This window comes from Butyrivibrio sp. AE3003 (assembly GCF_000686065.1).
Lineage (GTDB): Bacteria > Bacillota > Clostridia > Lachnospirales > Lachnospiraceae > Butyrivibrio > Butyrivibrio hungatei_A.
The window spans coordinates 692,060-749,730 of the sequence record NZ_JMLX01000001.1 but is presented as its reverse complement, the minus strand read 5'-3'; the positions used below and the strand labels follow the sequence as shown (position 1 = coordinate 749,730).

Sequence of the window (57,671 nt, the reverse complement as noted above, 5' to 3'; positions counted from 1 at the left end):
TTCTTCTCTAAACAAAGCATAGGCAATCTTCTTGCCTCTTGTAGCAAACACCTCTTTGGAATTAAGGACATATATCGCAACGATAAGTCCTACAACAAGATCAAAAAGGACCTTGATAATAGAGAACACTCCCTGAGATGCCATCTTAAAGAAAGAATCAACACTCGGTACAAGCGGCATAAGCTTTTCCTGAAGGAACTCACTTAGCGAAACGTAAGAACGGTCGAGCTGCGAATTGATAAAATTCTGAACCTCGATAGAGTTCGACTCAAACAAAATCTGTGATTCTTCATTTATCTGCTTTTCATACTCAGGAAACTTCCTTACGATCTGCCTGATACTGTCTATCAGTTCAGGAATGATAATCCTGAACAAACTATATATCACAAACAGAAAAATAAGCATTGTAATTGCAACAGATATTTTCCTAGCCTGTTTTCTCTTTTTGGCATTCGTGTTTGTTGAACGCGAAATATCATATCCCCTCAAATGATATATGGGAATAACAATCTTCCTCTCAATTCCATCCGTAAGCGGTATGAGAACGAATGCGATGATAACGCCTATTATAATTCCGGATAGGGAATCTATCACCTTTGAAACTGTCTTAACTACGGATATTCCGTTGAATATCACATAATAAGCGAGCATTATAGCAATGCTAAGGAAGAAAATCGTTATTGCCCATGTTACCTGGTTTTTCTCCGGTCTCATTTTCATATTTATGCCCCCCGACCATCCGACATTACTGCTCAGTCATTTCTTTCAAAATATACTTTAAGCTGTCGAGATAATCCTCATTTATTTCTTCAATTTTTCCACTGTCACAAAGTGCTGAAATAGCCGGATCAAGAGGAATCCTTCCAAGAATGTTGATTCCCTTTGAAGCCGCATAGCTCTCAATCTTGCTCTCACCGAATATATTTATCGGTTTTCCGCAATGAGGGCAGTTCATATAACTCATGTTCTCCACAATGCCAAGCACCGGGATCTTCATCATCTCAGCCATATTTATTGCTTTTTCAACTATCATGCCGACAAGCTCCTGAGGAGTTGCGACAACAATTATTCCGTCCACGGGAAGAGACTGGAAAACTGTAAGCGGAACATCACCTGTTCCCGGAGGCATATCGACAAACATAAAGTCGACATCGCCCCAGTTTACATCTGACCAAAACTGTTTTACTATACCTGCGATAACGGGGCCTCTCCAGATAACGGGATCTGTCTCATTATCCATAAGCATATTAAGAGACATTACCTTTGTGCCCTTTTCCGATTCAGCAGGCAAAAGACCTGTCTCATCGGCGTTCTTAGCCTGTCCTATACCAAACATCTTGGGAATAGAAGGTCCTGTAATATCCGCATCAAGGATTGCGGTCTTATAGCCGTCTTTTGCCATATATACTGCAGAAAGACCTGTCACAAGGCTCTTTCCGACGCCGCCCTTACCACTTACTATTCCGATTACTTTTTTAACATGTGTATGTTCTCCGGGAGCAACTTTAAAGTTGTCCTCCATCTGTTTCTTAAAGTCCTCCGGCTTCTTACCGTGTCCGTTAGCCATTTTCTATCTCCGTTTCATAAAAAAGTTTATGCAAAAGTTTAACGCTTATATACGCAATCAGCAATTTCTTCATCTTCTTTGTCACCGACATAAGACTCGATAATAAATCTCGGACGATTCTTGGTCTCAAGATAAATCTTGCCAATATACTCTCCTATTACACCAAGAGAGATCATGATAAGTCCACCTATTGCCCAAACAGACAAAACTGTAGTTGTCCATCCCTGAATAGTCTGACCTGTAAAGTGTCTGACAAGCGAATATACAAACACCGCGATACTTACAAAGAAAATAAAGAAACCAAGTCCTGTTATCATCTTTATAGGTTTTGTACTAAGACTTGTGATTCCCTCAATCGCAAAGCTGAGCATCTTCTTAAGAGGATACTTACTCTCTCCCGCAAATCTCTCAGCTCTCTCATAATATACAATATCAGATTTAAAGCCGAGCATAGGAACAATTCCTCTGAGGAAAAGATTAACTTCCCCAAACTCGGAAAGAGCCTGAAGAGCTCTTCTGCTAAGAAGTCTGTAATCCGCATGGTTATAGACTGTCTTTGCACCCATTGCATCAATAAGCTTGTAATATGATTCAGCGGTAAATCTCTTAAAGAAGGTATCCGTAGTTCTCTTAGATCTTACTCCGTATACAACTTCGCAATCTTCCTTGTTGAATTTATCAATCATAGCATCGATCGCATTAATGTCGTCCTGAAGATCCGCATCAAGAGAAATGGCCATATCACAAAGATCCTTGGCAGTCATAAGTCCTGCCAAAAGAGCGTTCTGATGCCCCATATTCTTTGAAAGATTTATTCCCTGAAAGACTTCATCCTCTTCATGAAGTTTTTTAATTATATTCCATGTTTCATCCTTTGAACCGTCGTTTACCAGAAGAATCCTGCTGTCGGGAGCGATCATCTTTCTTCCGACAAGGTCTTCTATTTTTTCCTTTAGTCTTTTAGATGTCTCAGGTAATACTTCCTGTTCGTTATAACAAGGAATCACGCAGAATAATCTGTTCATTTTTTATTTCTCCTCCGATGAGTTTATATAATTGATAAGCCCCTCAGAATCAATTATCTTTTGCATGAATTCAGGGAAAGCCTGTCCACGGAATTTCTCCCCTGTTGTTTCATCCGTGATGATGCCGGAGTCAAAGTCTACGCTTACAATATCTCCGTTCTTGATAGCATCTGCGGCTTCCTCACATTCAATGATGGGAAGTCCGATATTGATGCTGTTTCTATAAAAGATTCTGGCAAAGCTCTTTGCAATAACGCAACTTACGCCGGCACACTTGATTGAAAGAGGCGCATGTTCTCTTGAAGATCCGCAGCCAAAATTCTTCTCGGCAACGATGATATCTCCTGCTTTAACATTCTTTGTAAAGTCCTTATCGATATCTTCCATGCAGTGCTTTGCAAGCTCTTCACCCGATGTACTGTTAAGATAACGGGCAGGAATGATTACGTCTGTATCTACATTATCACCATATTTAAAAACTGTACCTTTTGCAGCCTTCATTTTCTATTCTCCTTATAATCCAAGTTCAGCGGGTTGTGAAATTTTTCCTGTGATCGCACTTGCAGCGGCTACAGCCGGAGAAGCAAGATAAATCTCAGAATCTATTGCACCCATTCTGCCGACAAAGTTTCTGTTTGTTGTAGAAACGCATCTCTCTTTTGAAGCAAGGACACCCATATATCCGCCAAGGCAAGGGCCGCAGGTAGGTGTTGATACGATCGCACCGGCTTCAACAAAGCTCTTGATAAGTCCTTCTTCCATAGCCTGTAAAAAGATCTTCTGAGTTGCGGGGATAACGATACATCTGATTCCCTGCGCAATCTTTCTTCCCTTAATAACTTCGGCAGCAGTTCTGAGATCTCCGATTCTTCCGTTTGTACAAGATCCGATAACAACCTGATCGATCTTGGTATCTTCAATCTCATCAAATGTATGTGTATTCTCGGGAAGATGAGGGAAAGCAACTGTAGGCTTAAGAGTGCTTAAGTCAATTGTATACTCCTCATCGTATTCAGCATCCGGATCTGCTTCATAAACAGTATACTCCTTACCGGGAGCATGCTCCTTGAGATATTCTTTTGCAATATCATCAACAGGGAAAATACCATTCTTTCCGCCTGCTTCGATAGCCATATTTGCAATTGTAAGTCTGTCATCCATTGTAAGGTTCTTAATACCTTCGCCGACAAACTCCATTGATTTGTAAAGAGCTCCGTCAACACCGATCATACCGATAATATGAAGGATAACATCCTTACCGCTAACCCACTTTGAGGGCTTTCCGATGATATTGAACTTAATGGCACCGGGAACCTTGAACCATCCCTTACCTGTAGCCATTCCGGCAGCCATATCGGTAGAACCGATACCTGTTGAGAATGCGCCGAGCGCACCGTATGTACATGTATGTGAATCTGCGCCGATGATAAGATCACCCGGAACCGTAAGTCCCTGCTCGGGAAGAAGCGCATGCTCAATTCCCATCTGGCCTACTTCAAAGTAGTTTGTGATCTTATTCTTTCTTGCGAATTCTCTTACGCACTTGCAGTTCTCTGCAGACTTAATATCCTTGTTAGGAGTAAAGTGATCGGGGACAAGAGCGATCTTATCTTTGTCAAACACGCCGTCCTTTGTAAATTTAGCCATCTCGTTAATAGCAACGGGACTTGTAATGTCATTGCCAAGAACAAGATCAAGATTAGCCTCGATAAGCTGCCCTGCTTTTACCTCGGGAAGTCCGGCATGGGCTGCCAATATCTTCTGGCTCATAGTCATTCCGCTCATATTGTAATCTCCTTCAATTAATTATAATCAAAAATATACTACTAAATATAACACAACGTTCTAACATAAAGAACATGACAAATTTAATCGTTTTTCTTGATAATTTTTAATGTATAGATCGAATAAATCACCAATAAAGCCGCTCCCACAATCGACATTGCAAGGCCTGCCTTGAATCCTTCAGGTGTGTAGGTAACTCTGATGTCATGAACTCCCGCAGGTACAGGAATAGCCATAAGACCGTAATCGGCTTTTACTATATCCGTATCCTGTCCGTCAACCGTACAGCTAAAGCCTTCTGTCGCAGGAACCGAGAAAAATACGAGTCTTCCTTCCTCGAGATTGGCTGTCTTTGCGCTGAATCCGTATGTATCGGTTGTAAATGATGTACATGCGGTCTGTGCTCTCTTTTTACACTCTTCCGTAAACTTGCTGTAAGTCAAACTTGCATTTGACAATTCCTCAGACTTCATCTCTTCCATTCCAAGTGAATCGGCATATTTGGCCGCATCTTCAGTTGAAAGGATAAGGACTCTTGCAAGTTCATAGTCATAATCCGCAGGATCGAGGTCGCCCCACTCATCTTCGGTTATGTAGTAATCATACGCAAATCCCATCGGGATGTAATTTGAATTCTCAAATACGTCAAATCCGTCCTGATTATCGCGGAATGAATATCCTTCCGTACCTTCGCCGTCATTGAAGAGCCTGTTCTTACTAACCTGCTCATTTTCCATGTAATATCTTGCAGATAAGATTGAACGGATACCTGCTCTGTTTACGGGAATATTGGTCTCAACGGTTCTTGTGATTCCTGCAGCGCCGTCAAGGAAATCAAAGATCTCAGATGGAACCGTACTTAAGAAGCAATGAATCGAAGGTATTCCCCAGACCATATCGTAGTTGGTCGATGTGCTGTCAACTTCGCCTCTGCAGAAGCTTGACTGATCAACATTAACCTTGTTAAAGAGCATCTGATTCTGCCACTTTTCTTTTCCCCTGTCGGAAATGATGGAACTTCCGTTGACGATGGGAACATATGTAGAAAGAACACAGCTTACGATTACAATTCCGAGAACAAGATGATCTCTGAAGCTGATGTGCATTCTTACTTTCTTTTCTTCAAACATCTTCTGCTCAAATTTAAAGCGCTTCGGGATAAGGAATATCGTAACCAAAAGCATAAATGACAGAATTGAAGACCATAGAAGATCCTTAAAAAAGATGTGAACATTCTCAGTCATGTTGAAGAATACAATATCTCCCTTGTCATTCTTGGAAGGAAGTAGGTATACAAAAACAAAGAACAGAAACATTATAACCGCAGCAACGGCGCCTTTCTTCATCTGTATTGACTTTCCACGCTCAGCAGCCATTGAAGTCATAAGGCACATGATAAGGATGGGCATATAGAACCATCTTGCGTAATATGAACTGTTAAACATAGAAAATGCCGCATTTAATACAGGCACCACTGCTATAACCGCACATACCGTGATAAGCGTCTTCTGCCAGGTCTTTTTCTTTTTATTCTGTAAAAAGAATGCTATAACGCCTGAAATTCCGAACAAAGGAATATAAGCCGCAAGAGATGCATTCTTAACGGTTCCGGTATAGAAAAGCGTTCCCTTTCCGATGATGTCGGGAAGCATTGAAAGGCTCTTAACGATATCAAAAAGGAGCTTTTCACTTGGATAAACAAGCATATCATAGCCGTTTATATAATTATCAAGTCTTGTGTTGCCCTGAACACCGACAAAAGCCTGCATAAGGAAAAATCCGGCAAACAAAACTCCCACAACTCCCGCAGTGAATGCTCTTCCGAATCTGACCGCAACGATTTCTTTATCTTCAAGATCGACATATCTGATAACAAAATAGATAACCAGAAAAACAACCTGTCCGAAGAAAAAGTAGTAATTCACGATAGACATAAAAGCAGTCATAAGCGCAAATAATACAAACGGCTTTCCTGCAAACTTAAACTTACCGTCTTCTTTTGCAGGCACATTCATGAGATTGTCAAATGCCAAAAGGAACAGCGGGAAGAATGCAACTGCATCCGTAAAATGGTTGAACACTATGTTGCATGCGTTAAATCCTGAAAAGGCATAGAGATAGCCACCGATCATGGCATAGGTATACTTATGTACATATTTTCTGATATACAGATAAGCACATGTTGCCGATACAGCATATTTAAGTGCCATCAGAAAAGGCATCATGAAAGGTATCGCACTCTCAGGAAAAAGAGTGGTCAGCCAGAAGAACGGACTTCCCCAGAGATAAAATGCAAAATCTCCGAACATTGTTCCGCCTAAATCGACATTCCAGTTCCAAAAGAATTGTCCGTTTCGTACCGCTCTGTGTGCAAGGATATAAAACGGGATCTGCTGTACATTGTAGTCACCATAGTAAAAGAATGGCATTCCTCTCTTGATGAGAATCGGAAGTACAGCGATCACATACATAAGGTATGCGCTAAGAAACATTACCACAGGCACATACCAGCTTTTTTCTGTAATTTTTTTCTTAGTATTAGTAGTTTCCAATCCAGTATCCAATATAATCTCCTCGTATATAAAAAAATGCTTAATCTAAAGAAAAAAGAGTGTCGCCATTTAAATAAACGACACTCTTTCTATATTATCCCTATTTTGAAACAATTTCAATTATATACGGATTAGTTGTTGATAAGCTTATCAGACTCATTGTTCCAGCTGTAAAGCTTTCTGATCTCCTCACCGATCTTCTCAGCGGGATGCTCTGATGCAAGCTTTCTCATAGCCTTGAAGTGAACCTGTCCGCCTGCCTCTGACATATCAAGAAGGAATTCCTTAGCAAAGCTTCCATCCTGGATGTCCTTAAGGATCTGCTTCATAGCCTTCTTCGTCTCAGGTGTGATAACCTTAGGTCCTGTGATGTAATCACCGTACTCAGCTGTGTTAGAGATTGAATATCTCATTCCTGCGAAACCTGACTGATAGATAAGGTCTACGATGAGCTTCATCTCGTGGATACACTCAAAGTAAGCGTTTCTGGGATCATATCCTGCCTCAACAAGAGTCTCGAAACCGCACTGCATAAGTGCACAAACACCGCCGCAAAGAACTGCCTGCTCACCGAAGAGGTCAGTCTCTGTCTCTGTTCTGAAGTTAGTCTCAAGAAGACCTGCTCTTGCTCCACCGATTCCTGCACCGTAAGCAAGTGCAAGATCAAGCGCCTTACCTGTAGCATCCTGCTCAACTGCAACAAGACAAGGTGTTCCCTTTCCTGCCTGGTACTCTGAACGAACTGTGTGTCCGGGAGCCTTAGGAGCGATCATAGCAACGTCTACATCCTTAGGAGCCTTGATAAGTCCGAAGTGTACGTTGAAACCATGAGCGAACATAAGCATGTTGCCGGGCTGAAGGTTGGGCTCGATGTCCTCTTTGTACATCTTAGCCTGCTTCTCATCATTGATAAGGATCATGATGATATCAGCCATCTTAGCAGCTTCTGCTGTATTATAGACTTTAAGTCCCTGAGCCTCAGCCTTAGCCTTGCTCTTTGATCCCTCGTAGAGACCGATAATTACGTTGCATCCTGAATCTTTAAGGTTAAGTGCATGAGCATGTCCCTGTGAACCATAACCGATAATTGCAATAGTCTTACCCTCTAATAATGAAAGGTTACAATCTTCCTGATAAAAAATACGTGCATCCTGTGACATTTCTTTTTCCTCCGTTTTTCCTTTTAAGGTTTTAAAAGTTTATATATATTTTGAAAGATCAAAATCATATATTATCAATAATTAATCATCAGTCATCTAAGTAAATGACCTTGTCTGTTCCTCTTCCGAGTCCCGCAATTCCTGTTCTTGCAAGCTCAAGAATCTCATATCCCTCAAGAAGTTTAAGGAACGCATCAATCTTGGACTGGTTTCCTGTAATCTCAACGATGACCGAATCAACGCTGACATCGACAATATTTCCTCTGAAGACATTTGCCGTAGCAAGAATACTCTGTCTCTGCTCGGCAGCCGCCTTAACTTTGACCATGGCAAGTTCTCTGTAAACACTGTCCGAAGGCATAAGTTCGTGAATATCTCTGACATCCACCAATTTGCCAACCTGTTTCTCAATCTGATCGAGTATGACGTCGTCTCCCGAAGCCACTATAGTGATTCTTGTGTATCTGGGATCTGCTGTTACACCGGCCGTGATACTCTCAATATTATATCCTCTTCTTGAAAACAAACCCGAAATTCTCGAAAGAACGCCGGGATTATTATCTACGAGAAGCTGAAATACTTTTTTCTGCATTTTACTTTCTGCTCCTTTGATTATTTCAGGATAAATATGCACCCTTTTTTTAACCAATTATATGCATTGTAGCACTACAAGCACACTTGTTCAACAAGTTTTTCTTTTTCACTTTAAATTTTTACCGATTCAACTCGATAAAGCGCTGTATTGACGGATTTAAGCCGTTATTGCTCTTTGCATTTTGTAAGAGCAACCGTCCCGGTGCGCGCAATCTCGACAATACTTACACTTCTGAGCATTTCGATAAAGAGTTCTATTCTTTCAGACGTATCACAGATCTGAATGATCATCATATTCTTTGACATATCAACTATCTGAGCATTCATGATCTCACAGTTTTCCATGATGTCTCTTCTGTTTTCTTTATTGTATTTTACTTTGATGAGCATAAGCTCTCTGTTTATACTAAGACTCTCTTTAAATGTCTTTACCTTGATGACATCTATTTTCTTGTTGAGCTGTTTCTCGATCTGTTCGATCGTACGCTCATCTCCCGATGAGACAATTGTCATGCAGGACACGCTCTTATCAGCGGTCTCACCTACAACAAGTGAATCAATATTAAAATTTCTTCTCGAGAACAAACCGGATACCTTGGAAAGGACACCTGCTCTGTTTTCTACAAGAACTGAATAAATACGCTTCATATCTGGGCTCCTTATCTAATATCATATGTGACAGCGATCATCACTTCTCTTTTGTAAGTTCCATGGGATCTACACAGACTTCCATAAGAGCCGACTTATCGTCCTTTAAGAACTTTTTGATCTCGGCGTCTATGTCACTATTTCCGTCAACCTTCTCATATTCCATTCCGTATGCTGCGGCAATAAGAGAAAGATCGGGATCACCCTGAAGTTCAACCATGGAATAATTGTCATTATAAGCAAAGTGCTGATGCTCTCTTACCATTCCAAGGAAACCGTTCTTCATGACAACAATCTTTACGTTTATTCCGTACTGTCTCATTGTTGCAAGTTCCATCATCGACATCTGGAAGGCACCGTCGCCGGTAACCGCAACAACCTGTTTTTTCTTATCTACAAGTTTTGCGCCCATGGCTGCGGGGATTGAATATCCCATAGTTCCCATACCGCCTGATGTAATGAATCTGCCATTCTTTACTATATGATATGCACAGGACCACATCTGATTCTGTCCTACGTCCGCAACGTAGATCGCATCGTCCTTCATAAGCTCTGAGAGTCTTACGATGAAATCCTTTGGCTTTATATATCCGCTCTTTGCGGGCTTAGTCTTAACAGCCGCATCTTTCTTGTAACCGTTTAAAACATCAAGCCACTCCGAGTGATCGTCCGCATGCTCATCCTGCTCAAGGAAATCTGCAAAAATATGCTTAATATCACCTACAAGCGGGATCGTAGGTCCGACGTTTTTACCGATCTCGGCAGGATCAACATCAATATGGACCATAACCTTATTCTCGGTTATAAGATCCGGTCTGTTGACCGCTCTGTCAGCAACTCTCGCACCTACCATAAGAAGAAGATCCGACTCGTTCATCGCCCTGTTTGCATAGCTCTGGCCATTATTTCCGACCATTCCGAAATACAGAGGATGTTCTGTAGGCATTACGCCGATACCCATCATTGTAGAAACAACAGGCACGCTGTTAAGCTCAGCAAACTCTCTGATCTCAGCGGTCGCCTTGCTTAAGTGAACACCGCCTCCGACACAGATAATAGGTCTCTTCGCCTTCTCAACTTCTTTTATTACTTTCTTTATCTGAACCATATTTCCCTTAACGGTGGGCTTATAGGTTCTCATGGAAATTGTCTCGGGATAACTAAACTTTCCTTCAAGCTGCGCATTCTGCACATCAAAAGGAATATCTATAAGGACAGGTCCCTTTCGGCCTGTTCCCGCAAGATAAAAAGCTTCTTTAAAAATTCTGGGAATATCATTAACATCCCTTACAAGATAACTGTATTTTACAAAAGACTCGACAGCTCCGCTAATGTCAGCTTCCTGGAAAACGTCACTTCCGATCATGTCGCTGTTTACCTGACCTGTGATAGCAACAAGAGGAATACTGTCGGCATAAGCCGTTGCAATACCTGTAATAAGATTTGTGGCACCGGGGCCCGAAGTCACGGCACAGACACCAACCTTACCACTGATCCTTGCATATCCGTTTGCGCAATGTGCGGCGTTCTGCTCGGTTCTTATAAGTACTCTCTTGATGTCAGATTCGAGAATCTTGTTCCAAAATGGATCAATCGCAACTCCCGAGTAACCGAATACAACTTCTGTCTTCTCTTTTTCAAGGCATTTTACTATAGCCTCAGCTCCTATCATGTCGTTCCTCCAAAATCTATTCTATTAGTCTATGCTTAAAATCTGTTTTACCAGTCTCACTGCATCTGCGGCATCGGTTGAATATCCGTCCGCTCCGATCTCTTCCGCGTAATCGGGAGTCACAACGGCACCCCCTATTATTATCTTGGAATCAAGATTTTCTTCATGAGCAAGGTCGACAACGTTTCGCATCTCTTTCATTGTTGTGGTCATAAGTGCGGAAAGAGCGATTATGCTGGCGTTATTTTCTTTTGCGGCCTTTACTATCTCTTCCTTGGGCACATCTTTTCCAAGATCGATCACATTGAATCCGTAATTTTTAAGCATAAGTGCTACCAGGTTCTTACCTATATCGTGAATATCTCCGTGCACAGTAGCAATAACAATTGCAGGAAGTTCCTTGCCGTCATCATCGTCGCCTTTAAGAAGCGGCTCAAGATAAGCGATTGAAAGTTTCATCGCCTCAGCTCCGGCTATAAGCTGCGGAAGGAAGTATTTGCCCTTGTCAAAAAGGTCACCCACTTCGTTGATCGCAGGCATCAGGACAGTGTCCAGAATAACCCTCGGCTCGATTCCCATATTCACGGCTTTTTCGGTGTTCTTAACGATGCTGCGCTTAGAACCCGTGAGCACATCTTTTTTTATTATATCAAGAATGTCTTCATTAGAGTTAGTGGTGATTTTAACCTCTTTTCCCGAAGGTGCACCACTTTCATTCTTCATTTCATATCTTTGCATCCTCCGGATGTAGCGAAGATCGGCGCCTTCTTTCTTCTTAAGAAGGTCTGATGCAAACGCTGCATTTACCAGCATTTCCTGAGAAGGATTGGCAATTGCCATCGAAAGTCCCTTCTCTATTGCCATGGTCAAAAATGCCGTATTTACGTTACTTCTCTGAGGAAGTCCGAATGAAATATTTGAAAGTCCGCATATCGTAGCGAAACCGTTTTTATAACAATAATCAATTGTATCAAGCGTATTGAGCGCCGCAGCGGGATCCGCTCCGACTGTCGCAACAAGACCGTCAACAACAATGTCCTGCTTTGTCATGCCCATATCTTTTGCCATCTCGGAGAGCTTAACGATATTGCCAATCTTCTCTTCGGTGTTCTTGGGAAGCCCCTCCGGATTAAGCGGAAGAAGGATGAACATAGCTCCGTATTTCTTCGCAATCGGAAGAAATACCTCGGCTTTACCCTTCTCAAGTGATATGGAATTCATAAGCGCTCTTCCCGGATACCTTCTGAGAGCCGCTTCCATAACCTCCGCGCTACTCGTATCAAGGCAAAGAGGAAGATCTGTTATGGAAGTAACTTCCTCCATAACCGTGAGCATCATGCCCTTTTCATCAATTCCGCTCATACCGACATTGATATCAAGAATAGACGCTCCGTCTTCTTCCTGTTTCTCGGCAAAGTCGATGACCATATCAAGATTGCCCTCGCGGAGCTGTTCCTGAAGCTTCTTCTTACCTGTAGGATTTATTCTCTCACCTACTATCATGAAAAGATCGTCCATTCCAAATGACAGACTGCTTCTTTCTGAAGATAGATATCTCTTTGAAGCATCTTTTCTGCGAATGGGATTTCCTTCATCATCTCTTATCGTAGAAGGCTTTAGATCGCCGTATCTTTCCTTAAGTCCTCTTATAAAGTCGGGAGTTGTTCCGCAGCATCCACCAAGGACAGATGCACCCGCATTTATAAGCTTCTCCATCTCAATTACAAAAGTTTCGCAGTCCATGTCATACTCGGTGTTTCCGTTTTCATCGACTGAAGGAAGTCCTGCGTTAGGTTTTGCAATGATCGGAATACTTGTTACAGAAGCCATATTTCCAATGATCTCAACCATCTTATCGGGTCCCGTCGAGCAGTTCGCACCTATCGCACATGCGCCGAGAGCTTCCAATGTTATTGCACTTGCCGCAGCATCCGAACCAAAGAGCGTTCTTCCGTCCGCCTCAAAAGTAAGAGTAACCATTACCGCAAGATCGGACACCTCTTTTGCCGCAATAAGCGCAGCTCTGCATTCCTGAAGGCTCATCATCGTCTCAACAACAAGAAGATCACATCCTGCGCTCTCAAGTATTCTTATCTGTTCTTTATAAACATCTACAAGTTCTTCAAAATCAAGGTCGCCAATAGGCTTAAGCTGCTTTCCCGTCATGGTAAGGTCGCCTGCAACAAGCGCTCTTTCGCCGACCGCCTCCTTGGAAAGCTTGACCAGTTCGGAATTTATTTCTTCAATTCTTCCTTCAAAGCCATAGTCTGCAAGCTTTATCCTGTTTCCCGTAAAAGTGGGGGCATAGACAATATCAGAGCCCGCATCTGCATATGCACTCTGAAGTTTTTTCATTACATCCTTATGATTAAGAATCCAGTCTTCAGGGCACACTCCGACCGGCATTCCCGCTTTAATGAGATTGGATCCCGTAGCTCCGTCAAGAAATATTATCCTGTCTTCGCTAAATTTCAAAAATTCTTCTCTGGTCATAGATCATTTTCCTTTTACACAAATCTTTTGCTCAAAAACTATCGGGGCAACATAAAAAAAACATCAAGCACAATATCATCACCAACACAGGTTTAACCCACATTGACGGATAAGGAATCACCCCACTGTATGATAATCTATCAAGTACCGCAATAACAAGTACATGATAATAGTAAATTACATCGGAACTCTTTTTACCAATCTTATACAGAAACTTTCCGTAACCGGCTTCGCACTCGGACAAAAGAAATATTCCGATAACAGCTATAAGCGAGCCTATATAGACTTCTTTTTTCCCAAAAATAAAAGTCTCTGCGACCGAACAGGCTATCCCTGCCGCGATCATAAGAATAAATACGGGCTTTTTCTTTGCCATCACTTCAACATAAGAATCGCCGTATTCCTGTTTCTTTTTCCTGAAAATATCAGATAAAAGAATTCCTGTAAGCACAAACGGAAGGCCGACAAACAGCCAGTTTCTCATAACATACCACGTTGTAATGCTGATATCAAAAGGCCTTATCGGATAATAAGTCTGAAGCGCCTCTCCAAAATATAACATAAAAAGAAGGCCTGCGATCAGCCATTTGTACCATTTTCTGAGAACTCCCGCAAATATATAGATCAGTCCGATTGCATAAATGAGTGCAAAAAGAAACCACATATGATCGAACGTAAATACAGAGTCATAAACAAAAGTACCGGAATTAAAAAGTACAAACCAAAGCGCTTCCTTCAGAGAGTATTTGGATACAAGCCACTCTTTGATCGAATCGCCAAGATAAATATGAATTAAAAGAGAAAATACAAAATAAACGGCATAGACAATCCCCGTTATCTTAAGTAACTTAACGATATATCTTCCGCTCTTTTCCCTTATCTTATCTGTATCTTCATCCCCGTCTCGTAAAAGAAATCTTCCGGATAGTGCAAAGAAATAAGGCACCGCTATTCTGCTTACGGCATCCATCGCTGTTCCAAAGTTTCCGGGAAACCTTGTATGTATCACGATAACCAGCATGCATGCTATAAAATTTACAAGATATAAGAATTTGTTTTCTTTCATTATTTTGGCCATTTCAGAAAAGAAGCACTGATATTACTCAGTGCTTTCTGTATCTTCTGTAACTTCTTCTGTTTCTTCAGCTTCGTCATCGTCACTAATAGTGGCAAATTTGAATGCATCTTCGGTAGTTACCGAAACGCCTTCATCCGTGGGATTTTCCCCGTGAAGAACCTGCAACATTATGAAGGTTCTTTTATTTGCACGTTCGTAATACTGACTTGCAAGAGATAAGCTCTCTTCATCAAACTCATTGTCATATGCTTTGTGATAGCATTCATTCGCCATCTGCATATAATCTTTTGCCTCGGATGCAATATCCGCAATACCTGAAAATTCATTTGGAACTTTGAGATCCCCCATAGCCTTATAAGCCTCATTCATCTCATCAAGGTAACCGAGAAGTTCCTCTTTTGCAGAGTCGGAATCAGGATTTATACCGTTTATCGAACTGTCATACTCCGCAAGTTTGTCGTAAAACTCCGACATACTTGTCTTATACGCAGAAAGAGCACTATTCTCTTTCTTCCCACACCCCGTCATAATTGTTAACACCATAAAAAATGTCATACTAAAAACAACATTAACAATCTTGAATTTTCTCTTCTTTTCCAAAACAATCTCCATATCAATCAACGTATTTTGATGCAGCCTTAAGTCTTGTAAGCGCTCTTGCAAGACCGGCCTGTGATTTCTTGAATTCCTTAATGGACTGCTTCTGCTGCAAATGTTCCATCGCGAATTCATAAGCCTCCCTAGCTCTCTGTTTGTCGATATCCTCGGGTTTCTCTACAGTATTTACAAGCACGATACATCTGTTGTTTGCAACCTGAACAGAACCAAGACTAACCACACCATAAAGCCACTCCCCACCGGGCTTTTTAATCTTGATCACACCGTCAGATAACGCAAGGATCATTTCCTCATGATTGGCAAGTACGGCGAGCTCACCGTCTGCGCAAGGTAAAATGATCTCTTCCGCCCTGTCGTCATAAAATATTCCGTTGACGGAAATTACCCTCAGTCCGAAGGTCATTACCTTATTACCATTCATATTTTATGCCTCTATCTGCTTTGCTTTTTCAACGACTTCCTCAATAGTACCGACGTTGAAAAATGCAGCTTCAGGATACTCGTCCATCTCACCGTCAATAATGGCCTTGAAGCCTTTAATGGTATCGGCAAGAGGTACAAACTTTCCTTTTATACCCGTAAACTGTTCAGCAACATGGAAAGGCTGAGACAAAAATCTCTGAATCTTTCTTGCTCTGTAAACAGTAATCTTATCTTCATCACTAAGTTCCTCCATACCGAGGATTGCGATGATATCCTGAAGTTCTTTGTACTTCTGGAGTATTTCCTGCACCTTGATCGCAGTCTCATAATGCTCTTTTCCGACAATGTCCTCTTCAAGGATTCTGCTTGAAGATTCAAGAGGATCGACCGCAGGATAAATACCCTGCTCAACGATCTTACGTGAAAGAACCGTCGTAGCATCAAGATGCGCAAATGTCGTCGCAGGAGCAGGATCCGTTAAGTCGTCCGCAGGCACATATACTGCCTGAACGGATGTAACCGATCCAAGTCTGGTCGAAGTAATTCTCTCCTGAAGCATACCAAGATCTGTTGCAAGAGTAGGTTGATATCCAACCGCCGAAGGCATTCTTCCAAGAAGCGAAGAAACCTCTGAACCCGCCTGTACAAATCTGAATATGTTATCTATGAAAAGAAGTACATCCTGGTGCTTTACATCTCTGAAATACTCCGCCATTGTAAGACCTGTCTCCGCAACACGCATTCTTGCTCCGGGTGGCTCATTCATCTGGCCGAACACAAGCGCTGTCTTATTAATAACGCCTGATTCATTCATTTCACTCCAAAGGTCGTTACCTTCACGTGATCTTTCTCCAACTCCCGTAAAGATTGAATATCCGCCGTGCTCCGTCGCGATATTCTGAATAAGTTCCTGGATAAGGACGGTCTTACCTACACCGGCACCACCGAAAAGTCCGATCTTTCCGCCCTTTGCATAAGGTGCAAGAAGATCGATAACCTTTATTCCCGTCTCAAGGATCTCAACTACGGGGCTCTGATCGACAAGCCTCGGTGGTTCTCTGTGAATATTCCATTTTTCCAATGTCTTCACGTCACCTTTTTTGTCAATCGTATCTCCGAGAACGTTAAACAATCTTCCAAGGACTTCCTCTCCTACAGGAACACTGATAGGTCCACCCGTGAGATAAACTTCCATATCTTTGCTCAGTCCCTCACTGGGAGAAAGCATGATGCATCTCGCAACGTTGTCACCGATATGCTGTGCAACTTCCATGACACGCTTCTGGTCTTCGACCATTACAAAGAGTGCATCACTGATATAAGGAAGATCGCTGTCCTCAAATTTTACGTCTACAACAGGTCCCATGACCTGCAAAATCTTACCGTTTTTCAACTGTAATTCCTCGTTTTCTGCTTATCTTTGTTTCTCTCTTTGGCTTTTTTGGCATTCTTAAGAGCTTTCGCCCCGCTGACAACCTCAGTTATTTCCTGAGTTATCATTGCCTGTCTCTGCCTGTTATAGGTTCTTTGAAGTTCGGCGATCATTGCCTCCGCATTCTTATTCGCGGAATCCATCGCCATCATTCTGGCACTCTGAACACTGCAAAAAGCCTCAACCAATGCTCCATAAATAAAGCCCGTAACATAATTGGGAACTATATTATCCAGGATTGCCGAAGGGCTTGGCTCCATAAGGAACTCTTCGAGCATGGCTCCGGTCACCGGTTTTTCTCTCTTGATGTCGGTAATGATCTCAAGAGGAAGAAGCTTTTCAAACTTAGTATCAATCTTTGTTCCGTGAACAGTCGTATAAATAATATAGAACTCGTCCAATTTTCTCGAATAGTAATAATCAAGAATCTCCGCAGCTATTTTCCTTGCTCTGTGAAGAGTGGGATTCTGCGACGTAAACATGAATGATTCCTCAATATCAAAATTCTTGGAAAGGAAATGAAAACGGCCGACCTCACCTATGACAAAGAGTTTCCAGTCCCCTTTATCAGCTGCAATCTTCTCTTCGGCAAGCTTTATGACATTGTGGTTATAAGAACCGGCAAGTCCCTTGTCGTCAGTAAAGATGATGTATCCTCTCCTTCGCTCATCCTCGGGGATTTCAAGCCTCGTCTCCAGGAAGATATTATCAACCCCTTCCGGTAAATGTCTTACCAGACGTGAGATCATTGCCTGAGTGGAAAAAAAAGAACGGCTCGGTATCAGTGAGCATCTTTTTCGCCCTTCGAAGCTTTGTAGAAGAGATCAGATACATCGCATTTGTAATTTTTCTGGTATCGTTTACGCTGTTTATACGATCCCTGATTTCTTTAATGGTCGCCACTTTCCAATTCTTCCTTAAGTCTCTTGTTCTCGCTGTCGTTAAATTCATCAACGGCTTCGAGAATTTTCTTCTTTAACTGATCGGACAAATCTCTGCTCTTAGAAAGTTCTTCGCAGATATCGCCCTGTTCCGTATCAAAATAAGCAAGAAGTCTTTCTTTGTATTCCCTGACTTTTTTAACAGGGATCATATCAAGTCTGCCCGCACCTACAGCAACCAGAATGATTACCTGCTCATGCATTGCAAGCGGCTGCTCAAGCGGCTGCTTAAGAAGTTCCATAAGAACATTTCCGTGTGCAAGCTGATTCTTGGTTGTCTCATCAAGGTCTGAACTAAACTGTGTAAACACAGCCATTTCTCTGTACTGTGCAAGATCCACTCTTATACTTCCCGCTGCTTTTTTCATTGCTTTGGTCTGAGCCGCGCTACCTACACGAGATACGGAAAGTCCTACATTAACGGCAGGTCTCATTCCTTCAAAAAACAGGTCACTCTCAAGGAAGATCTGTCCGTCCGTAATAGATATAACATTGGTAGGAATGTATGAAGATACATCACCCGCCTGCGTCTCAATGATAGGAAGTGCAGTAATTGAACCTCCTCCAAGCTCCGATGAAAGCTTACTTGATCTCTCAAGCAATCTTGAGTGCAAATAGAATACATCTCCGGGATACGCTTCTCTTCCCGGCGATCTCTCAAGAAGAAGCGAGATTGCTCTGTATGCAACGGCATGCTTGGAAAGATCGTCATAAACAATAAGGCAATCCTTACCCTGATGCATGAAATACTCAGCCATTGCTGTTCCTGAATACGGCGCAATATACTGAAGCGGCGCCATATCTGAAGCTGTTGAGCTTACAACTATCGAATAGTCCATAGCTCCCGTCTTCTTAAGTGTCTGTATGATCTTTGAAACGGTAGATGCTTTCTGACCGATCGCAACATATATACATATTACGTTTTTGCCCTTCTGGTTAATAATGGTATCAAGGGCAATCGATGTCTTACCGGTCTGCCTGTCACCGATAATAAGCTCTCTCTGTCCGCGTCCTATAGGGAACATGGTATCAATAGACAAGATTCCCGTTTCCATAGGCTCGTTTACGGACTGTCTCTCAATAATTCCGGGTGCCGGCTGTTCAACCGGTCTGTATCCGGATTCCTTGATATCTCCAAGTCCGTCAATAGGCGTTCCGAGAGCATCTATTACTCTTCCGATAAATGCTTCTCCGACAGGTATTCCGGCTTCCTTGTAAGTTCTGACAGCTCTTGTTCCCTGTCTGATGCCTGTATCGTTACCAAACAGGATACATCCGATGTGATCTTCACGTATATCCTGGGCCATACCTTTGGTTCCGCCTTCAAACTCGATGATCTCGCCATAGAAAGCATGCTCGATACCGTCGATATTAGCGATTCCGTCTCCAACCCAGGTTACCGTTCCGACTTCTCTGTCACCAATTGCAAGATCAAAGTTCTCAACTTTGCTGCTGAGCATGCTGATGATCTTGCCGGTTTCTCTGTCTCCGGTCTTCCTGCTTAAGTTATTTAATTCTGCACGAAGCTGCCTTGCTCTTCCCGCATCGGACCAGTCGTATTCAAAGTTCTTGCATGATACGATGAATCCGCCTCCGATAGAAGTGTCCTGAACAAGTTCCATATCAATTTCCGGAACGTCAAACTTCTTAAGGAGTATTCCCTTTATCTTGGAAAGCTGTTCCTCACTGGGAGCAATGCCCGCGTAGCGCAGTTTAGCTTTCAATAATTCACTCATTCTTTGCTCCGGCTTCGTTTATAAATTTGTCGTATAATTCTTTGTCGTCGGCAGCACTGTGCTTGGTAGCGGCAATCTTGGATGCCGCATCTATAACCATATCTGTAAGCTGAGCTGCGTATACCTCTTTGGCACGTTCATTCTCAACTTCGGCATTGTGCTTAGCCTCAACAATAATCTGATCGCCCTTTTTCCTGGCGTCATTAACAATACGCTCATATTCCGCATATCCCTGCTTCTTGATGTCGCCAAGGATCTGCTCTTTCTCTTCATCAACATGAGCAATCTTTTCTTCATATTCTTTTTTGGTCTCAAACGCTTCCTGTTTAGCGGCATCTGCCGCTTTTGTAGCGCTGTCCACTTCTTCTCTTCTCTGCATGAGAATAGCGTCGACCCTGCCGAAAAGAAATTTTTTCGCCAGCAAATACAAAAACAAAAGATTAAATATAGTTAAACCAATTTGTATCCAATCTACATTTAACACGTCGTAACCCCTTTTTGTCGATAATTATTTGAAAATAATAATCATAATAGCAACTACAAATCCGTAGATAGCTGTAGCCTCTGCAAGTGCACAACCCAAAAGAAGAAGCTTCATTATCTTACCGTCAGCTTCCGGCTGTCTTGCAACCGCATCTGTAGCTTTTGCAGTAGCTATACCGATACCAAGTCCTGCTCCTAATCCTGTGAATGCAGCTATAGCTGCTCCTATTGCTGTTAAATCCATTTTATTTCCTCCTTGTGCCGTATTATTCAACGGCTTCTTTAATGTATAATGACGTCAAAAAGACAAAGACATATGCCTGGATTGCTCCGTCAAATATGTCAAAATACAAGCTAAACATTGCCGGTACGATTACCGGTGCGACAGCTTTGATAAGCTCCATGATAACCGTAGCTCCGAGAATATTACCGAAAAGTCTCATGCAAAGAGACAACGGTCTTATAAGAAGCTCCAAAACATTCATGGGTGCGATCACAGCCATTGGCTGTGCAAAGCCTTTGAGCCAGTTCCTGAGACCTTTCTTCTTAAAGCCTGCGGCTTCAACAAGAATAATGCTCATGATTGAAAGCGCTATCGTCACGTTAAGATCCATGGTCGCAGGTACAACACCAAATAATCCGACCATATTGGAAAAAGCAATGAATATAAGCACCGTAGCAATATAATCGGCATATCCCATTGCCTCTTCTCCCAGCATTCCGCCGGTAACACCTCTTATCCATAACACAAAGCTTTCAACCGCAGCCTGGCGTTTTGAAATATTATGTACCTTAAAATCCCTTGTAAGGATTAGCATAAGAATAAACAAAACAAGCATAACCACCCATGTCAGGACAACGGACTTATATATTTCCAAAGTTCCGCTTCCGACGGGAATTCTAAGGAACGTTTTATCTTCCATCAAAAGTTCATTAAGAATCTCTTTTAAATCCATAGCGTATACCTTCCCCAAAAATATACAATAATTATAGAAAATCCACTTTAATAATGCAATGTAAAAAAAAGCCTTAACTTTGCTTAATTTGGTGTTTTGGCAAAGTTAAAGCTTTTGATATTATTTTTGTACCATGTTTTACATTACTTCTATACTGTCTCTGTCGGCGCTTGCTTTGATCGTCAATTTATCATATGTCTTTCTGTCTTCCTCAATTCTAAGTACCATTCTGTCAATGACAAACACCGTTCCGGAATAAGCAACTTCGGTAATTGTTGCTCTTGCCTCGCTTCCTTTGTCAATTTCAGCCTGGACCTTACTCTTTTTCGCTTCAAGGTCTTTTATCTTGCCTTCCTTCATTCCTATCGCAGCATTAACCTTGATCTTCCATTGCATCCTCTGTCTGTCGGCGGATGCATCCTCGGAAAGCCTGTCTCTTTGCACTTTAAGGCTGTTAAGTTCCTCTTCCTCTCTGCTTATTGCTTTGTTGATATTGCTGAGCTCAGCAAGTATGGTATTGTTTACGCCAAGAGTGACAATGGTCTTTGCACCGGCTTTGTTTCCGACTGACGCCGTTTCAATTCCAAAAAGACTCTGAACACTTCCTCCGTATATAGTTCCCACTCTTCCATATGTTCTGATAAGTCCGCTCGCGACGACATTGCAGTTTATGAAATAGTTAGCGGAAATATTTTTTCCGCTTATCGTTACACCCTCAAAGAATTTCGCCGAGACATCTCCCTTTGCTTTTATCGAGCCTCTGATGGGACATGTCGCACCCCCTTTAATGATAACATTCCTTCCGCTAACTATTTCAGAGCTTTCCATATGGCCGCCTATTATCACGTCTCCCGACGCATTAATATCACATCCGGAATGAACATCTCCGGTTACATATACAACCCCGTCATAAACAATCTTATTATCGGTTATCTTTACTTCGGGAAGTATCATAATCTTTTCGATATTTATCACTCCGTCGACCATGCTGATGGCACCGGAGTATTTTGCAACATAAGTAACCCTGTCATTCAGTATCATAAATCCCTCGCCTTTTAAGATTGGGATTTCTTTACCGTTTCTTGCCCGCAGAGCTTCTCCGTATACGTTATATCCGTCTTCTCCTTTTTTCGCCTTGTGATATATTGCAATCTTATCGCCGGCCTTAACCTGCTTGATTGCTTCGATATTCGAAAGATCCGCCGTTCCGTCATTCAATATCACAGGCTCCTGCTCCTGCTCCATATCCACCAAGAATTCATAATAGCCGTCAACTCCGTTAACAGCGGCTTTTCCTGCGGCAACAACATATTTCTCATTATGATTTAAGTTACTTAGCATATTTGAAATTGCTTCTTTGTTGATTCCCGCCATTATTCTGCACTGAACAAGGAAGCTCATGATCAGATCTTCAGTATATACTGCGCCGTCATTTCGCGCAGGAAGCTTAATCCAGCATATCATCTCATCGGAAGTAAACGACAGAAACTCATCCCTGTTTTCAAGCATGTAGTTAAGAAGAACAGTTTCATTGGGAACACCGTCAGTCCTATCAAGCACTTCTTCATCATGTACTCTGTGCCCTACAAAGCCATATCCCTCTCCCAATATGCGTTCTCTTATGCGACGCATATCACGGGCAGTGTACATCATCGATGAAAATGCGCTGATATCAAGTCCGTCTTCTATACCGAGTCTGAGCTCTCTCATCTGATCGGCCTGATAAAGAGGATTGGTATATGGAGTAATATCAATCTGATGCTCAAGTCCTATGCGCATCTCATACATCTGTTGCCAGCCATACGACGCATCAGCATATCTTCCGACGTCGATGCCGTTCTCAAGGCCTATCCTGATTTCTTTTATCGCATCGCTTCTCATATCCGGATTGATATATTTATCTATAGATATTTTTTCCTTAAGACATATTCTTATCTGCTCAATCTGCTCCGCATCATACTTTTCCCTTACATACTGACTTATATCTACATTATCCTTATACGCGGCATGCAGTTCTTCAAGTATGCTCGCATTGTAACTGCGTATCTGAGCCTCATCAAAGAAAAGTCCGTCTTCCGCACTTTTTCTGATCGCTCTCATTTTCATGTAAGGAATATCAACAGAAGCGTATTTAGAGATATCAATTCCCGCTTCGAGACCTTTTCTGATCTCACGCATTTGAAGGCTGTCAAATGCCGGGTCCTGAAAGAAAATGATAGGAACACCTTCTCCCCTGCTGAGGCCGATGCGGAGCTCTCTCATCTGATCCGCAAGGTATTCCCTCTTTGCATATGCAGATACATCAATTCCCGCAGCAATTCCCTTTCTTATCTGAGAAATCTGCTGAACATCAAATCCCTGTTCTCTGTATGAACTCATATCGATGTTCTGAGTCATTTCAATCCTGAGCTCTTCCATCTCAGTCCACGATTTTCTGGGATCCATATATTTTGCAACATCAACTTTATCATTGATACCCTTTCGTATCTCTGAAAGCTGAAGTGCATTAAAATTAAGAGCCCGAAGCTTATCAGCGTCAGCCCCTAATTTTTTGCACATCTCTAGTTCTCTCTCCAACGCACTCTTATTAAGCGAAGAGAGACCGGAGTAAGACATCGTTTCATTTTCAAGATCAAGTTCTAAATCAAGTTCCTGAGCATCCATAGATGTCACATCTCCCAACCGGTCATGGAATATCGGCCTGCAATGCACTATCAATTATCTATTTCTTATAACAATTTTATCATTATTACATTTACCGCTCAAGAACTAATTAATCTCCCCTTATAAACCCAGTTCAAATCTGTGTTTATTACGCAAACGATAAAACAGTTAATTTTTTAATAGCATTTTCAAATATTATGTGCTAGAATGAAACGAGTTTTTATTTTAAATTTAGGAGAGAAAAGTTATGAAAAAGAAATTATTGGCAACAATGTTCGCACTTGCATTAGCAACAAGCTCTGTTGCTTGCGGAGCTCAGAAAGTTGAGCCTGCAACAAACAACAATGCAGAAAGCGAAGCATCCGCTGAAGCAGCACCTTCTGATTCTTCAAACGAAAACGCTGCAGAAAGCACATCTTCAGAAAGCTCTGACGCAAGTGATTCCGGCGAAAACATTTCAGGTGTTGTAAACGGAACCACATATGAAAACAAGTTTTTTGGGGTTAAGTTTTCTTTAGGCGATAACTACAAATTTGCAAATGCTGAAGAGCTTCAGACATTAAACAGCACAATAACAGATCTTGATGCATTCAAAGATAACAAAGCTGCAAAGAAAGCTCTCGACAGCGGTAGTATTATGGTAGTAACTTACGCTGTTGACGGAACAACAGGCAAAACACTTAATGTTGTTCTTCAGAGTGTAGGTTCACTTGCAGGAGCACTTGCAAATGAGCAGTCAATTATGGAATCTCAGAAAGAGCCTTCAATTTCAGCTCTTGAAGCTCAGGGATTAACAGATGTAACTGCCGAGATGGAGACAGTTAAGTTCTTAGGCGAAGATCATCCTTCACTTGTACTTAATGCAAAAATAAACGGCACAGTTCTGTACCAGAGATGTATCTGTCTTATCAAAGACGGTTATATTATAACTTTCACAGGATCGGGACTTGAAGCCGATAACTATGACTCAGAATTATTAAGCGCAGAAAAAATAGCTGAATAATTTAAATATTTCACTTCTAAAAAAGAGCCTCACACAAATGTGTGAAGCTCTTTTCTTTTAGAATCTTATCTGATAATCATTATCAGTTCTTCTTTGAGCTATTGTAAACTTTCTTAGCTTCCTCAAGTCCAGCCTTAAGTCCAGCAAGTCCTGCCTTAGCAACCTCAGCTGATGTCTCAGCAAGTTCCTTAGCAATAACTGTAGCCTTCTCAGCAGCATCCTTGAGCTTTTCCTTTGTCTCGTCATCTACGATGTTCTTTGAACCGCAGCATGCGCTCTTCTCAGCGATAGCAGCCTGTGCAGCAGCAAGTCTTGCAACAGGTACACGGAAAGGTGAGCATGATACATAGTCAAGACCGATCTTGTGGCAGAACTCAACTGATGAAGGATCACCACCGTGCTCACCACAGATACCAACGTGGAGACTGGGATTTACGGGCTTACCAAGCTTAAGTGACATCTCCATAAGCTTACCAACACCAGTCTGGTCAAGCTTAGCGAAAGGATCGTTCTCGAAGATCTTAGCATCATAGTAAGCATCAAGGAACTTACCAGCGTCATCACGAGAGAATCCGAATGTCATCTGTGTAAGATCGTTTGTACCGAAGCAGAAGAAGTCAGCTTCCTTAGCGATTTCGTCAGCTGTAAGAGCAGCTCTGGGGATCTCAATCATTGTACCAACTTCGTACTCAAGCTTAGCGCCTGCAGCAGCGATCTCAGCGTCAGCTGTCTCTACTACTACCTTCTTAACGTTCTTAAGCTCCTTAACTTCGCAAACAAGAGGAATCATGATCTCAGGCTTAACGTTCCAATCAGCGTGTGCCTTCTGTACTTCAAGAGCAGCACGGATAACAGCCTTAGTCTGCATCTTAGCAATTTCAGGATATGTAACTGCAAGACGACATCCTCTGTGACCCATCATAGGGTTGAACTCGTGAAGAGAATTGATGATAGCCTTGATATCTTCTACGCTCTTGCCCTTAGCATCTGCAAGCTTCTTGATCTCGTCCTCTGTTGTAGGAACGAACTCGTGAAGCGGAGGATCAAGAAATCTGATTGTAACAGGATTTCCTTCAAGTGCCTCATAAAGAGCTTTGAAGTCGTTCTGCTGATAAGGAAGAATCTTATCAAGTGCAGCTTCTCTCTCTTCTACTGTATCTGAACAGATCATCTCACGGAATGCAGCAATTCTGTCTTCCTCGAAGAACATGTGCTCTGTACGGCAAAGACCGATACCCTCAGCACCAAGTTCTCTAGCCTTCTTAGCATCAGCAGGTGTATCAGCATTTGTACGAACCTTAAGCTTTCTGAACTGGTCAGCCCAAGCCATGATACGTCCGAACTCACCGGCGATCTGAGCGTCTACTGTAGCAATCTGTCCTTCGTAGATGTTACCTGTTGTACCATCGATTGAAATGAAGTCTCCCTCTGTGAATGTTTTTTCCGCCAAGAGTGAACTTCTTGTTTTCTTCGTCCATGTTGATGTCACCGCAACCTGATACGCAGCACTCACCCATTCCACGAGCAACTACGGCAGCGTGTGATGTCATACCACCACGAACTGTAAGGATACCCTGAGCAGCCTTCATACCTGTGATATCCTCAGGAGATGTCTCAAGACGAACAAGAACAACCTTCTCGCCTCTTGCAGCCCATTCTACTGCGTCATCAGCTGTGAATACAACCTTACCGCAAGCAGCTCCGGGAGATGCACCAAGACCCTTTCCGATAGGTGTTGCAGCCTTAAGAGCAGCAGCATCGAACTGAGGGTGAAGAAGTGTATCAAGGTTACGAGGATCGATCATAGCAACTGCTTCTTCAGGAGTCTTGTGTCCTTCATCAACGAGGTCGCAAGCGATCTTAAGAGCAGCAGGAGCTGTTCTCTTACCGTTACGGCACTGAAGCATATAGAGCTTCTTGTTCTCAACAGTGAACTCCATATCCTGCATGTCATGATAGTGGTTCTCAAGAGTATCACATACTTTGATGAACTCAGCGTATGCCTCAGGGAACTCCTTCTCCATCTGAGCGATAGGCATAGGTGTACGAACACCTGCAACTACGTCCTCACCCTGTGCGTTGATAAGGAACTCACCCATAAGCTTATTCTCACCTGTAGCAGGGTCACGAGTGAATGCAACACCTGTACCGGACTCATTGTTAAGGTTACCGAATACCATAGGCATTACGTTAACAGCTGTTCCCCATGAGTAAGGGATATCGTTATCACGACGATATACGTTAGCACGAGGGTTATCCCATGAACGGAATACAGCCTCGATAGCAAGCTTAAGCTGCTCTACAGGATCTGAAGGGAAGTCCTTGCCAAGCTGTTTCTTATACTCAGCCTTGAACTGCTCAGCGAGCTCCTTAAGGTCAGCTGCTGTGAGGTCAACGTCAAACTTAACACCCTTCTTCTCTTTCATCTGGTCGATAAGCTGCTCGAAGTACTTCTTACCAACCTCCATAACTACGTCAGAGAACATCTGGATGAAACGACGATATGAATCATATACAAAACGCTCGAATGCAGGATCAGGATTACCCTTGATCATTGCTGCAACTACTTCATCATTAAGACCGAGGTTGAGGATTGTATCCATCATACCGGGCATAGAAGCACGAGCTCCTGAACGAACAGAAACAAGAAGAGGATTCTGAAGGTCACCGAATTTCTTTCCGTTGATCTCTTCCATCTTCTTAACGCCTTCCATAGCCTGAGCCATGATCTCGTCGTTAATCTTACGGCCATCCTCATAGTACTGTGTACATGCCTCTGTTGTGATTGTGAATCCCTGAGGTACAGGAAGACCAATACTTGTCATCTCAGCAAGGTTGGCACCCTTACCACCGAGAAGGTTACGCATTGTCATGTTACCTTCATTGAACATATAAACCCACTTGTTCGCCATTTTTGTCATACCTTTCTTACCGGTACTATTAAAAACCGGTACCTTTCATGTATTTCTTTTTTATAACTACCGCGGAAACCACTACCGTGAAATAAAAACGCGGATAATTACCGATTTAATAAAATATAAAACCTCTAAATAAAAAACCTCTGAATATTACACTTTTGGCCCCTTTACAGGAACAAAACTGTCAAATATATAAATGTCAAAATTCTGCTCTGCCCTTGCAAGCTCCTCTTCGCTCTTAATAGTCCATGCAGCTGTGACATTTTTATACAGGTGCCTGCACAGCCATAATGACAGGTTACCCGGATATTTGTGATTGTATGATATAAAATCGGGTCTTGTTAAAAAATTCAGAAAAAGATTCGTGAGCGCGAAGTAAAGAAAGCTGTTAAATTCCGAAGGCGACTCCTTATGAAACTCATCGGAGAGCTGTCCTCTCATGATCTGCGGTTTATGCTTTCTATACCAAAGCAAACCGAGCGGATTGAAGGACTCAATGCAATAAACTCCTTTATAAGATGAAAGAAGCGCATCCGCTTTCGAACAAACAGTACAATTTTTAAATTCGATCTTAAGCTCCACAATAAGCGGAACTTTACCGTCTACAAGCGCCAAAAAATCTTCGAATTTGGGGATTTTCTCAACAGAATCAAGAATATGAAACCTTTGAAGCTCTTCATATGTATAGTCAATTACCTTACCCTTAACTCCGAAGCTCCCGTCCTTATTCTTCACTGCATCTTCGGGAATCTCACCCTCTGAATATCTCGCCACTCTGGCAAGAGTAAAATCATGAAAAATAACCGGAACACCATCCTTGGTAAGCTGAACATCACACTCAATCCCGTAGCCGGCATCCACTGCCTTCTTAAAGGCCGCCATAGTGTTTTCCGGTGCATCCGATGAATTGTCATGAAGTCCACGATGCGCATAACGCACACCTAAATGAGGTAATCTGTCAGGTTTATGTACTATCCTCGGCATGATCATCAGCAAATAAAGAACGACCATTATAGGTGCTATTTCGCACAAAACCCTAATAAAAAGCATTAATCCACTTCCTACTGATAATTTTTTAACACGTCTGCTACATATTTTACTTCCTAATTGTTTAATTCGCAACAATTAAATGCGTTAATCGACATTAATTTCATATAATTTTAATCATCAACGTCGAAATTCTCGAGTATATTACCCTTCATATCGGGTCTCGCATCGCCGTGTTTGACCAAAAGCATTGTCAAAAATGCCAAAACTGAAAAGATAAATGCATAAGGGAATAACGTCTTATATGATATATGCTCAAGCAGATATCCCGAGAATACAGGTGTAAACACCTGAGCAGCCATTGAGAACGTATAATATGTTCCCGTGTACTTACCTATCTCTCCCGCTTTACACATCTCAACAACCATCGGATAAGAGTTTACGTTGATCGCAGCCCAGCCTATTCCGACAATTGCAAAAAAGATATTTATAGAAGCTGAAAAATGCGGGTAAAGTCCTGTAATAATGTAGCTTGCAGCCATAAAAACAATTCCGCAAAGAATAGTCTTTTTTCTGCCTATCTTTCCTGATATATATGCAATGGGAATATAACTGAGTGTAGCCGCAACAGTGGCAACAAGAAGGCATGTAGCGTAATCATTGTTGTGAAGATCCCACACAACGCCCACAAAACGCGAAAACGCCGTAGTCACCGCATTGTAAGCCGTAAACCAGAAAAATACCGAGATCAGAAGAAAAATGAGACTTCTTCTCACCTCAGCAGGCATCTTACCATTTGTTTCTTCCCCGGAAATACCTTCGCCATCTTCCGAAGTTTTCTCATCGAAAGCCTCTCCGAAAGACTTAAGGCCTCCCTGTTCTTCTACTTCTTTTTTTATTTTCTTTTCATTTATGGTAAAAAATAATATTACTACGGACACAACCATGCAGATAATAATGCTAATGATAAAAGGCATGTAATCCGTTTTCGCCGGATCCTCCGCCTCTTTTAACAAAACCTTGGTCATGATAAGAACAAAAATACCGCCGACTGTTCCCATAAGATTTATTATCGCATTTCCCGCACTTCTAAGCGGCGCAGGCGTAAGATCCGGCATAAGCGAAACAGCCGGTGATCTGTATATTCCCATAGCAAACAAAATAAAGAGAAGTCCAAACATAAATAAAAGAAGGTTTCCGCTCTTTCTCGCAACAGCAATGAGCGCATACAAAAGAACTACCGACAATGCCGTTCCCACAAGGATATACGGCATTCTTTTTCCTATCTTACTGTCCGTGTGATCCGACAGATTTCCAAACAGCGGTAAAAGAAAAAGTGCAAATACATTATCAAGTGCCATTACAATGCCGGTCGCGGTTTCGCCAAGTCCAAAGCTGTATTTCAATATCTTAGGAATCTCATTGTCATAAAACTGCCAGAATGCGCAGATTGAAAGAAAGGCAAAGCCGATAAGTACCGTTCTCTTATAGTTTAGTTTCATAGTGTATCTCCATATCCCCATTTTTTGTACATTATATTATATATGAAGAATTATCATAAAGAAAGCAGAAGACTGCCGATATGCAACAGTCTTCTGCCATAAACACGCCTAAATATAAGCTTTTTTATACCATCATCTTGTAAATCTTCGTGCAATCATCTTCATTTAGAGTCACGAAACCGCTAATTGTTCCGTTTCTTCCGTCTCCTCTGCAAAGTACCTCAACGAGCTTAGGGATATCCTCTTCTTTTGCGCCAAGCTCTTCAAAGTTCTTTGGCATTCCGATAGAAATAAGGAAGTTTCTAAATGCTTCGATTCCCTCTTTTGCAGTAACTTCGGGATGATCGAAGTCCATCTGGCAGCCCCATACTCTTGTTGCAACCTTTGCAAATCTCATAACGTCGTGATTCATAACATAGCTGAATACCGCAGGCATGGTAACCGCAAGTCCCGCACCGTGCGCACAGTCATAAACCGCAGAGAGCTCATGTTCAATATTGTGGCTGTTCCAGTCCTGACTTCTTCCCACACCACAAGAATTGTTGTGAGCCATCATTCCTGCCCACATAATATTCGCTCTTGCCTCATAGTTATTGGGATCTTCTATTACTCTCGGAGCCTCATGCTTCATTGTAAGAAGGAGCGCCTCGATCATTCTGTCCGTAACTTCAACATCCTTGGTATTGGTAAGATATCTCTCATAAAGATGTGCCATGATATCTGTCACACCGGCAGCCGTCTGATATGCGGGAAGAGTTTGTGTAAGTGCAGGGTTCAAAATACTGAATTTAGGTCTGAGCGCATCGGAACCCACGCCTCTTTTAAACATTCCCTCTTCTTTTGTTATTACGGAATCGGGACTTCCTTCACTTCCGGCTGCAGCGATCGTAAGGATTGTTCCTACAGGAAGAGCCTCTTTAATTCTTTCTTTTCCCTGATAGAAATCCCAGAAATCGCCGTCATACAATGTTCCTGCCGCGATTGCTTTTGAAGAATCTATCGTACTTCCGCCTCCTACAGCGAGAACAAAATCTATTTTTTCTTCCTTGCAGAGCTTTATTCCTTCATATACAAGGCCGCTCCTTGGATTTGGCTTTACACCTCCGAGTTCCTTATAAGAAATGCCCTCTTTTTCGAGAGATTTTTTTACCCTGTCAAGAAGTCCGGAACGCACTACACTGCCCCCGCCGTAATGAATGAGGACTTTGCTTCCGCCAAATTTTTTCACATACTCGCCGGCTGTGTTCTCAGTGTCTTTTCCAAAAACAAAATATGTGGGAGAATAAAAGGTAAAATTGTCCATTTTTTTTCCATTCCTTTCTATATAAGATTCATATAAAATTATTCTATTACTTAATTTATTAAAAACGGAGGTGCGAACATGGATCCAAGTCAATATGAGACTTTTCCTTTTCAAACTACCCACGCATTTAATCTGGCTACCGGTTCGGAAGAAAGAACGTTTCCGTCACACTGGCACTCTTTTGGTGAAATCATCCTCGTTGGACCCGGTGAAAAAAATGTATATAAGATCGGTCAAAAAATATATAACCTGGTTGAAGGTGATATCGTGCTTATATGGCCTATGGAAATTCACGAGATTGTTGATGCCGACAGAACATGCTCAATCATCCTGCAGTTTAGTAATGCGATAGCAGATGCCGTTTTTGACTTTAAACGTATCATCCACTACTATCACAATCTTCACGTTATCTGCATAAACAATCACAGGGAACTTGCCCTTAAACTTGGTGAGATTGCGCATAAGATGCGCGATACCTTCAGATCGAACAAAAACAACAAAGAAATTCTGTGTACCAAGCTCCTTTTTGATTTTATGATGCTTCTTGACGATCACAAGCAGGAACTCAGCGGTGAACTTACCGATAACTATTATACTTCCGTCACAGACGAACTGTTTTTCAAAATGGTAAAGGTAACGGACTATATAAAAAATAATCTCACAGATGACAACCTAACACAATCAGAAATGGCAAAAAAAGCCGGAATAAGCAAAGATTATTTCTCACGTATTTTTAAAGAAATAACCGGCCTTAATTATAATAAGTGGTTGAATCTTATACGAGTCGAAAAAGCCGCGGAGCTTATGTCAAATGACGGCATGTCACTGACAGAAATTGCCATGCTGTCAGGCTTTCAAAGTATATCCTCTTTTAACAGGGTTTTTAAGGAGCAAAAGAATATGTCGCCAAGTGAATATCGCGCAAGCTTTTCTGCTTAATCCGGCTATATTTGAAAATATAATTCATCACCCTGCTTTTAACTGCCCATATTTTGATATATGGGCTTCTCATTTTTTGTCCTTATTGCATTTTACAGGAGTTTCTCCTATAATACGAAATGTTGCAAAGACTATTTCTATATTAATAAGCGAGGCTATTTTTAATGATAAGTGCTAATAACGTAACACTGAGAGTTGGTAAAAAAGCTCTTTTCGAAGACGTAAATATCAAATTTACCGAAGGAAACTGCTACGGAATCATCGGTGCAAACGGCGCCGGAAAATCTACCTTTTTGAAGATCTTATCAGGTCAGATTGAGACAACAAACGGCGATGTCGTTATCACAGACGGCCAGCGTTTGTCTTTCCTTGAACAGGATCACTTTAAATATGACGACAATGTAGTTCTTGATACCGTTATTTCGGGAAATGCCCGTCTTTTTGAGATTAAGAATGAAAAAGACGCCATTTATGCAAAGGAAGATTTCACTGACGAGGACGGAATCCGCGCAAGTGAACTCGAAGCTGAGTTTGCAGAAATGAACGGATGGGAAGCTGAATCAGACGCAGAAAGCCTTCTTAACGGACTTGGTATCGAAACTGAAAATCACTACAAGCTCATGAAAGAACTTGACGGTAATCAGAAGGTCAAGGTTCTTCTTGCAAGAGCTCTTTTTGGTAACCCCGATATCCTGCTTCTCGACGAGCCTACCAACCACTTGGATCTCGATGCTATCGCATGGCTTGAGGAATTCCTTATCAACTTCGAGAATACGGTCATTGTCGTATCTCACGACCGTTACTTCCTCAATAAAGTCTGCACTTACATTGCTGATATAGACTACGGCAAGATTCAGCTCTATGCCGGTAACTACGACTTCTGGTACGAGTCATCTCAGCTCATGATCCGCCAGATGAAGGAAGCAAACAAGAAAAAAGAGGAACAGATCAAGGAACTTAAAGAGTTCATCGCACGTTTCTCTGCTAATGCAAGTAAATCAAAGCAGGCTACATCAAGAAAGAAAGCTCTTGAGAAGATTGAGCTCGATACTATCAAGCCTTCAAGCAGAAAGTATCCTTACATCGACTTTAGACCCGAGCGTGAGATCGGTAACGAAGTTCTTACCGTTTCAGGAATTTCAAAGACAATAAACGGCGAGAAGATTCTCGACAACATTTCATTCGTCGTACAGCACGACGACAAGATTGCTTTTGTAGGCGGAAACGAGCTCGCAAAGACTACTCTCTTCCAGATCCTTACAGGCGAACTTGAGCCCGACGAGGGAACATACAAATGGGGTGTAACAACTTCACAGGCTTACTTCCCCAAGGATAATACAAAAGAATTTGATAATGACTACAACATTACCGAGTGGCTTACAGGCTATTCTGAGATAAAGGACGCAACTTACGTAAGAGGATTCCTTGGAAGAATGCTCTTTGCAGGTGAAGACGGTGTCAAGAAGGTTAAGGTTCTTTCAGGAGGAGAAAAAGTTCGCTGTCTCCTTTCAAAGATGATGATAAGCGGCGCAAACTGCCTTATCTTCGACGAGCCTACAAACCACCTTGATATGGAATCAATCTCCGCTCTCAACGACGGAATGATCAAATTCCCCGGCGTAGAACTTTTCGCTTGCCGTGACCATCAGGTTGTTCAGACAACAGCAAATAGAATAATGGAAATTCTCCCCGACGGATCACTTGTCGACAAGCGTTCTACTTATGACGAATATCTTGAAAGTGATGAGATGGCCAGAAAACGTACAGTTTATAATACAGTTGCCGAAGAAGAGGAAGACGACTGATTAAAGCATTTATATTAGGAGGAGCATAAGCATGCAGACATTTAGTCCCGTAAAAGAAGGAAAAGTAAGAGAAATTTACGATATCGGAGAGAACCTTATCATGGTTGCAACAGACAGAATCTCCGCTTTCGACGTAATTCTCAAGAACAAAGTTACCAAGAAGGGTGCTGTGTTGACCCAGATGTCAAAGTTCTGGTTTGATTATACCAAGGACATCGTAAACAACCACATGGTAAGCGTTGATACAAACGATATGCCTGAATTTTTCAGAAGCGAGGAATTTAAAGGAAACAGCATGCTTTGCAAAAAGCTCAACATGGTTCCCGTTGAGTGCATCGTTCGTGGATATATCACAGGAAGTGGCTGGAACAGCTACAAGGAAAACGGAACTGTATGCGGAATCAAGCTTCCCGAAGGTCTCAAAGAGTGCGACAAGCTCCCTGAACCCATCTACACTCCCAGCACAAAGGCTGAAATCGGTGATCACGATGAGAACATCGACTTCGACCGCAGCGTAGAAGTTCTCGAGAAGGCATTCCCCGGAAAGGGCCTTGAGTACGCAACAAAGATCAAGGATTACACAATCGCTCTTTACAAGAAATGTGCAGACTACGCTCTCACTCGCGGAATCATCATAGCAGACACAAAGTTTGAGTTCGGTATCGATGAGAACGGCGAAGTTGTTCTTGCAGACGAGATGCTCACACCTGACAGCTCACGTTTCTGGCCCGTTGAAGGTTATGAGCCCGGACATGGTCAGCCTTCATTCGACAAGCAGTTCGTTCGTGACTACTTAAAGGCTAATCCTGAGTGCGATTACAACCTTCCTCAGGACGTAATCGACAAGACAATCGCTAAATACCTTGAAGCTTACAAGCTCCTTACAGGTTCAGAACTTAACGTTTGATCTAAATAAAAATTTTCGCCGGTCGCATTGTGCGACCGGCGTTTTTGTGTTGTGCCTAACCCATTTATAAACAATCTATCAAATAAATATAAACCTCTAAAGGGTAATCTTTTTTCTCCGATATATCTTACAAAGATAAATAAACCTGCTAAATAACCTCCCTTAAACCAATAATAAAAGTACCATCACTGCGGTAGACTCCCGGTGGTGGTACTTTTGCGTCAGTATAAATCTCTCAGTCATCATCTTCGTAGGAGTATCCATTGTCCTTTGATGAAGGTCTTTTCGACAAAATCTGAATGAGCAGTCTCACGATTCCGATAAGTACCAGATAGCTTCCGACCGTAAGAGACTTGACAGAAGTTAACCTTTGCGGCGTGGCAAGTGAGATGATTCCGATATTGATGTTGACTACAGCAATAAGGATCATCCAGAATCTTCCAGCGCGTTTTATTGTCTTTTTATGCTTGATAACGTACTGAACGCTGGCTGACGCCATGGTGAAAAAGACAATTGAAATAAACACGTTCGTCCACTTCGGAATGCGCTCGATGTTCGATACAATAAATACCATGAAACTCATGACAAGTATATGAAAAAGCATTCGTCCGCGCTTGATAAATGCCTTCTCATCGCGCATTCCCGCCTTTATTATTCTCGAAGCGCTAAACAATGCGCACGTAAGCGCAACGGCGCCGCCTATCATATTGTAGATAGCCTTAGGGATAGCAAGGAACACAATTCCAAGTAGTATTAGAAACGCATCAATAAGACCCTGCTGAGTCTTAAGTGCCTCCATAACCCTTATTTTCTCAAATTCACGCCACAGCGATCCGAAGAACTTTCCAAGAATGATCTTGGTCTTACTCTCCGACTGAGCCGCCGAAAGAAGGATTGTTCCAAAATCATGGAAACCGCCCTTTGAGATGTCATATAAAGAAACCGCTCCTCCGGCCTTCATTGCATCAAAGATATCCCTTGTAAACGCCTCTCGCTGCTCCATTGTCGCGTTTTCTATCCAATCATCGATGACCCTGTTTAGCGCAGAGCTCTCCTCTGTCAGATGTTTCTTGGTAACAAAATGATCGCCCGCAACTTTCCAGGTCATTCCCGAGTGCTGAAGCATTCTCTCTCCGTCACTTGCAACTATCTTGTGCGGAACATCAAGTTCAAAGAGCATTCCCACGATACTGTACGTAGGCACAATATGCGTAAGCTTCCACTTTACGTTTGCAAATTTCTTTTCATTAAGAAGCTCAGGACAGATTCCGGGGCCGTCGTTACTGTAAACATGCTTGATCCTTGGCTGAACTATATTCGGAAGATTCATCGCGGAATATATAGCCAGATTTCCGCCCTTTGAATGTCCTCCAACGTAAACATCGCCCGCGTACTTGGACAAAATATATCTAAGATAGTTCACAGCTTCTTTTTGCGCCATGATCTCTTCAAAACTTATCTTAAAGTCCATCCTCCAGTCATCGATATCCATTGTTGTTCCGCGAAATGAGACAAACAGGCTTCCATCCGGGAAATGAATTGTCATTGCCGTTATGAGCATGTCTTTGTCCATATCGTTGACATCAAGATAATCAGAAAGTGTCAGTTCCCCAAACCTTTTACTCTTTGCCATGTAAAGTAGCACCCAATCAAAATCGACTCTCGAAAGTCCATCGATAGGATGCGTACTAAAATATATGTCGGCGGCTTTTTTGACCGAAATCTTACCGCCGTTTTCCGAATCGGGAACAATCCCGTTTAAGTCATTGTATATAAGAAGCGAAAGTGCAAGATTGTCCACCTCATTAAAGGGCGACTGCTCAAAATCAAGATCCCCGCGCCATTTAATATAATTTATAAGATTTGCCATAATCTCTTACCTCTTATAATTAATATTAATCCTAATGTGAGATTTGTCCAACAAAACATTGTCTGTATCGCTTTAATGTGTTAAAATCGTCAAAGAAAAAATACGAAATAGGAGCATAAAATAATGAATATTGTTTGTTTAGACCTTGAAGGCGTGCTCGTTCCCGAAATCTGGATCGCATTTGCCGAGGCAAGCGGAATCCCTGAACTTAAGAGAACAACAAGAGACGAGCCCGATTACGATAAGCTTATGAAATGGAGAATCGGAATCCTTAAAGAGCATGGTCTCGGACTTAAAGAGATTCAGGACACAATCACTAAGATCAATCCGCTTCCGGGAGCAAAAGAGTTCCTCGACGAACTCAGAAAGACAACTCAGGTGATCATCATCAGTGATACTTTCACACAGTTTGCAACTCCTCTCATGGAGAAGCTCGGATGGCCCACAATCTTCTGCAATTCCCTTGAAGTTGCAGAAAGCGGTGAGATCACAGGCTTTAAGATGAGGATTGAAAATTCCAAGCTCACAACCGTTAAAGCTCTTCAGTCAATCGGCTATGACACAATCGCAAGCGGCGACAGCTACAACGATCTTGGAATGATCCAGGCATCAAAAGCTGGCTTCCTCTTCCGCTCTACAGATAAGATCAAAGCAGATTATCCCGATCTTCCTGCGTTTGAAGAGTACAATGACCTTTTACAAGCGATCAAAAAAGCATTATAATAGAGGAATGTCGCGCGCGGCATGAAATGACGTTTTGAAAGGAATAAGCACTATGAAAGACAACAATTGTCCTTATTGCGCAGGCGGAGAAGCCCTCGCAAAATTCGGAATCAAAATCTGTGACCTCGGTGTAAGCCAGCTGGTTCTCTTCAAGGAGCAGAGCCATCTCGGAAGATGCATCGTTGCATACAAGGATCACGTACATGAAATGGTAGACATTTCTGATGAAGAAAGAAATGCTTTCTTTGCAGATGTTAATCGCGCAGCTAAAGCTATCCACGCTGCATTTAATCCCGATAAGGTTAACTACGGCGCTTACAGTGATACTCTCTGCCACCTTCACATGCATCTCGTACCCAAGTACAAGGATGGTTATGAATGGGGCGGCGTATTCGCGATGAATCCTCAGGAGAAGTTCCTTACTGATGCTGAGTACGACGAGATTATCGCTAAGATCAAAGCAAACCTTTGATAAAACTTTGATAGAAAAAACAGGGCTAAGCACTGATTATTTGTGCTTAGCCCTTTAAATTTAATCTGTTATTGTAGCATCACCCATGCGTAAATCAAACAATGTAAGAATCTTGAATCCTTCATCATTTACACCACTAAACCAGATATTTCCATCATCAATACAACCACCCTGCCAGTTGCCCCATAAATCTGAAACTTTCCATGCTGAAAGTGATTTGAAATAGCTGTCATCAAAGCCCGTATTCTTGGCATATTCCACAAACTCTTCCTTATTATTGCAAAGGTTGTTATCCTCTTTAGAACCGATAGGATAAGAAATCATATCGCCAACAGAATCCCAGTCTTTTGCAAGAACTGCATCTACAACCTTCTGTGCATATGCCTCTACCTCAGCATCGCTGGCATCTGTAAATACAGAATACTTTCCTTCTTCGCCACTACCATCGGTAGATGCAGCATCATCCGCTTCTTCAGACACTTCTGCTTCCGCAGCATCTGCCTCATCATCAAAATCAATATCAGTTTCTACACCTGATAGCTCAGCAGCAGCTGTTTCACCCTCAGTAGCTGTATCCCCACAAGCAATAGACATAGCGCTAATAGATACGATAGCGCATAATGTTAAAAATTTCTTTTTCATAGCAATTTTCTCCTTAAAAACAATATTACGCTATGTATCATATCACATGCATGGAATTTTTACTGCAAAAAGTTAACTTTTTATTCATTATTTACTATCCTATCTCGTACATCTATCACATGTTCTTACTCTGCAATTTTGAACATAATAACAGCCGGCTACTTAGAAGCTCTTAATCAAAGTGAAGAAAGCACAAAATGACATGGCCTCTTATCGGCGCAAAAAAACATATAACAACATGCTTCCAATAATTATTTATATGCATTTTGCGCCTCGTTTAGGATTGAAAAACATATAATTCAACATTAGGCAATCATTCTTATATGCATTTCACTCATTAAACCGAGCGAAAAAGCATATAAGATAATTTTCTCGTCATACTATTATATGCTACCCCTAACGCCATCAAGTTCAAAAGCATATAAAAAGAAAAGCACAATCAACCTTTATATGCCCTATTACTTATATCATACCTCATAATCAAGGCAGCTTCTGATCTTCGTGTAAGGTCTTACCTTGGTATCGGCAACTGCAACATGCTCAGGATGAGTTGCGTAGTTCTTAAGCGCATCCTCATTCTCAAATGTTGAATCAAGCATAAGGTCTGCGTTTGAAGATGCAAGTCCATTGATGTTGACCTTAATCTCAACAATTCCGGGTACCTTGCCCTTTAATGCTTCGAGTCCTTCCTTAATTCCCTGCTTCACAGAAACCTTCTCCTCAGCAGAAAGCTCATCCTTAAGTGTCCATAAAATCACATGTTTAACCATTTATTATATCCTCCTTTGGATTAAATATTCATACTTAATTTGCCTCATTCTCTGCCACATTACCTACTACAGTATTTACAGCTATTTCCTCAGCATTATCTGTCACAGCCTCTACTACCGCTTCTTCTGCACTGTCTACCACAGCCTCTACCGCTACTTCCTCTGCTTTCTCTTCCTCATCATCGCTCTTGGATTCGGATGTTTTCTCCCAAAAGCTTGCAGCAAAAAAGATTACTCCAAAGACTATCATCTGCAGTACATCATTAAGTGTCCCGATTACATGCTGGTTAAATACCGCAAATACATAAAGCAAGAGAAATAGCACTCCGGTGCCTGCTGCAATCCCTTTAAACATGCCAAGCTTCTCACTGAAGTCCTTCTTGCACTTGGCTCCAAGACATCCTCCGGCAAATATCATTCCACCAAGCACGCTTGGGAATAAGAAGCTGACTATCTTTCCGGCTATATCTTTTCCTTCGGAAAGGAACAATACTGAAAGAATGCCCAGAAAAGCAAGCAAAGCTATTGTTACAACAGCCTTCTTACTTTCACCTGTTTTTTCAAGTAGCTTTTCATAACCTATTCCTGCTCCCCAACATACCAGACAAATGACAATCGGAGCAAGTACAGCACCGATTGTTTTAATCCCAAGCATAAAGAATATTCCCCACATCAATACGCAAAAAAACTATCATCAAAGCAATGCCTAAAATCTTCTTTTTTTCCATACTACCTCCATATATATAATGTTCCCCCCACAGCACACCTGCATCAGCAGCACACATATGAACTCAAAGCCACATTCCATCGGACTTAACAACACTCCTTATATAATAGCACAAATCAGATAGCCAACTGTTGCTTCAAATCAAATAATATCCCATATTGGAAACAAAAAGTTGCTTGCGAGCAATTTCCTCTCCAATTAATCAAGTGTTTTTTGTGTAAATTCCTAGTTTTTTTCATTCTCAGATTGAGTGATTGCTATGATATAAAAAATGCCGCAATCGGTAAGCAAAAACAATTACTTAAAGATTGCAGCACTCATTTATTTAAAGTTTTAATTCCGATTCAATTACCAGATTCTGTAATTTCCCGAAAGAGCAAGAAGTGCAAAGAGATACAGACAGTTATCATAGTATCTTCTCTTTCCCTGTCTGAGCGGCTGGTTCCAGAACCATTCAACCCACTTTGATGCGATCTCGAAATCGCTTCCGCTTTCCTTGCTGTAAGGAACAGAAAGTGCGCTCTGGGCCATTGTTGCAAGAAGTCCTACAGGATGAAGAACGGGAAGTTCAAGGCTTGTTCCGTCAATTTCATATACGCATCTCATTGCCTCAATATCTGTTCCGAAGAACTTCATCATCTTAAGAGGAACAGAGATCTGACCTTCATCTTTGCCAAACCACTCCGCATCAAGTCCAATATTTGCAGCTGTTCTGTACGCATCGCTAAAGAATCTTCCGTGAATACTTCCGTCCCAAGGCATGGGATCGTTTACAGGAGATCCGTCGAAATTTCCATACTCGGGATTAAGTCCTGTAACAGGATGGCAGGTCTTTACAAGATACTTTCTACTCTCCTTGGCTGCAGTCTGCCAGAACTCCTTATCTTCTTCATAAGCCCACTCTGCGAAAAGCTCATAAAAATGAGGCAAATGATAAGAAGGATCTGAGAAAGGGTGTCCGGGAACAAAAAGCACAAGATGATTGTCCCTGTTCCACATAGGAGCACCGGCTCTGCCGTTCTCGCCCTTGTGAACGCAGGCCCTGAGAATCTCTTTTGCCTCTGCTGAATAATTAAAGATTCCTTCTCCGTCGCCCCATCTGTGAGAAGCAAAGAAAAGAGCCATCGCATAGAACTCTTCTCCGTCAGGCGCAGGACCGTTTGAATTTTTGGAACCGTCAACGTTACAGCTCCATGCAAAATAGCCCTCGTTCTCGCCTTCATTCATCCACATATAGGTCTTTGACCACTTCCAAATGCGGTCGAATTCTTCCTTCATATCAAGCTGAACGCACATCATCATGCCATAGGACATACCTTCAGTCCTTGCGTCGTGATTGCCCGTATCCTCGAGATATCCCATATCATCCCCTACAGGATGAAAGATTCTCTCTTCTTCCGATCCGTAGAAAAAGGTATCTACCGCATCCTTGATCTTCTTTTCGATCTCAGCATCGCTTTTTCCGATCTCACTAAAAACATTTCTGTATTTTTTGTCATTATACGCCGCCATCAGACCCCTCCTTATAGTAATCATAGTTCTTATTATAAACAAAAAAGGCAAAAGTGACTTATCATCCTAAATCACTTTTGCCTCAATTTTAAGCATTTACTTTTTTAAATATTTACCTTTGGAAGTGTTGCAAAGCTCTTCTCAAGTTCTTCGTCTGTAGGGATGTAATCTGACATCTCACCGTCATTGAATTTCTGATAAGCAACCATATCAAAATAGCCGGTTCCTGTAAGGCCAAAGAGAATTGTCTTTTCCTCACCGGTCTCCTTGCACTTAAGAGCTTCATCAATGGCAGCTCTGATAGCATGGCTGCTCTCGGGAGCGGGAAGAATTCCCTCAACTCTTGCAAACTGCTCTGCTGCCTCGAATACAGCTGTCTGCTCAACGGATCTTGCTTCCATATAACCATCGTGATAGAGCTGTGACAAAATAGGGCTCATGCCGTGATATCTAAGTCCACCCGCATGGTTTGCAGAAGGAATGAAGTTACTTCCAAGTGTGTACATCTTTGCAAGAGGACATACCATTCCCGTATCGCAGAAGTCATATGCAAATTTACCTCTTGTAAGGCTCGGACAGCTTGCAGGCTCGATAGCAATGATCTGATAATCTTTTTCACCGCGGAGTTTCTCGCCCATGAAAGGAGAAATAAGTCCGCCGAGGTTTGAACCGCCGCCTGCGCATCCGATGATGATATCGGGAGTTATTCCATACTTATCAAGCGCAGCCTTTGCTTCAAGACCTATTACAGTCTGGTGAAGAAGTACCTGATTGAGTACGCTTCCAAGTACATATCTGTAACCTTCAGTCTTTGTAGCAACTTCTACGGCCTCGGAAATAGCACAGCCAAGTGAACCTGTTGTTCCGGGATGTTCTGCGTTGATTTTTCTTCCAATCTCTGTATCCATTGAAGGAGAAGGTGTTACACTTGCTCCGTATGTACGCATAACTTCGCGTCTGAAAGGCTTCTGCTCATATGAAACCTTAACCATATATACTTTACAATCAATTCCAAGATATGCAGATGCCATTGAAAGAGCCGTTCCCCACTGACCTGCACCGGTCTCGGTTGTAACGCCCTTAAGTCCTTGCTTCTTGGCATAATAAGCCTGAACAATTGCAGAATTAAGCTTGTGACTTCCGCTCGTATTATTGCCTTCAAATTTGTAGTAGATCTTAGCCGGAGTTCCGAGCGCCTTCTCAAGACAATATGCTCTTACCAAAGGAGCGGGTCTGTACATCTTGTAAAAGTTTCGGATTTCATCCGGAATATCTATATAAGCAGTTGTGTCATCAAGTTCCTGCTTAATAAGTTCATCGCAAAAAACAGGACGAAGATCGTCAAAGCTCATCGGCTTCATTGTCGCCGGATTAAGAAGCGGCGCCGGTTTATTCTTCATATCCGCTCTGACGTTATACCACTGTTTGGGAATCTCGTCCTCGCTAAGATAAATTTTATAAGGTATCTTTGTATTTTCGCTCATAAAAAAAGCCCCCTTAACTTTCGCAATTTAGTCCATTAAAGCACAAAAAAGGCCGCAATGTCAACCTCTTGCAGCCTTTATAGGTATAAGCAGATCCTCAGGAACAAACAGCTTTCCGCAGCCTGTTCCAAGATCGATATCAGGTTTATTTGCACCATGAAAGTCAGATCCTCCGCTGATAAGAAGATCGTATTTCTTCGCAAGCTCTTTTATCTGTCTCTCATCTCTTAATTCATATGTGGAATAAATAGCTTCTATGCCGACAAGTCCCGCCTCTTTAAGTTTTCCCACAAACGCATCCAGTCTGTCGTCGCCGAATCTGCACAAGATAGGATGGGCAAAAACAGGAACTCCCTTAGCCTTAAGTATGCTCCTTATGGCATCTTCGGGAGTTATCTTCTCTCTTCCGACATAGTACGGGCAATGGTCTCCTATATATCTGTCAAAGACCTCCGCTCTGCTGTTTACGTATCCCCTGTCCACCATGAACTTGGCGTAATGCGCCCTTGTTATCACGGTATCAGGAAACTCCTTTGTAAGCTCCTCATACGAAATGGGAATCCCAGCTTCTTCAGTGAGCTTCTTACACATCTTCTTATTTCTGACAGTTCTTGAATCTATAAAATCTTTCAGCCCGTTTACGAACTCATCATAATGATTGTCAATATACAATCCAACAATATGCACTTCTCGACCTTCGCCCTCAGTTGAAAGCTCAACGCCCGGAATAACTTCCAAATCCGGATATTTCGAAGCAGCATACTCTATAGCTTCATCAACACCGTCCACCGTGTCATGATCTGTCAGCGCTATCGCAGCAAGCCCCTTTTCATGTGCCCTGTCAATCAGCTCTTTTACAGAAAAAGTTCCGTCCGAATATGTTGAATGTGTATGTAGATCGATTGCTCTCATGATTTCTCCTATATCTTGCAGGTATCAGCGGCCGTTTACCTGACCTCTTTCATAAACCATACTACCGATAACAGTTAATATGATTGATATTAGCAGATATAGTATCGGTGAAGCAACATATATCGTAAACAGTTTACCTCCGATATTCAGCATCCTGTATTCCGAAAGAGAACGCGTACTGATCACATATGACGGCATTAAAGCTCTCAGAAAAGATATATTTCCTGCCTTATCCGATAAAACATCAAGCTCTCCAAACAGATATGCACCAAACATCATCCCCATAACGGCAAGACTGTTTTTGGTAAATATTGAAACTACCATTGCAAACACAGCATACATTATTACCACCGTGATCATTATTACCATTTGAATAATAATGAACTGCCCCATTGAAAGAGGATATGCTGAAAATATCGACGATAACTGAACAATAGAATCAAATCCCGAACTTCCGTATATTACAAATATAAGCACTGTAAGTAGTCCGGTTGCAAAAACGGTACTTGCGATAATAACCGACAGACCCGCACATAATTTAACAAGATATGTCTCTTTTCGACCGTTCCTGCTACTTAGCACAATCTGATCCGTACGCTGCCTGTACTCGATTGTAAATACCGTAGTAAGACATAATGCAGACAAAAGCATGATTATCAACATCATTACGCCAAGTCCCTGTGATAAGAAAAGACTTCCGCACGAATAAATATATTTAAAAGGCTTTTCTGTTTTTTTCATTATTTCTTTCCAGTGGGTAATAATTTGATCGCTCAGCTCTATATCATCCATATATCCCAAAATTTGTTCTTCTCGAGCCCTATACATATCATCTGCCGTGTAATCAGCAAGAACATTATCAGGCCCCGGTATCGAAGTCTGTTCCAAGCAACATATCCCAAAATACTTTTCATTATTCGGGGTTGACGAATGTCCATTATCATCTATATTTTGATACATTTCATTCAGCAATGTATCGTCAATGATTCTTCCGTTCAGTTCCATGCGCGCATCGCGCTTGTCGCGTGTCACAGACAGACCCGGCACTATTGCCTCCAGTATGGTAATTATACATAAGATTACCAACATTACCTGAGTTACTCGATTCTTCAGGATTTTTTTAATTTCAAATCTATAAAGCGTTCCGAGATTATTCATGTCAGCCAAACTCCTCCATATAGAATTGTTCAAGATCACCTTTTTGATTGTCCCACTTTCCTTCATAAATCAATTGTCCGTCACGAATCATAAGTAAATTACCTGCGATGTGCTCAATATCAGACACAATATGCGTTGAAAATAAGACTATGCTTGTTTTACCGATCTCAGCGATCAGATTTCGAAAACGAACGCGCTCCTTAGGGTCGAGTCCGGCCGTCGGTTCATCCAAAATCAGAATTTTAGGATCGTTTACAAGAGCCTGTGCGATACCGACTCTTTGTTTCATACCTCCGGAAAAAGTCTTGATCTTTTTATTTGCAACATCAGAAAGACCTACCGTCTCCAGTAATTCTTCCGTTTTCTTTTTAGCTTTTTTCTTCTCAATTCCTTTTAGTGCCGCTATATATTGCACAAATTCTCTTGCAGTAAATTCAGGGTAATATCCAAAATCCTGAGGTAAATAGCCCAAAAGAGCACGGTATTCTTCTGTCTGAACAGGGATTCCATCAGCTGTCACGGATCCGCTTGTCGGATTTAATATTCCCGACATCATACGCATAAGCGTCGTCTTTCCCGCTCCGTTTGCCCCCAATAAGCCGGTCACACCATCCGTAAGATTAAAAGATATCCGATCCACTGCAATTTTGTTTTTGTATTGTTTAGATAATCTGTCTACTGATAAGTTCATGCAAACTCCTCCACATTTTTCACGGTCTTACATTGCTCAGACACAGTTAATGCAATAAGTAATACCACTATAAACACGCCCCACTTTTCTACCATTTCAATGTATCCAATGATAATTTCCCTGCAATTAGTGTGAAAAAAGATCATAGCTGCTGAAACAGCAAATCCTATAACCAAAGAACCATATTCTGTCGATCTTCCAAGTACACTTCGCTCAAATCTCAGACTGACGAACAATGTAACAAGATATGGAATCATTGTTCGCATTGTCGTGATTATTACATCCTCCTGAAAAGAAATTGCCATAATCGGTGACGAGATGAATAAAACAGCAAGTGAAACCATTCCAACGATCAACATTCTTGCAATAACCACACTTTTTAATGAATATCTCGTTGCCATTTCCAATTCCGACATTCCGAATTTTTTTGATCTTCTTGTCTCCAGAACCGTAATTACCGCAGTAAAAGACATCATAATGGTAAAAAGAATTCTTATAGCCTCAAATTGTAATAACGCCCCCGTAACCACGACCACGATCAATCCCAGTACATATAGCCAAACGGAAAATCTGATATAATAAAACTGCTGAAGGATCATTTCAAATGTGCTTATTTCTCTTGGTCGTATGTTCTTAAGAAATGCCTGTTTATTCTTTGGCTCCGGCGCATAAAAAGCGTCACTTAAAAGTTTTTCCATATCATCCTTCATTTTTCTCCACCTCCAATCTCATGCGAAGTTCATTCTCAGCTGCCTTCAACCGTCTATAAAGCGCAAATCTGGATATTCCAAGCGCATTACTGATAGTTACAACCGATTCTTTGTTCACATGCCTTAATAGTAATAATTCCTGATCTTCAACAGATAGATGTGATAACGCTTCACGAACCATCACTATATCTTCCGTGGATTTCCCCGAATAAAAGTTCCTCTGTTCATAGTCATCAGGCAATGGTTCAGGTTTAACCCTTCTAAATTCGTCAATACAAAGATTTCTGGCTATGGTATATAAATATCGCATTTCATAATCACTAAATCTTCCTCTTTGTTCCATAAAGCGAAGAAACGTTTCCTGCACTATATCTTCCGCAACAGCTTGATCATTAAGTTTAAAGTACGTATACCGGTATATCTTGTCATAAGCTTTTTCTAAGTCCATGGATTCAGTTTTGCCCCCTTCATAATGATTAACGGATATCACACGAAAATGTGCGGCACTAAATAACTTTTTTGCAAATCCAAAAAAAGCAACCGAGATATTTCAATCTCAATTGCTTCCAATAAATATATTTATAATTTATCATATCGCGCCCAGGATTATATCAGCAAGTCCATCGTGGTCGTTATCGTAAGTCGTAACAACATCGCTGACTTTTTTGACCGCATCCTTTCCATTCAGCATGGCTACGCCGACACCTGCTGCCTCGAGCATCGAAATATCATTTTCTTCATCTCCCGCAGCATAGGTATTCTCGATAGGAACGCCAAGTATATCCGCAAGCCTCTTTACCGCATTTCCCTTGCCCGCTTCCTTAGGGAATATCTCAAGATAATACGGACTTGAGTACAAAAGAGTGAGTTTATCGCCCACAACCTCATCGAGTGCCTTACGGAAATTCTCCTGCTTCACCTTATCGTGAAGCTCAATCGCTATCATCTTAGGCGGAGGAGATGGCAGTTCTTTTACCACATCATCCGTGATAAGAAGCGGCGTTTTGATAACCCTCCTGTAATAGTCCATACACTCGTCATTCATGGAAGTCACTATATGCGTATCATTGTAGGTATGGCAGTGAATATCAAACTTTTTTGCCATATCCATGATAACGGGCACCAGATCAAGCGGAACACCCGTCTTATAAACGTATTTTTCCTCATCGACACTGTATATCTCAGTTCCGTTACAACCACACAAAAAAGAACCCTGAAAGTTAAGTCCCAGTCCGCGATAGACAGCTTTTGCGCTATCTATCGCCCTGCCGGTGTTTATACAAAAATAATTACCGGCATCCGTGAACTTCTTCAGGGCATCCATCGTCCTTGGTGAAATATCTTTTTTAGTTGTAAGAAGAGTGCCGTCTAGGTCAAAGAAAAAAATCTTTCTGTCAGATCTCTTCACTTAATACTCCTTACTCCTTATGCTTCAACGATCAAATATCTTCCGTCACCTATATCAAAAACTTCATTAGCTTCAAGTACATTACTACCTTCAGTGTCAACGCCCGACTCCTCAAAATACTCTTCGACTTCATCAGGACTGTCGACAACAACTGCCATCGAATCCTCCAAAAAAGCTTCCGCTTCTTCCATGTTCTCTGCTACGTCCTCAGGAAAAAGCTGTCCCTGATTCTCCAAAAAACATCTCAATACTGCTTCATCATACTCATGCATAAAAAAACCTCCAATTACAACAAATCTTTCCTTTTCATCTCTGTGTAGAGTCTTGCCACAGGCAAACCTACGACATTGTAATAATCACCCTTAATACCGCTGATATAACGTGCAAACAAGCCTTGAACCCCATAGGCTCCCGCTTTGTCGTCAGGTTCGTTAGTTTTAACATAAGCGTTAATCTCTTCATCAGTCATTTTCACGACATCCACATTAGTTTCTTCGCAGAATGATACGTGATCTTCTTTTCCGTCTTTTCTGAAAAATAAAGTCACCCCTGTGTATACCTGATGTGTGTTGCCCGAAAGCTCCCCGATCATCCTCTTCGCATCATCTTTATCGGCAGGTTTACCGAGCACTTTCTGATTATATGATACGACTGTGTCAGCGCCTATTACAACCACGTCTTCCGTAAAAATTTTATGAAAAATCTCTGAAGCTTTTCGGAACGAAAGCTCCATGACGATTTTATCGGGCTCCTTTGAGTCGGCGATCTCCTCACCTTCCGGTATAAGAATCTCGTAGTCTTCGATCACCTTTCTCAAAAGCTCTTTGCGTCTGGGTGACCCCGATGCCAGTATATATCTCATCTTATTACCTCGTGCTGCTCCTTTACAATAGTACATTTTTCACTTTTTATTAAGTTTTATATCATTTCATATTAGGATTTGTCTCGGGAATAAAGATTCTCGTATTCCTGTTGTTGAGGGTTTTCGCTTCTCCATACGCCTCATCACACAGGATCTTCTGTGAGTTTATTCTCGGTACATCCTCAGAAATAGCAGGTTTTTCGTACTCTCCCTTGTCATTCATTATGTGTGCCTTCTCGGTGTCACGAAGTTCAAGTTCAAGTATGTGCCATGCTTTTTTCTTGAGTTCTTCATTCTCAATAGGGAAAAGAATCTCCACACGCCTCTCAAGGTTTCTCGGCATCCAGTCCGCGCTGCTTGCGTAGATTTCCCTGCTGCCTCCGTTCTCAAAACAGAATATCCTGCTGTGCTCAAGGAAATTACCAACTATGGACCTGACTGTAATATTCTCCGAAACGCCCTTTATTCCCGTCTTAAGGCAGCATATGCCCCTTACTATAAGGTCTATCTTAACTCCCGCACAGCTCGCAAGATAAAGCTCCGCGATGACATCCTTGTGGCATATCGCGTTCATCTTAGCAACAATCCTTGCAGGTTCATTCTTAAGAGCATGCTCTTTTTCCCTTCTGATAAGATCTATGATCCTGTCCTTAAGCCACAAAGGTGCAAGAGAGAGCTTGTTCCATCCAAGCGGCTCCGAATATCCCGAGAGCATATTAAACACAGCGGTCGCATCCTCACCAAATGCAGGTGCACAGGTGAAAAGACCTATATCTGTATATTGTTTTGCCGTCGAATCGTTATAGTTTCCGGTCGCAAGATGGACGTATCTCTTTATACCGTCCTCTTCCTTTCTGACTACAAGCGTTATCTTACAGTGCGTCTTAAGACCGACAAGACCGTATATAACGTGGCATCCCGCTTTCTCAAGCATCTTTGCCCATACAATGTTATTCTCTTCATCAAACCTTGCCTTGAGCTCTACAAGCACGGTAACCTGCTTGCCGTTGTCTGCTGCCTTTGCAAGCGCCGCGATAATAGGCGAGTTACCGCTTACTCTGTAAAGAGTCTGCTTAATGGCAAGAACTCCGGGATCGACTGCTGCCTCTTCGACAAACTTAACGACATTCTCAAATGTCTGATAAGGATGATGCATCAGTATATCGCCCTTACTTATTGCACTGAAAATATCTTTTTCCCCGATGAATTCAGGCACAGCGCTGGGCGGTCTGTATCCGTGTTCCTTCAGATGATCGAACCCTTCCACCTTATAGAGCTTCATCAAAAAAGTTAGATCTAGCGGTCCGTTCACCTTAAATATCTCATTATCATCAACGTCAAGTTCTTCAGCGATAAGCTTTAAGAGTTTCTCATCCATTCCCGTAGAAACCTCAAGTCTTATAGCCTGTCCCCACTGGCGCTTTTTTATCTGCTTCTCGATCTCTTTAAGAAGATCTTCTGCCTCATCTTCATCAATTGAAAGATCGGCGTTTCGTTCAACCCTGTAAGGCGCACTCGCAATGACATCGTAGTTAAGATAGAGCTTATCTACGTTGTGCATTATGAGATTTTCAAGGAAGATATACTTTCCGAATTTATTCTCTTCGTTTCCCGGAATGTGAAAAAGCCTCGGAAGAACGTCAGGCACCTGAACGGTAGCAAAATCAACGTCGTCCTTACCCTCTTTCTTTTTAAGGAGCGCTCCGATATTAAGAGTCTTGTTCCTTATAAGCGGGAACGGCCTCGATGAATCTACCGCCATCGGCGTAAGAACCGGAAATACAACCTCATCAAAATACCTCTCCGCATAAGCAAGCTCTTTTCCCCCAAGCTCACTGATATCGCAGATATTAAACCCGTTCTCTTCAAGAAGGGGCAAAAGACAATCATTATAAACCGCATACTGATTCTCAGTAAAATCATGTAGCTTTTTGAGCACCTCATGAAGCTGCTTTGTTGCAGTCATTCCGGCGATATCCGGCTTTTTGTACTCCGCGTTTATCATGTCCTTCAAAGACGCAACGCGGACCATAAAAAACTCATCCAGATTGCTCGCAGAGATACTCAGAAACTTAACTCTCTCAAGAAGCGGATTCGACTCATCCTCGGCTTCGCAAAGAACCCTTTCGTTAAACTGAATCCAGCTAAGTTCTCTGTTTGTATAATATTTGGAGCTCTCAACATTTACGCTCGTTTTACCCACAGTTTTGTCCTTAGTCATAGCATCCCTCTCATATCTTTCACAGCATCTTCTTCTGCCTTATTACAGGCTTTACTCCGAAAACTTCTTCAAAAAATTCCGCTCTGTTTGTAAAAAGACCTTTTTCAAGCGTTATATCAGCCGCCGTATCAACGTTTATTACAAGTTCCCTCTCCTTGAGCTCGACGGTTACGTCCTTAAACTTCTGCTTATGCGTCCTGTCAAGGCCGTTGGCTACTCTTATTATCGCTGTGAGCTTGGCAATCCTTAAGTAGTCCTCTCTCGAAAGTCCGTCAAAGAACTTGCTCTTATTATTGTAATATTCAAAACTCTCGTGATTAAATCTGACCACATTGGCAACGATGGCTCTCTCTACATGGGAAAGACCGATAATCTCAGTCGACATTATTATGTTGTACGAACAATCTCCCAGATAAACAAGACTTATATACTTGCCGCAGTCATGAAGAATTGTCGCAATCTGCAAAAGAAGCTTCTCCCTCTCACCAAGACCGTGAAGTTCCTTGGTACTGTCAAAGATAGTCAGCGCAATCTTCTGTAGCGTCTCTCTTCTTGATCTGCTACCCATGTATCTCTTTGAAATATTCTGGGCGCATGCGATGATATCCTGCTCAAAGTCATGAGGCGATTTTATATAATTCTTATTTTCCGCATATTCGTAAGCTATTCCGTCGCACAGAGTAATTCCGGGCGCCCATAGGTTTTCCGCCTTTGTGACGTCAAGAATACACTTAACAAGAACTCCCGCCACATGGAAAAGAGGCACATTCTCCTCCGGAATATTAAGCTTTTTGGCAACTTCAAGGTCACTCTTTTTATAAGCCTTTTTAAAGAGCTTACGAAACTCTTCCGCTGAAGCATAGCCCTCTCTCTCAGTGCCAAGCCCCATCTTCTGAAGCACGGGAGAAACGTAGTCATCAATGATGATAAGATTCTCGACTTTTTTGTCCTTAAGATGCATCTTACTAAAGACCGAAAGCCTTGAATTGATAAGCTCCGTTACAAGCTCCGCGTACTTAAGTCTCGATGCATGTACCTGTTCCATGGTGGTATGAAGACGAAGAACACCTGTCATTAGATTCTGCGTAACAACAAGTGTATCTTTTTCAAAAAGAGATATCTGTATACTTCCGCCTCCGATATCCGCAATCGCGGTAGGTTTTGAGATTATCTCTTCAAATTGATCGTATTTAAGAGCGATAGACTTATAGTCAATAAAACGCTGTTCCGAATTACTGAGAACATCAATGTGTATGCCGGTCCTGTTCTCTATAAGATCGCGGACTATCGCTATATCCTTGGTCTCTCTGATCGCACTCGTTCCGTAAGCCTGATAATGAGTTACTCCGTACTCCTTCATTATCTTCTTATACTCGGAGAGGATTCGAATCATCTCATCTACGTGATAACTCGATATCCTTCCCGTTGCATAAGTCTCACTTCCGATATCCATGCGGTGGCGCACGTGATCAAGCTCCCTTACGCCCTTTTTCATGGAAAGCTCAAAGATCTTCAGCGATATTTCATATGAACCGACATCAATTGCAGCAAATACTTCACCCGTCATAAGTTAAACCCCTCATAGTTTAATTTAGTATAAAATCAGTAATTACCGAGTATTCTAAGCATTTTTGCTTCCTCGCGAAGTCCGCGAAGAGCATTCTTAACTGCACTGTCTCCAAGATTCCCGTCGAAATCTATAAAGAATCTGTATTCCCAATTTCTGTCCTCGATAGGTCTTGACTCTATCTTGGTCATATTGAGATTGTTGTATATAAAATGTGACATTATGTGATAAAGAGAGCCTGCCTCGTGTGGAATTTCCATGCATATGCTTATCTTTTTCGCATCCTTCAAAAATACTTTCTGGTTTGTAACTATAATAAATCTGGTTGAATTTGAATCAGCCTGATTTATACCCTCTTTGATCACTTCAAGTCCGTAAACCTCTGCCGCTCCGGCACCTGCGATTGCTGCCTGTGATCTATCTTTTTCATCGGCAACTTTCTTAGCCGCAAAGGCATTGTTCTTCATACCGATCTGCTGAATACCGCTGTTGTCCGATAAGAACTTTGCGCTCTGCATAAGAGCCTGAGGATGAGCATAGACCGTCTTGATATCTTCAAGCTTCGCTCCGGGCACGCCCAAAAGACAATGCTTTATCTCTATTATCTGCTCTCCTACAATGTAGTGCTCATACTCCGCAAGAAGATCGTATATCTCGCTCACGATTCCGGCTGTCGAATTTTCAATCGGAAGAACCGCATAGTCAACGCTTCCTTCCTCCAAAAGAGCCATTGCATCCCTGAATGTCTCAACCGCCGTGCTGTTTACGTCTTTTCCAAAGAACTTCTTCATTGCTTCTTCCGAATAAGAGCCTGCAGCTCCCTGATAGCAAACTCTGGAGTTCTTTTTATCTATGCTGTCTTTCTGTATAAAAGGAAGATTCCCCGAAGCTCCTTTCTCTGAAAGTTTCTGATACTGAAGTTTTCTACTCATAGACATTAGCTGGGAAAAGAGCTCCTCAACGCCAATTCTGTTAAAATCAGAATGTGCAAGCGCCTTAACCGCCTTAAGCTTCTCATCTTCTCTTTGCTTGTCAAAAACTTTTTTTCCTACAGATATTTTATAATCAGCGACCTGTGACGCAACTTCCATTCTCTTTTCATAAAGTTCGACAATCTGCTTGTCTATAACATCAATCTCGCTTCGTAAATCTTTCAGATCCATATATTTGCGTATTCCTCCAAGTGTTAAATCTAATAGAATTTTAGAACAAATGCTTCTTGATAGCAAGAAATAACACGCCTATAATAATTATAACGGAAACATAAAAAGAGGTGGACAAATGACAAAACGAACTGCGGTTACTTTCGCTATCATTACTCTTATCATAGCATTTGTTGTTGCAGTCCATATCAAGGATCAGCAGATAGCTATGTTCCCATCCGATCATGGCAACCTGGCGGGCAATCTTCATAATTCCGGTCTTGTCTTTGAAATGGACGGCAAGGTCTTTTTTTCCAATCCCGCTGACAGCGATTGTCTTTATTCCATGGATCCCAACGAAACTAATCAGAAAAGACTCACCAGCATGGGAGTCAAATATATAAACGGTGCAAACGGTCTTCTGTATTTCTATATGGATTCGACCAAAAAATCCGGCAATCTTTCAGGTCTTGGATCAGTCACCAATCAGTACGGTATCTACAGGTGCAAGACTAACGGAAGAAATCAGGTATGTCTTTTAAGAGATCTCTGCGGAGAAGTTCAGTTATGCGGAGAATATCTGTATTTCCAGGTTAAGAAAAACAACGGAGGAACTCTTGAAAAGATAAGAGTCGATCAGAAAAACCGCTCTACCGTCGCCAATGAAAAGATATCTCCCGTCTGCTACAACAACGGCACCATCTACTTTACAGGTGTTACCGAGGATCACAACATTCACACCCTGCAGACAACGGCAGGTGATGCGATATCCACCATTATCGAAGGAAATTACTTCTATCCTGTTGTTCAGGGAGATTATATATACTACATGAACGGCGACGACAATTACAGCTTGTGGCGCGCCAATCTTGCAAGCGGAAATTCACAGCCTGTTGTAAGCGACAGAATCGACTGTTTTGCCATGAACGACAACTATATTTACTACGCATTTTCCGATCCGAACGCTCCGTCTCTTAGGAGATGCAACCTTGACGGATCGGACACAGTAGTCTTATATGACGGAATTGTGAATAGTATAAATCTGTCATCCAAATATGTTTATTTTAAGGTTTACGGATTGGATGATGTGATGTATCATATGCCATTGAGCGGATCGTCACCTGCTTCTATTTTTGTAAGTGCTTATTGATCCGTTTGAAATATTTTTTAGTAATCTTTTTGTATTTTATTGAGGAGACGGTATGAATAATATGCGACACATGATGAACCCCCTCGACTTCAGTGTATCTGAATTGGAGGACCTTTTCGATGTAGCTAACGACATTGAGAAAAATATGGAAGCCTACTCTCACAAGTGCGACGGAAAGCTTCTGGCTACATGCTTCTATGAACCAAGTACAAGAACAAGACTTAGTTTTGAAACAGCTATGTTAAGACTCGGAGGCAAGTGCCTCGGTTTTGCAGATGCAAGTAACTCTTCGGCAGCCAAGGGCGAAAGCGTTGCCGATACAATTCGTGTTATCTCTTGTTTCGCAGACATATGCGCCATGCGTCATCCCAAGGAAGGTGCTCCGATGGTAGCAGCTGCCAACTCCGAGATACCTGTTATAAACGCCGGTGACGGCGGCCATCAGCATCCCACACAGACACTTACCGATCTTCTTACAATCAGATCTTTACATGGTAAATTAGGCGATTTCACTATCGGTCTTTGCGGCGACCTTAAATTTGGTCGAACAGTCCACTCTTTGATAAATGCTCTGACAAGATATGAAGGAATTAATTTCATCTTTGTTTCTCCCAAGGAACTTCGTGTTCCCGATTACATAACAGAAATGCTCAACAACAAGGGCATCAAATATGAAGAAGTAATAAAGCTTGAAGAAGTTATGCCAAAGCTTGATTTCCTCTACATGACACGTGTCCAGAAAGAACGTTTCTTCAACGAGGAAGATTATATCAGACTTCGTAATTTCTACATTCTCGATGAAGCCAAGATGACTCTTGCAAAAGAAAAAATGCACATTCTCCATCCTCTTCCGAGAGTAAACGAAATTGCGGTCGAGATTGACAAAGATCCCAGAGCTGCATATTTCAAACAGGTTCAATACGGTCTGTATGTAAGAATGGCGCTTATCCTTACGCTTCTTAATATGACAGACGCGCACATGAATGAAGGATTGCTTAAAAAAATCTAATAAACAGAAAGAGGTCATACATGTTAAATATCGGAAAAATTGAAGAAGGTTTTGTACTTGATCATATCCAGGCCGGAAAAGGCATGCAGATTTATAACCATTTGGGACTCAATAAGCTCGATTCTACGGTTGCCATAATAAAGAATGCCAAGAGTAAGGTTATGGGCAAAAAAGATATCTTAAAGGTTGAATGCGACATCGATACTCTCAACCTCGATATCCTTGCATATATCGATCACAATATCACTGTTAATGTTATCAAGTCCGGCGAGATCATCGAAAAGCGCGCTCTCGTACTTCCCAAGGAGATCACAAACGTTATCCGCTGCCACAATCCCAGATGTATTTCATCTATCGAGCAGGGACTTCCTCAGGTCTTCTATCTCGCTGACGAAAAGAACGAGGTTTACCGTTGCAAATACTGCGACGAGAAGTATACGGAAGGTGATGCTTCCAAGAACTAAGAATTCACTGATTTTTCTATTAAAAAAAGAGTCGCTTGCGGCTCTTTTTTAGATTCAAATGAAAATAATATTTCGATGAAATAATCTTATTAATTCAGATGAAAAGAGCCTTGAGAAATCATCTGTTTCTCAAGGCTTCTACTTCATGGGGTTTGTCTGTTGTATTTGTTTATATTATCAATTTATCAATATCCGAATTCCTGTGCCCAGTACCAGTTTCCGTCTGCTGCCTGGAATACTGCAATACCTACAGTCTTGTATCCGCCATCAAGAATGTTGGCAGCGTGTGTAGGTGAGTTCATCCATGCTGTGTAAACCGCATCAGCTGACTGATACAATTTAGCAAGATTCTCTCCGTACTGAACATTGCTATCTACTGTCCAGAAATCAGATCCGTTAGGTCTTGTGTGTGAAAATGAAGTTGTGATCTCATTAGCTCTAACCTGAGCTGCTGATGTAAGAGCATCGCTCCATACGAGTGCTGAAAGTCCCTGAGCTGCTCTCTGCTGATTCATGAGGTTGAATACACCTGCGCAAGCATCAATAGCTGCCTGGCTTGATGCAGCTGATCCCGCAAGAGCAATTGCACCATCATCGATGTAGACTTCTCCGACGCCCTCGTCTGCTCCTCTTGCTGCAGCACCACCATCAAGTGCCCCCTCTTTGGTAGAACCGCAAGCTACAAAAGTAAAAGCAAGTACACATGAAAACATTACAGCGAAAAGTTTTTTTAAATTTCTCATATCCATCTCTCCTGCATAAGCATAAATATTAGGTACAACATAACCCTCTCATAACCTTAAATATACTTTAAAGCAATTCTTTTTATCGTTCAATATAGTTAATCACATTTTTTGGGTTAAAAATATCTATTATTTCACTTAAATAAGTTGTCCGATGAAATTTTTTTACCTAAATTTCGATACAATTCTTCAAACGCGCACTCCTACTGGATTTATAAAATTCACATTTTACCCTGTTGATTC

At 41.9% G+C, this 57,671-nt stretch carries 49 protein-coding genes and 3 pseudogenes (1 of these 52 cut by a window edge); 9 read left to right on the top strand and 43 right to left on the bottom strand.

Translation table 11 applies throughout. The annotated features are described in order from the left end of the window. The 21 genes and pseudogenes from CD00_RS17105 to CD00_RS0103530 form a co-directional block, all read right to left on the bottom strand. On the bottom strand, window positions 1-720 hold the 5' portion of the coding sequence (locus CD00_RS17105) for an AI-2E family transporter (protein WP_051594069.1). It extends 675 nt beyond the left edge of the window; only the first 720 of its 1,395 coding nucleotides appear in the window; the start codon lies at window positions 718-720; the stop codon falls past the left edge of the window. A 25-nt stretch (window positions 721-745) separates the two neighbouring features. Continuing rightward, a complete protein-coding gene (locus tag CD00_RS0103625) occupies window positions 746-1,567 on the bottom strand; it encodes a P-loop NTPase (RefSeq protein ID WP_026654688.1) in 822 nt (273 codons plus the stop codon). Between the two features lie 38 nt (window positions 1,568-1,605). Next, window positions 1,606-2,592 carry a glycosyltransferase family 2 protein gene (locus CD00_RS0103620; RefSeq protein ID WP_026654687.1) on the bottom strand — a complete coding sequence of 329 codons (987 nt, stop codon included), beginning with the start codon at window positions 2,590-2,592 and terminating at the stop codon, window positions 1,606-1,608. Between the two features lie 3 nt (window positions 2,593-2,595). Next, window positions 2,596-3,093, bottom strand: a complete 498-nt coding sequence (leuD, locus tag CD00_RS0103615) for a 3-isopropylmalate dehydratase small subunit (protein WP_026654686.1) — start codon at window positions 3,091-3,093, stop codon at window positions 2,596-2,598. Window positions 3,094-3,105: 12 nt separating this feature from the next. Next, the gene (leuC, locus tag CD00_RS0103610; protein ID WP_026654685.1) at window positions 3,106-4,377 is read right to left on the bottom strand and encodes a 3-isopropylmalate dehydratase large subunit; all 1,272 of its coding nucleotides are present in this window, start codon (window positions 4,375-4,377) and stop codon (window positions 3,106-3,108) included. A gap of 83 nt (window positions 4,378-4,460) precedes the next feature. Next, window positions 4,461-6,941 (bottom strand): YfhO family protein, encoded by a 2,481-nt coding sequence (locus CD00_RS0103605; protein WP_026654683.1) that lies wholly within the window; start codon window positions 6,939-6,941, stop codon window positions 4,461-4,463. A gap of 119 nt (window positions 6,942-7,060) precedes the next feature. Next, on the bottom strand, window positions 7,061-8,089 hold the full coding sequence (gene ilvC, locus CD00_RS0103600; protein ID WP_026654682.1) for a ketol-acid reductoisomerase: 1,029 nt from the start codon (window positions 8,087-8,089) through the stop codon (window positions 7,061-7,063). Window positions 8,090-8,177: 88 nt separating this feature from the next. Continuing rightward, window positions 8,178-8,681: an acetolactate synthase small subunit gene (gene ilvN / locus CD00_RS0103595; protein ID WP_026654681.1), complete on the bottom strand. Its 504-nt coding sequence runs from the start codon at window positions 8,679-8,681 to the stop codon at window positions 8,178-8,180. A gap of 167 nt (window positions 8,682-8,848) precedes the next feature. Then, entirely contained in the window at window positions 8,849-9,331 is a 483-nt protein-coding gene (gene ilvN, locus CD00_RS0103590) for an acetolactate synthase small subunit (RefSeq protein WP_026515331.1), read from the bottom strand. A gap of 40 nt (window positions 9,332-9,371) precedes the next feature. Beyond that, window positions 9,372-11,003, bottom strand: a complete 1,632-nt coding sequence (gene ilvB, locus CD00_RS0103585) for a biosynthetic-type acetolactate synthase large subunit (protein WP_026654680.1) — start codon at window positions 11,001-11,003, stop codon at window positions 9,372-9,374. A 24-nt stretch (window positions 11,004-11,027) separates the two neighbouring features. Beyond that, window positions 11,028-13,496: a homocysteine S-methyltransferase family protein gene (locus tag CD00_RS0103580; RefSeq protein WP_026654679.1), complete on the bottom strand. Its 2,469-nt coding sequence runs from the start codon at window positions 13,494-13,496 to the stop codon at window positions 11,028-11,030. A gap of 31 nt (window positions 13,497-13,527) precedes the next feature. Beyond that, window positions 13,528-14,562 carry an acyltransferase family protein gene (locus CD00_RS0103575; RefSeq protein ID WP_026654678.1) on the bottom strand — a complete coding sequence of 345 codons (1,035 nt, stop codon included), beginning with the start codon at window positions 14,560-14,562 and terminating at the stop codon, window positions 13,528-13,530. 33 nt (window positions 14,563-14,595) lie between these two features. Continuing rightward, complete coding sequence (locus CD00_RS0103570; RefSeq protein ID WP_034468357.1) at window positions 14,596-15,174, bottom strand: hypothetical protein; 579 nt, start codon at window positions 15,172-15,174, stop codon at window positions 14,596-14,598. Between the two features lie 13 nt (window positions 15,175-15,187). Next, on the bottom strand, window positions 15,188-15,613 hold the full coding sequence (gene atpC / locus CD00_RS0103565) for an ATP synthase F1 subunit epsilon (protein WP_026654676.1): 426 nt from the start codon (window positions 15,611-15,613) through the stop codon (window positions 15,188-15,190). Between the two features lie 3 nt (window positions 15,614-15,616). After that, window positions 15,617-17,008, bottom strand: a complete 1,392-nt coding sequence (atpD, locus tag CD00_RS0103560) for a F0F1 ATP synthase subunit beta (RefSeq protein WP_026654675.1) — start codon at window positions 17,006-17,008, stop codon at window positions 15,617-15,619. Further along, window positions 17,005-17,950: pseudogene (gene atpG, locus CD00_RS17100) on the bottom strand (ATP synthase F1 subunit gamma). Before atpG ends, atpD begins: the two are co-directional and overlap by 4 nt. Continuing rightward, window positions 17,937-19,448 carry a F0F1 ATP synthase subunit alpha gene (atpA, locus tag CD00_RS17095; protein WP_051594274.1) on the bottom strand — a complete coding sequence of 504 codons (1,512 nt, stop codon included), beginning with the start codon at window positions 19,446-19,448 and terminating at the stop codon, window positions 17,937-17,939. Before atpA ends, atpG begins: the two are co-directional and overlap by 14 nt. Window positions 19,449-19,716: 268 nt before the next feature. Then, complete coding sequence (locus CD00_RS0103545) at window positions 19,717-20,208, bottom strand: F0F1 ATP synthase subunit B family protein (protein ID WP_081670596.1); 492 nt, start codon at window positions 20,206-20,208, stop codon at window positions 19,717-19,719. 24 nt (window positions 20,209-20,232) lie between these two features. After that, window positions 20,233-20,451: an ATP synthase F0 subunit C gene (gene atpE, locus CD00_RS0103540; RefSeq protein ID WP_026654672.1), complete on the bottom strand. Its 219-nt coding sequence runs from the start codon at window positions 20,449-20,451 to the stop codon at window positions 20,233-20,235. A 22-nt stretch (window positions 20,452-20,473) separates the two neighbouring features. Next, complete coding sequence (locus CD00_RS0103535) at window positions 20,474-21,163, bottom strand: F0F1 ATP synthase subunit A (protein ID WP_051199075.1); 690 nt, start codon at window positions 21,161-21,163, stop codon at window positions 20,474-20,476. Between the two features lie 138 nt (window positions 21,164-21,301). Continuing rightward, window positions 21,302-23,827 (bottom strand): DUF342 domain-containing protein, encoded by a 2,526-nt coding sequence (locus tag CD00_RS0103530; protein ID WP_026654670.1) that lies wholly within the window; start codon window positions 23,825-23,827, stop codon window positions 21,302-21,304. 247 nt (window positions 23,828-24,074) lie between these two features. On the opposite strand from CD00_RS0103530, the gene CD00_RS0103525 reads away from it, so the two are divergent. Continuing rightward, window positions 24,075-24,830: a hypothetical protein gene (locus tag CD00_RS0103525; protein WP_026654665.1), complete on the top strand. Its 756-nt coding sequence runs from the start codon at window positions 24,075-24,077 to the stop codon at window positions 24,828-24,830. Between the two features lie 82 nt (window positions 24,831-24,912). Here the strand turns inward: CD00_RS0103525 and ppdK are convergent. The 4 genes and pseudogenes from ppdK to CD00_RS0103505 form a co-directional block, all read right to left on the bottom strand. Continuing rightward, window positions 24,913-27,742: pseudogene (gene ppdK / locus CD00_RS21335) on the bottom strand (pyruvate, phosphate dikinase). Between the two features lie 156 nt (window positions 27,743-27,898). Further along, window positions 27,899-28,798: a glycerophosphodiester phosphodiesterase family protein gene (locus CD00_RS0103515; RefSeq protein ID WP_034461951.1), complete on the bottom strand. Its 900-nt coding sequence runs from the start codon at window positions 28,796-28,798 to the stop codon at window positions 27,899-27,901. A gap of 110 nt (window positions 28,799-28,908) precedes the next feature. Then, on the bottom strand, window positions 28,909-30,237 hold the full coding sequence (locus CD00_RS0103510) for an MFS transporter (protein WP_026654663.1): 1,329 nt from the start codon (window positions 30,235-30,237) through the stop codon (window positions 28,909-28,911). 124 nt (window positions 30,238-30,361) lie between these two features. Further along, complete coding sequence (locus CD00_RS0103505; protein ID WP_026654662.1) at window positions 30,362-31,540, bottom strand: iron-containing alcohol dehydrogenase; 1,179 nt, start codon at window positions 31,538-31,540, stop codon at window positions 30,362-30,364. A gap of 78 nt (window positions 31,541-31,618) precedes the next feature. Here CD00_RS0103505 and CD00_RS0103500 point away from each other — a divergent pair, with 78 nt between their 5' ends. The 3 genes from CD00_RS0103500 to CD00_RS0103490 all read left to right on the top strand — a co-directional run bounded on the left by CD00_RS0103500 (window position 31,619) and on the right by CD00_RS0103490 (window position 35,191). After that, window positions 31,619-32,479 carry an AraC family transcriptional regulator gene (locus tag CD00_RS0103500; RefSeq protein ID WP_026654661.1) on the top strand — a complete coding sequence of 287 codons (861 nt, stop codon included), beginning with the start codon at window positions 31,619-31,621 and terminating at the stop codon, window positions 32,477-32,479. Window positions 32,480-32,643: 164 nt separating this feature from the next. Then, window positions 32,644-34,284: an ABC-F family ATP-binding cassette domain-containing protein gene (locus tag CD00_RS0103495; RefSeq protein ID WP_026654659.1), complete on the top strand. Its 1,641-nt coding sequence runs from the start codon at window positions 32,644-32,646 to the stop codon at window positions 34,282-34,284. Between the two features lie 31 nt (window positions 34,285-34,315). Then, window positions 34,316-35,191 carry a phosphoribosylaminoimidazolesuccinocarboxamide synthase gene (locus tag CD00_RS0103490; protein WP_026654658.1) on the top strand — a complete coding sequence of 292 codons (876 nt, stop codon included), beginning with the start codon at window positions 34,316-34,318 and terminating at the stop codon, window positions 35,189-35,191. A gap of 235 nt (window positions 35,192-35,426) precedes the next feature. Here the strand turns inward: CD00_RS0103490 and CD00_RS0103485 are convergent, their stop codons facing one another. Beyond that, entirely contained in the window at window positions 35,427-37,061 is a 1,635-nt protein-coding gene (locus CD00_RS0103485; protein WP_026654657.1) for an Mbeg1-like protein, read from the bottom strand. Between the two features lie 123 nt (window positions 37,062-37,184). On the opposite strand from CD00_RS0103485, the gene thrH reads away from it, so the two are divergent. Together thrH and CD00_RS0103475 are read left to right on the top strand one after the other, a co-directional pair. After that, complete coding sequence (gene thrH, locus CD00_RS0103480) at window positions 37,185-37,784, top strand: bifunctional phosphoserine phosphatase/homoserine phosphotransferase ThrH (protein WP_026654656.1); 600 nt, start codon at window positions 37,185-37,187, stop codon at window positions 37,782-37,784. 52 nt (window positions 37,785-37,836) lie between these two features. After that, entirely contained in the window at window positions 37,837-38,256 is a 420-nt protein-coding gene (locus CD00_RS0103475; RefSeq protein ID WP_026654655.1) for an HIT family protein, read from the top strand. Between the two features lie 60 nt (window positions 38,257-38,316). On the opposite strand, the gene CD00_RS0103470 is transcribed toward CD00_RS0103475, so the two are convergent. The 16 genes and pseudogenes from CD00_RS0103470 to pheA all read right to left on the bottom strand — a co-directional run bounded on the left by CD00_RS0103470 (window position 38,317) and on the right by pheA (window position 54,083). Further along, window positions 38,317-38,898, bottom strand: a complete 582-nt coding sequence (locus CD00_RS0103470) for a hypothetical protein (RefSeq protein ID WP_026654654.1) — start codon at window positions 38,896-38,898, stop codon at window positions 38,317-38,319. A gap of 467 nt (window positions 38,899-39,365) precedes the next feature. After that, window positions 39,366-39,668, bottom strand: coding sequence for a Dabb family protein (locus CD00_RS0103465; protein WP_026654653.1), 303 nt, complete (start codon window positions 39,666-39,668; stop codon window positions 39,366-39,368). Between the two features lie 34 nt (window positions 39,669-39,702). After that, window positions 39,703-40,323, bottom strand: coding sequence for a hypothetical protein (locus CD00_RS0103460; RefSeq protein WP_026654651.1), 621 nt, complete (start codon window positions 40,321-40,323; stop codon window positions 39,703-39,705). Window positions 40,324-40,743: 420 nt separating this feature from the next. Next, entirely contained in the window at window positions 40,744-41,907 is a 1,164-nt protein-coding gene (locus tag CD00_RS0103450; RefSeq protein WP_026654650.1) for a glycosyl hydrolase family 8, read from the bottom strand. A gap of 104 nt (window positions 41,908-42,011) precedes the next feature. Beyond that, window positions 42,012-43,391, bottom strand: coding sequence for a TrpB-like pyridoxal phosphate-dependent enzyme (locus CD00_RS0103445; RefSeq protein ID WP_026654649.1), 1,380 nt, complete (start codon window positions 43,389-43,391; stop codon window positions 42,012-42,014). 60 nt (window positions 43,392-43,451) lie between these two features. After that, window positions 43,452-44,303, bottom strand: a complete 852-nt coding sequence (locus CD00_RS0103440) for a PHP domain-containing protein (RefSeq protein ID WP_185750384.1) — start codon at window positions 44,301-44,303, stop codon at window positions 43,452-43,454. A gap of 24 nt (window positions 44,304-44,327) precedes the next feature. After that, window positions 44,328-45,461, bottom strand: coding sequence for an ABC transporter permease subunit (locus tag CD00_RS0103435; protein ID WP_026654647.1), 1,134 nt, complete (start codon window positions 45,459-45,461; stop codon window positions 44,328-44,330). A 58-nt stretch (window positions 45,462-45,519) separates the two neighbouring features. Continuing rightward, window positions 45,520-46,152 (bottom strand): annotated as a pseudogene (locus CD00_RS0103430) (ABC transporter ATP-binding protein); the annotation flags it as partial. After that, window positions 46,149-46,862: a hypothetical protein gene (locus CD00_RS0103425; RefSeq protein ID WP_026654644.1), complete on the bottom strand. Its 714-nt coding sequence runs from the start codon at window positions 46,860-46,862 to the stop codon at window positions 46,149-46,151. The pseudogene CD00_RS0103430 and the gene CD00_RS0103425, both read right to left, overlap by 4 nt. Further along, entirely contained in the window at window positions 46,852-47,310 is a 459-nt protein-coding gene (locus CD00_RS17085) for an RNA polymerase sigma factor (protein WP_034461950.1), read from the bottom strand. Before CD00_RS17085 ends, CD00_RS0103425 begins: the two co-directional genes overlap by 11 nt. 141 nt (window positions 47,311-47,451) lie before the next feature. Next, the gene (locus CD00_RS0103415; protein WP_026654643.1) at window positions 47,452-48,270 is read right to left on the bottom strand and encodes a Cof-type HAD-IIB family hydrolase; all 819 of its coding nucleotides are present in this window, start codon (window positions 48,268-48,270) and stop codon (window positions 47,452-47,454) included. Window positions 48,271-48,287: 17 nt separating this feature from the next. After that, a complete protein-coding gene (locus CD00_RS0103410) occupies window positions 48,288-48,542 on the bottom strand; it encodes a hypothetical protein (protein WP_026654642.1) in 255 nt (84 codons plus the stop codon). Between the two features lie 14 nt (window positions 48,543-48,556). After that, window positions 48,557-49,132 (bottom strand): Maf family protein, encoded by a 576-nt coding sequence (locus tag CD00_RS0103405; RefSeq protein WP_026654641.1) that lies wholly within the window; start codon window positions 49,130-49,132, stop codon window positions 48,557-48,559. Window positions 49,133-49,193: 61 nt separating this feature from the next. Beyond that, entirely contained in the window at window positions 49,194-51,353 is a 2,160-nt protein-coding gene (locus CD00_RS0103400) for an RNA degradosome polyphosphate kinase (RefSeq protein ID WP_051199072.1), read from the bottom strand. Window positions 51,354-51,372: 19 nt separating this feature from the next. Then, the gene (locus CD00_RS0103395; RefSeq protein ID WP_026654639.1) at window positions 51,373-52,920 is read right to left on the bottom strand and encodes a Ppx/GppA phosphatase family protein; all 1,548 of its coding nucleotides are present in this window, start codon (window positions 52,918-52,920) and stop codon (window positions 51,373-51,375) included. Between the two features lie 35 nt (window positions 52,921-52,955). Next, on the bottom strand, window positions 52,956-54,083 hold the full coding sequence (gene pheA, locus CD00_RS0103390) for a prephenate dehydratase (RefSeq protein WP_026654638.1): 1,128 nt from the start codon (window positions 54,081-54,083) through the stop codon (window positions 52,956-52,958). A gap of 118 nt (window positions 54,084-54,201) precedes the next feature. Here pheA and CD00_RS0103385 point away from each other — a divergent pair, with 118 nt between their 5' ends. From CD00_RS0103385 to CD00_RS0103375, 3 genes are all read left to right on the top strand, one after another. Continuing rightward, window positions 54,202-55,212: a DUF5050 domain-containing protein gene (locus CD00_RS0103385; RefSeq protein WP_026654637.1), complete on the top strand. Its 1,011-nt coding sequence runs from the start codon at window positions 54,202-54,204 to the stop codon at window positions 55,210-55,212. 61 nt (window positions 55,213-55,273) lie between these two features. Then, entirely contained in the window at window positions 55,274-56,221 is a 948-nt protein-coding gene (gene pyrB / locus CD00_RS0103380; RefSeq protein WP_034462283.1) for an aspartate carbamoyltransferase, read from the top strand. Between the two features lie 20 nt (window positions 56,222-56,241). Continuing rightward, entirely contained in the window at window positions 56,242-56,685 is a 444-nt protein-coding gene (locus CD00_RS0103375) for an aspartate carbamoyltransferase regulatory subunit (RefSeq protein ID WP_026654634.1), read from the top strand. A 185-nt stretch (window positions 56,686-56,870) separates the two neighbouring features. On the opposite strand, the gene CD00_RS17080 is transcribed toward CD00_RS0103375, so the two are convergent. Then, complete coding sequence (locus CD00_RS17080) at window positions 56,871-57,428, bottom strand: CAP domain-containing protein (RefSeq protein ID WP_051199071.1); 558 nt, start codon at window positions 57,426-57,428, stop codon at window positions 56,871-56,873. Between the last annotated feature and the right edge of the window lie 243 nt (window positions 57,429-57,671).

Coding starts and splice junctions, on each gene's coding strand:
- ilvC (WP_026654682.1), bottom strand. CDS start 8,089: ATGTCACAGGATGCACGTATTTTTTATCAGGAAGATTGTAACCTTTCA.
- CD00_RS0103435 (WP_026654647.1), bottom strand. CDS start 45,461: ATGAATAATCTCGGAACGCTTTATAGATTTGAAATTAAAAAAATCCTG.
- CD00_RS0103625 (WP_026654688.1), bottom strand. CDS start 1,567: ATGGCTAACGGACACGGTAAGAAGCCGGAGGACTTTAAGAAACAGATG.
- atpE (WP_026654672.1), bottom strand. CDS start 20,451: ATGGATTTAACAGCAATAGGAGCAGCTATAGCTGCATTCACAGGATTA.
- CD00_RS0103470 (WP_026654654.1), bottom strand. CDS start 38,898: ATGAAAAAGAAATTTTTAACATTATGCGCTATCGTATCTATTAGCGCT.
- ilvN (WP_026654681.1), bottom strand. CDS start 8,681: ATGCAGAAAAAAGTATTTCAGCTTCTCGTAGATAATAATCCCGGCGTT.
- CD00_RS0103530 (WP_026654670.1), bottom strand. CDS start 23,827: ATGGATGCTCAGGAACTTGATTTAGAACTTGATCTTGAAAATGAAACG.
- CD00_RS0103445 (WP_026654649.1), bottom strand. CDS start 43,391: ATGAGCGAAAATACAAAGATACCTTATAAAATTTATCTTAGCGAGGAC.
- CD00_RS0103460 (WP_026654651.1), bottom strand. CDS start 40,323: ATGCTTGGGATTAAAACAATCGGTGCTGTACTTGCTCCGATTGTCATT.
- CD00_RS0103575 (WP_026654678.1), bottom strand. CDS start 14,562: ATGAAAGAAAACAAATTCTTATATCTTGTAAATTTTATAGCATGCATG.
- CD00_RS0103525 (WP_026654665.1), top strand. CDS start 24,075: ATGAAAAAGAAATTATTGGCAACAATGTTCGCACTTGCATTAGCAACA.
- CD00_RS0103405 (WP_026654641.1), bottom strand. CDS start 49,132: ATGAGATATATACTGGCATCGGGGTCACCCAGACGCAAAGAGCTTTTG.
- CD00_RS0103375 (WP_026654634.1), top strand. CDS start 56,242: ATGTTAAATATCGGAAAAATTGAAGAAGGTTTTGTACTTGATCATATC.
- CD00_RS0103425 (WP_026654644.1), bottom strand. CDS start 46,862: ATGAAGGATGATATGGAAAAACTTTTAAGTGACGCTTTTTATGCGCCG.
- CD00_RS0103510 (WP_026654663.1), bottom strand. CDS start 30,237: ATGAAACTAAACTATAAGAGAACGGTACTTATCGGCTTTGCCTTTCTT.
- CD00_RS0103505 (WP_026654662.1), bottom strand. CDS start 31,540: ATGGACAATTTTACCTTTTATTCTCCCACATATTTTGTTTTTGGAAAA.
- CD00_RS0103535 (WP_051199075.1), bottom strand. CDS start 21,163: ATGGATTTAAAAGAGATTCTTAATGAACTTTTGATGGAAGATAAAACG.
- pyrB (WP_034462283.1), top strand. CDS start 55,274: ATGCGACACATGATGAACCCCCTCGACTTCAGTGTATCTGAATTGGAG.
- CD00_RS0103400 (WP_051199072.1), bottom strand. CDS start 51,353: ATGACTAAGGACAAAACTGTGGGTAAAACGAGCGTAAATGTTGAGAGC.
- CD00_RS0103620 (WP_026654687.1), bottom strand. CDS start 2,592: ATGAACAGATTATTCTGCGTGATTCCTTGTTATAACGAACAGGAAGTA.
- leuD (WP_026654686.1), bottom strand. CDS start 3,093: ATGAAGGCTGCAAAAGGTACAGTTTTTAAATATGGTGATAATGTAGAT.
- CD00_RS0103465 (WP_026654653.1), bottom strand. CDS start 39,668: ATGGTTAAACATGTGATTTTATGGACACTTAAGGATGAGCTTTCTGCT.
- ilvN (WP_026515331.1), bottom strand. CDS start 9,331: ATGAAGCGTATTTATTCAGTTCTTGTAGAAAACAGAGCAGGTGTCCTT.
- atpA (WP_051594274.1), bottom strand. CDS start 19,448: ATGCTCAGCAGCAAAGTTGAGAACTTTGATCTTGCAATTGGTGACAGA.
- CD00_RS0103490 (WP_026654658.1), top strand. CDS start 34,316: ATGCAGACATTTAGTCCCGTAAAAGAAGGAAAAGTAAGAGAAATTTAC.
- CD00_RS17085 (WP_034461950.1), bottom strand. CDS start 47,310: ATGGACTTAGAAAAAGCTTATGACAAGATATACCGGTATACGTACTTT.
- CD00_RS0103500 (WP_026654661.1), top strand. CDS start 31,619: ATGGATCCAAGTCAATATGAGACTTTTCCTTTTCAAACTACCCACGCA.
- CD00_RS0103515 (WP_034461951.1), bottom strand. CDS start 28,798: ATGCTTTTTATTAGGGTTTTGTGCGAAATAGCACCTATAATGGTCGTT.
- ilvB (WP_026654680.1), bottom strand. CDS start 11,003: ATGATAGGAGCTGAGGCTATAGTAAAATGCCTTGAAAAAGAGAAGACA.
- CD00_RS0103410 (WP_026654642.1), bottom strand. CDS start 48,542: ATGCATGAGTATGATGAAGCAGTATTGAGATGTTTTTTGGAGAATCAG.
- CD00_RS0103450 (WP_026654650.1), bottom strand. CDS start 41,907: ATGGCGGCGTATAATGACAAAAAATACAGAAATGTTTTTAGTGAGATC.
- pheA (WP_026654638.1), bottom strand. CDS start 54,083: ATGGATCTGAAAGATTTACGAAGCGAGATTGATGTTATAGACAAGCAG.
- CD00_RS0103495 (WP_026654659.1), top strand. CDS start 32,644: ATGATAAGTGCTAATAACGTAACACTGAGAGTTGGTAAAAAAGCTCTT.
- CD00_RS0103485 (WP_026654657.1), bottom strand. CDS start 37,061: ATGGCAAATCTTATAAATTATATTAAATGGCGCGGGGATCTTGATTTT.
- CD00_RS17080 (WP_051199071.1), bottom strand. CDS start 57,428: ATGAGAAATTTAAAAAAACTTTTCGCTGTAATGTTTTCATGTGTACTT.
- thrH (WP_026654656.1), top strand. CDS start 37,185: ATGAATATTGTTTGTTTAGACCTTGAAGGCGTGCTCGTTCCCGAAATC.
- CD00_RS0103385 (WP_026654637.1), top strand. CDS start 54,202: ATGACAAAACGAACTGCGGTTACTTTCGCTATCATTACTCTTATCATA.
- atpC (WP_026654676.1), bottom strand. CDS start 15,613: ATGAATGGTAATAAGGTAATGACCTTCGGACTGAGGGTAATTTCCGTC.
- CD00_RS0103440 (WP_185750384.1), bottom strand. CDS start 44,303: ATGAGAGCAATCGATCTACATACACATTCAACATATTCGGACGGAACT.
- CD00_RS0103395 (WP_026654639.1), bottom strand. CDS start 52,920: ATGACGGGTGAAGTATTTGCTGCAATTGATGTCGGTTCATATGAAATA.
- CD00_RS0103580 (WP_026654679.1), bottom strand. CDS start 13,496: ATGACCAGAGAAGAATTTTTGAAATTTAGCGAAGACAGGATAATATTT.
- CD00_RS0103475 (WP_026654655.1), top strand. CDS start 37,837: ATGAAAGACAACAATTGTCCTTATTGCGCAGGCGGAGAAGCCCTCGCA.
- leuC (WP_026654685.1), bottom strand. CDS start 4,377: ATGAGCGGAATGACTATGAGCCAGAAGATATTGGCAGCCCATGCCGGA.